Genomic DNA, 57,484 nt, shown 5'->3' with positions numbered 1-57,484 from the left:
CGGTCAACGATACTGATGACCTGAATATTCTCGCTGAGTCCTTCTATTCCGGGACGAAGACAGCATACACCTCTAACGATCAGCTGAATCTTGACTCCTGCCTGTGAAGCAGCGTAAAGCTCGTCAATCAGCTCCTGGTTGGACAGGGAATTGATCTTGGCGATAATTTGAGCTGGTTTACCCTGAGCTGCATTCTCTGCTTCTCTGCGTATCATCTCAAACAGCCTTGATTTCAGTCCAGCTGGTGCAATATGAAGCTGCTGCAAGCCCTGAGCTGCGGAATACCCCGTAATTTCGTTAAATACCTCAGAAGCATCCTCACCGATCTGCGGATCTGAAGTGAGGAGTCCGATATCTGTATACACCCGTGCTGTACTCGCATTATAGTTGCCCGTGCCTACATGGACGTATCTCTTGAGCATATTTTGCTCTTTTCGAACGACAAGGATGATCTTGGCATGTGTCTTCAGTCCGACAAGGCCGTATACAACATGACAGCCCGCCTTCTCCAGCTTCCTCGCCCAAGCGATGTTTCGCTCTTCATCAAATCTTGCCTTCAGCTCGACAACAACCGTCACCTGCTTGCCCATCTCAGCTGCATGAGCAAGTGCCGGAATCAGTCTGGAATCTCCATTTACCCGATATAAGGTCATCTTGATTGCCATGACCTGCGGGTCCTCTGATGCCTCTTCTACAAAATCCGTAACCGCATCAAAAGACTCATATGGATGGTACAGCAATACGTCCTGTCTTCGCAAAATGCGGAACAGGCTTTCCTCCGTATTGAAGATATCTGGATAAACAGGCTTGATGCCGGGATATTTCAAATGGGTATATCCTTCGAGCTGATCCACAAATCCGCTTAGAAATCCAAGATCCATCGGCCCTTGAATTTCGAAGATTTCATCGGAGCCTATCGAGAATTCTTCCTGTAAATATTCAAGTGCATACGGATGAATTCCCTGCTCCACCTCAAGACGTACAGGCGCACCTCTTCTGCGTCTTCTCAGCTCTTTTTCAATCTCTTCGAGCAGATCCTCTGCTTCTTCCTCATTGATGTACAAGTCTGAATTCCGTGTTAGTCTAAAGCCATGAACGGCTTCTGGGATGTACCCGCTGAACAAAGATTGAATATGATGTTTTATCAGTTCTTCAATTCGTATGAATGATTTCTTCTTGCTATTAGACCGCAGCGGAACTGAGATAACACGCGGAATATTGGAAGGAACCTGTACAATCGCAAAATAATGATCATTCGCTTCCTTGCTATCTTCCTTGCGCAAAACTACGGCCAAATACACATATTTATGGTGTACGAGTGGAAAAGGCCTGCTGGAGTCTACAGCCATCGGTGTCAGTACCGGAAATACAATATCGTGAAAATATTGCTCCATTGCTTTTTGCTGGGTTGCATTCAGGTCCGTATATTCCATAAATACGATCCCCTTTTTACTCAGTTGTCTCAGCAAATCGCGGTATGAACGATACTGCTCACTGACCATTTTCATCGTTCGTTTCATCAGTCGTCGATATAGACCTGTTGCCGTGTACCCGGTAAAGTCCTTTTTCGTCAAGCCAGCCTTAATCTTCTCTCTGGTCTCTGCAACACGCACGCTCATAAACTCATCCAGGTTGGTCGTTACAATGGATAGGAAGCGGACGCGTTCCAGCAGGGGTGTATCCGGGCTTTGTGCTTCTTCAAGTACTCTTCTGTTGAATTCCAGCCAGCTTAAATCCCGATTCAGATATGGGTTCATGTCGTGATTATAATTCTCCTTTTTCATACTTCCCTCACTCATGAAGTGTATTGTTCGAAGCCTGATTGAGCTTACTCACTTTTTCTAAAGAGTTATCCATTTTTATTGTAAACTCTTTGTGTAAACGCAATGTAAAATCACCGCAAGGTTGACCCATATTACGATTCCTGAATGTGTAGATACTAAATAATATGAGAATGTTTCTACCAAATTTGACGGGATGCTTTACAATAGAGAATAGAGTAGGGTAAAGTGTTTACGTCAGTGCTATTATACGTGAACGTAGTTGTCACCTTACGAAAGAAGGAGGATACGATGAATTCCAATAAATCCAGAACGCTGCAAAAAAACATCGAGTTTTTTACTGCGGCCTTATCTCAAACCGTCGTTTCCGTTTGGCAGGAGGATTCTGCTGGCGTCTATTGCGAAATTGCCCGTGGTCTTGTAGAAATGTTCTCCAATGATAAAGTCCGGTTAAGAAGTGAAGACGGAAGAGAGCATCATTATTCCCGTGACACGGTCATTTTCCAAACGGAAGTTTAATATACGAGGACGACTACGTATTCTTTAGAATTCAGTCCATTTTTAGATGGGCCGAATCCTAACGAATAAGCAGTAGTCGTTTTTTTATATCGCTCGAAGCAGGCTCAGTGCCGGCATTTACGACGAATACGGGGCTCCGAATTCAATAATATTGTGGTCAGGGTCCAGAATGAAAATTTGGGCAAATCCTGCAACACTGTCGGGTCTTGCTTCATACGGGATGTTCTGAGACTCCAGCCATTCAATTGTCGCCTTATGACTCTTCACCCATATTGCAAAATGTCCATCCGTCGTGTCAATTCCACGCTCTCTCAGCGTATCTCCTGCAGGATGCTCCAATAAATGCAGCTGCTGATGCTCCCCGATCGCATACCATACTCCCGTGGAGTTAAAAGGGGGACGCTCCAGCCGCTTAAACTTCAGCTTTTCCGAATAAAAAGCATGAGCGCGCTCGATATCCCGAACCGCAAGACTGACATGGTGAATCCGTTCCATTTCAAGCATATTGTATACCTCACTCTTCATGATCTGGCTAAATAATGTCACCTGAGAATTCCATGTCTCTATGCTAACATATGTGCAGGTGAATTGTCATAAATGCCATTGAATACATGCGCGATAAAGTGAGATTTGTATAGAGGTATAGCGTTATTGCACCGGCTAATCTGCGCTGTGCTTATAATTGTCCCAGACCACTTGATCTGTACGCAGATCAATCAGTGCTGCATTTTTAACCAATGACGCCAGCCGAACTGCCTCCTTAAGATTAGGATAACGGTCAAAATACACTTCATTTACATAAAGAGCGACTCCTTCATTGCCCGCAATCGAAACCTCGCTGTCAACTGTGACGTCAGTGGATTCGGAGCCCGTATTGGAGCTTCCTGAACTGGGACCTCCATCACTCTTCCGCACATCCCCTTCTTCAACAACAGGAACAGAAGCGTCCGTCGTTATAAGGTTATCTTGCTCTCTGTTCTCTTGCTGCTCCATACCCGGCTCAAGCTGCATGGCATCCATGCCAGCCTGCTGATCTTGATCTGCACGGGTCTGTGCATATTGCTCTCCCTCTATATCCGCAGCCAGTGAGCTCGAAATCATCACATTCTCTTCATAAATCGGACGATTTGAAATCTCGGCCAGTGATGAAGATTCCATATCAATAAAGCCAAGGAGCGTTTCCTTGTAAGCAGCCGTCATGATGCCCTTACTATCACCAGATGCCTGCTCGTACTGAAGGGTTAAATCTGTAGAATATTGCACTGTCCCCTCCTCGGCAAGCTGCTGAGCGTACGCGATCAGCTCCTCCTGCGATGGAGGAAGAGGCAGATCCTCCAGTGCACCTCGCGCTATTTTATCGGTAATCGGCAGTGTGATCAGGTCAGAGAAGACAGGCTCGGATACCTTCCTCACGACTATAACTAGAAGTGCAATCACGACAAGTAAAAATAACGTGTTCCTTATCATTTTATGTATCAGTATGATTTCCCCTTTATGTGGTTCAAAAGAACGAGTGATATAGAACTAGTATCGGAAATTCGCCTCGAAACATGAAGTCATCCTCAAAACTCCATATGGAGGTCACATCCTTCTATGTACGGCTTTCTATGGGTGCCGATATACTAACACTGGATAACCTGTGTGAGGGGGATTTCTATGGCAAACGTAGGTATAAGAGTAGTGATTGGTTCTGGTGCATACAGCAATAATCCCGGCTGGATGGAGACACAGGAGTCGGAGTTGAACCTGCTGAATAAGGAACATTGGCGGAGCCAATTTCGTCCAGACTCCATCAAAGTTATTCTAGCTGAGCATGTATGGGAGCATTTAAGCTACGAAGAGGGGGTCCAAGCTGCGAAGACTTGCTTCAAATATTTGAGGACCGGTGGTTATGTTCGCTGTGCGGTGCCGGATGGTTTTTTTCCTGATGCAGCTTATCAACAAGCCGTCCAAGTTGGTGGTCCCGGTCCTTGCGACCATCCAGCAGCCAGTCACAAAATAGTCCACAATTACAGAACGCTTTCGTCCATGTTTGAAGAGGCTGGCTTTATAGTTTCTTTACTGGAATATTGCGATGAGCAAGGCGAGTTTCATGAAAAGGAGTGGAATGCGCAGGACGGATTCATCTACCGCTCCAAACGATTTGACCATAGGAATACAGGAGACCAGCTCGGGTTCGTGTCTCTTATCGTGGATGCCAAGAAACTTTAGAATCTGATAAAAGTAGTTACAATATTTTCAATACGTTGATTCCTAATAGAAACATTATAATGCTAATTCCAAAAAGAACAGTCCTTGCAAGCCACCAAGGAAGGATGCTAAAGAAGCCTATAATTAGCCCTGGAATTGAGGAAAAGATCACACCAAGAAACCACCCTGCTGGGGATTCGTTTGAGAAATGGAATGAAACGGTGCTGACCGAATAGTCTGTGCTCTTATGTAATTCTCTTGTTAAATTTAACCCAAAAAGGAAGGCCGATAAAGAAACCAGCCAAAAAACACCTGCAAAGAACCAACTCACACTGCCAAGCTCCCCTCTATGCTGACTTATCTGATTTTATAATTCATAATAAACGAAAAACCTTCTGAACTAAATAAGCATACTGCTTACATAGCTCAGAAGGTCCGTTTCATGGTTAGACACTATAAAGACACTTTAAATTCCCGTCTTAGCAAGGCTCTTCGTTCGGTTTACCCGCGTCCGTAGCTGTACGGAAGGAAGAACCACACCCACAAGTCGCAATCGCGTTCGGATTATGAATGGTGAACCCGCCCGTCATACCGGATTCTTCAAAGTCGATTTCAAGTCCGTCGAGGAAGCGAAGGCTGTCCTTCTCCACGACTACTTTCATATCTTGAATTGTCATATATACATCATCGTCTGTTTCGTTATCATCAAAACCCATCGCATAGGAGAACCCTGTGCAGCCTCCCGGTGTCACACCAAGACGGAGGAACATGTTCGGTGTTTCCTGCTGTTCAAGCATATCTTTCAGATGCTCTGCCGCTGTCTCGCTAATTGTAATCATAAGTCTTACCTCCTTCTTTCCTGATAACTAAATTATACTCCAGTGACTTTCGTACCTCAAGAGTTACCTATCCGCATTTCGGTATGCTTTTTATTAAGAATGCATTCTTTTTATTTCCAGATATTGAACCTAAGAAATGTGAGGTTTATAATAGGTAAGGTATTTGAGGCCAAACTGTCGATATTTTGTCACAGTGTATCCAGTTGCTGTCATAAATGTAGTTGTAACTTTTTTCACAACCATTCATTATTGAAGATTGATCTTGGGACTCCTACGGGTAAACCTATGTGAGAGCATGAATTAATGGTCACAGCACAAACCAAAAAAGTACGGACTAGGAGGAATGCGCATGTCCACCCTTATTACACCACATACGGACTCGAAGATGGCTGCCATCATAAAGAAGGTTCAGAATGGTCAGCGTCTTACGCTTGAAGATGGTGTTTACTTGTATGAGAGCGACGATCTGCTAACGATCGGACAGCTTGCTAACGAAGTAAATCTTCGCAAGAACGGAAAGAAAGTTTATTTTATCGAAAATATGAGCCTTTATTTCACCAATGTGTGTGAGGCACGCTGTGCCTTCTGCAACTTCCGCAAAGATCAAGGCGAGGAAGGCTCTTACACGCTGTCCGGGCAAGAAATGATTGATTATGTGGAGCAGCACATTCATCCGGGAGTACGGGAATTCCATATCGTCGGCGGGCATAATCAGCATGTGCCTTTTCAATATTATGTCGATTCCCTTGCTGCTTTAAACGAGAAATATCCGAATGTAACACTGAAAGCCTATACTGCCGCTGAGATTGATTTCTTCACCCGCATCAGCGGTCTTAGCATCAAGGAAGTACTGCAGGAGCTCATGAAGGCTGGACTCCAATCTCTTACCGGGGGCGGGGCAGAAATCCTCTCCGATGAATATCGTAGAAAAATGAAGGTGACCAAGGCAAATGTAGACCGTTATTTGGAGGTTCACCGCACAGCTCATCAGCTCGGCATGAAGACACACACCACGATGCTGTATGGATCTGTGGAATCCTATGAAGACCGGATTAACCATATGCTGCAAATTCGCGAGCTGCAGGATGAGACGAAGGGGTTCCTCGTATTTATCCCGCTATCCATGCAGCCGAAGAGCAAGAACGCCGGCATCATGCGCCGTAATTCCGCTTATGAGGATCTGAAGACCATTGCGATCTCAAGACTCATGCTAGATAATTTTGACCACATTAAAGCCTACTTTATTAATATTGGTGCTCAGCTGACTCAGGTCTCCTTAAGCTTCGGGGCCTCTGACGTACATGGCACAATTGTCCGTGAACAGATCAGTCACGCAGCAGGTGCTCTGACTCCAGCGGGACTGACCCGCAAGGAGCTGATCTGGCTCGTTAAAGGAGCAGGACGTGTTCCTGTTGAACGGGATACGTTCTATAACGAGATTGAAGTATTTGAATAAGATCGAATAAGATCAGTTGACTCTCCCATCTACGTACTTCTTATTATTAACGGATCAGTTCCCGAGCAGGGGCTGATCCTTACTTATGCACGAATGCCAGCCCATACAATAACAACAAAGACGACGTTACCCATAATATTGGACTGTCGATTCTATATTATTTTATAACCAGACAACAGACAGCTTCTTTTTTATGTGGGTGCACATCAGGAAAGGGAGTTTTTTCGCTATGAAGAATATTGTTGTACTTGGAGGCGGCTACGGCGGCCTCACTATTGTTAAACACTTGATTGAAGGTCCATTGCCAAAGGATGTCCATATCACGCTGGTCGACCGCATGCCTTTTCAGGGTCTGAAGACAGAATACTATGCACTGGCAGCCGGAACCGTGTCTGATTATGATCTTCGTGTACAGTACCCAGTTCATCATCAATTGGAATATCGATATGGTGAAGTGACGAGCATTGATCTGGATGCAAAATCCATCTCCATTCAAAATGAAGAAACGATTGAATATGATCAGCTCGTCATCGGCCTTGGCTGCACCGATCGTTTCCATGGCACTCCAGGTGCCGAGGAGTATAGCTGCACAATTCAAAGCTTCAAGAGCACTCGTGAAACTTATATGCGTCTAAGTGAGCTCAAGCCTTACGCCAATGTGCACATTGTGGGCGGCGGCTTAAGCGGAGTTGAGATGGCAGCGGAAATAAGAGAAAGCCGCGCTGATCTAAACGTAACCATACTTGATCGCGGCGAACGTGTTCTCTCTGCATTTCCACAGCGTTTGTCTGCTTACGTGGGTGAGTGGTTCAGTGAGCATCAAGTAGAGATCAAGAATCATATTTCTGTATCCCGTGTTGAGCCTGGCTCGATCTATAACCGGGATGAGGAAATTATGACAGATGCCATTGTGTGGACGGCAGGAATCCAGCCTGTACAATTGGTGCAGGATCTGCCTGTTGAGAAAGATCCAAGCGGTCGTGTGAAATTGAACGAGTACTACCAGATTCCAGAATACAAAGAAGTCTATGTTGTCGGAGACTGTGCGAGCCTGCCTTTTGCCCCAAGCGCCCAAGCAGCTGAAGTGCAAGGTGAGCAGATTGCGCATGTCATTTCTGCTCTTCTAAGAAACGAAGAGCCCAAAATCGAGGCACTTCGCCTGAGAGGCACACTGGGTGCACTAGGCAAAAAAGCCGGATTTGGGCTCATGGGTAAGACCTCCATGATGGGGCGTGTTCCGCGTATTCTAAAGAGCGGTGTTCTCTGGATGTCGAAACGTCATCTTGGCTAGCTGAAACCAAGCGGGTTAACTCATATATCCAAGTCATCCCATGCGTCAGCTTCAGCGATTTTGGACAAAATGGCTTCATGCAGTTCTTTAGGGCTGGCTGCGGTGATAACTTCACCATTGACCAGTGCAAAAGGGGTAATGCTGCATTGTCCGCAATTGCTGAGGCAGCCGTATTCGATGACATCATAGTCCATGTTCTCTTCAAGCTCTTCAAAGAGCTCATCCGTACCAAAATGCATATTGTTGGTACAAAATTCTATAATCGGTCTCATTTTATTCACCTGCTTTTGGTTTGACCATTTTATTTTGGCGTAATTTATACTATAATAAAGGGAAGGAAAGGAGTTGATAATATGAGCGAAAACGTACAAAGCAGCACCATGTATGATGAAGTCTCTGACGTGCTCGATAAACTTCGTCCGTTCCTGCAGCGCGATGGCGGTGACGTGGAATTGGTCGATGTCGAAGACGGTATTGTGAAACTGAAATTGATGGGTGCTTGCGGTAGTTGCCCAAGCTCCACCATCACACTAAAAGCAGGGATCGAACGCGCGCTAGTCGAAGAAGTCGAAGGCGTAGAAGAAGTCGTTCAAGTATTCTAATATCCCATACCATCATATAAGAGAGTCCCGAAGCTTCTGTCATGTGCAGAAGCCGGGACTCTTTTTTTTGAGGCACTTCTGACTTCTCGTGCTCAATCTCCATCCTTAATGGTCGGTCTTATCGGATCCAATCCGCCGGAAATATCCATAATATTGCCGGTAATAAAGTCCGATTGCTCCAGACACAAGAAATGAATGACTCTTGCAACGTCTTCTCCGCTGCCAGGTCTGCCTCGAGGGGTCTCCTTATCAATGAGCCCGCTGACCGCTTCAATCGTCATTTCCTTATGATCTCCTCTAATATCCCCCGGACAGATCATATTCACTGTAATTCCATAGGGTGCTTCCTCGACGGCCAATGTCTTCGTAAATGAAACCAGCCCTACCTTGGCAGCCGCATACACCGCCCGCTGCGGCCAGGATCTTGCCTCTCCTGCATGGCTGAATCCAAAGTGAATGATACGTCCCCATTTCTTGCGCCGCATGGAAGGCAGCACCCGATGATCAAGGAGCATCGTACCGACCAAATTGCCCTGCATCAGCATCATGATCTCTTCTTGCTTATATTCAGCAAACAGCCTCCGCTCACGAATGAACGGTCCTGCATTGTTAATCAGTATGTCCACTTCTCCAAGTTCCTTCTCAACCGTGGTGACGAGTCGCTCTGTATCATCGGCTATACAGACATCCGCTTGTACCGCAATACAACGCACACCAAGCTCCATGATCTCTGCTTGAAGAGCTTCCGCTTCCTTCCTGCTATGCACATAATTTAATGCAATATCGAAGCCTTCAGCAGCCAGCCGAAGAGCTGTCATCTTGCCAAGGCCCTTCGCACTTCCCGTAATAAGGGCGACTTTATTGTCCAAATCCCTTCCTCCTTCTAACAAGAGCGGTTACCTATTTCAGTATAATATAGGGAAGGACAGAATGAAAGGAACGGCATACGAAACAGTCCCGTCCGGCACTTTTTTAACATCAAAGTACCGAACGGGACTGTTTATCATCTTATTGAATTAAAATGCAGGTACGATAGCTCCAGCATAATTATCTTCAATGAACTGTTTAATCGCATCGGATTGAAGAGCTTCATTCAGCTTCTGAACTGCCTCATTGTCTTTGTTATCCTCGCGGGATACGAGCAGGTTTGCATATGGTGAGTCAGCATCTTCAAGGAAAAGAGCGTCTTCCAGCGGGTTAAGATCTGCTTCAAGCGCATAGTTAACGTTGATGACAGCAAGCTCTACTTCACCAAGCTGACGAGGAAGCATCGCTGCATCCATCTCAATAATTTCCAAGTTTTTTGGATTCTCTGCAATATCGCTGATCTTGGATTCAATGTTGGTGTTGTCTGTCAATTTAATGATACCGTTCTTGTCCAGAAGAATAAGGGCACGGCCGCCGTTGGTTGCATCGTTCGGAATGGCAATCTTTGCTCCGTCCTGCAGCTCATCTGCAGAGGTAATCGTATTCGAGTAAGCACCAAGCGGCTCCACATGTACCGGATTGAGAGCCGTCAGCTTAAGACCACGTGTCTCGATTTCGTTATCCAGATAAGGCTTGTGCTGGAAGAAGTTTGCATCGAGCTGACCTTCATCAAGCTGTACGTTCGGCTGTACATAGTCGTTGAAAGTAACAATTTCCAAGTTAACGCCTTGCTCTTCAAGGATTGGCTTGACTTGCTCCAGAATTTCAGCGTGTGGAACTGGTGTTGCACCGACCTTCAAGGTTACTGTTTCTTCTGTGCCTCCCGTGCCTTCACTTCCTGTTGTATCGGGAGCGGAATCGTTGCCGCATGCTGCCAGTACCAGAACCAGAGTTAGAGTTAATGCAGATAAGAACCATTTTTTCATTACAGATGACCCTCCTATATAATCTCGATATATGTGATAAAGGATGAACCATACATTGTCCATACCCTAAATCCAAAGTAAGCTTAAGATTTCTCATTAAATACGCCTAAATACGAACTTACAGTTGCTCCATTATCTCCGAGTAAAATGCTTCACCAAGCGATCCCCAATCATCTGTAGTGCTTGTACGAGCACAATCATGATAATAACAGCAATAATCATCACTTCATTCTCATAGCGGTAGTACCCGTAGTTGACGGCCAGAGCTCCCAGCCCTCCACCACCGACCATCCCCGACATCGCTGTGTAGGATACGAGCGTAACAATGGTCATGGTCATCCCTGCAAGCAGACCTGGCAGAGATTCCGGCATCAGCACCTTCCAAATAATCTGACCCGTCGATGCGCCCATTGCCTGTGAGGCCTCAATGACACCGCGGTCGACTTCACGAAGCGCAGTCTCAACAAGTCTGGCAAAGAACGGCGCTGCCCCTACAACAAGCGGAGGAATCGTACCGATAACACCGATCGCCGTCCCTACAATTTCTTTCGTAATCGGAATCATCGCCACAATCAGAATGATGAATGGAACGGACCGCAATATGTTGACAATCACAGACAGCACATTGTAAACAGCCCTGCTGATTCCGGATGTGGAACGGGAAGTCATGAACAAAATAATGCCCAGCGGAAGACCAATAAGAATGGAAAATAATCCGGATGCACCCAGCATCTTTAATGTATCTAAAGTGGCCTTCTGGAATTCATCCCAGTTGATGACGGAAAAATCAAGCCCCATCATACTACCACCTCCACTTCTAGTCCCTGTAATACTAGCTCATCTATCGTACTGCGAATCAGCTCAGGAGGACCTTCAAGTCTTACCGTAAGCTGTCCGTAAGGTACTTGCTTAATAGTTGAGATGGTTCCTTGCAGAATGGCAAAATCAATACCAAGCCTTCTAGCCGTCTGCGACAGAATCGAATCATACGTTTTGCTTCCAAGAAACGTAATTTTGACCGTTTGGGAATGCTCTAAATGCGTCGCCATAATAGCTTCACCGAGCAGGTCGCCCGAATCTGTTTCACGTAGAATAAAGTCCTGGGTTACAGGATGCTGCGGCTTGAGGAACACTTCCGTCACCGGACCCTCTTCCACAATTCCGCCCTGATGAATGACCGCGACACGATCACAGATCGACTGAATCACATGCATCTCATGCGTAATCAATACTATGGTCAGATTAAAGCGTTTGTTGATATCCAGCAGCAGTTTAAGTATAGAATTCGTCGTCTGCGGATCCAGTGCTGAGGTTGCCTCATCACATAGCAGCACTTCCGGGTCACTTGCCAGCGCACGTGCGATGCCAACGCGCTGCTTCTGACCGCCTGAGAGCTGAGAAGGATACTTCTTACTATGCTCGGTCAGGCCAACCAGCTCTAGCAGCTCCTTCACTTTACGATCAACTTCTGCCTGATTGGTCTTCACGAGCCGTAGAGGAAACGCGATATTATCATATACAGTAGCTGAACTGAGCAGATTGAAATGCTGAAAAATCATACCGATCTTGCGGCGTCTCGCCTGCAGCTGCTGTTTGCCAAGCCTGGTCATGTTTATGCCGCCGACCCATACCTCACCGGCAGTAGGCCGCTCAAGCAAATTAATTAAACGAATCAGCGTGCTCTTCCCTGCGCCAGAATGACCGATGACGCCGAAGATTTCACCCTTTTGAATGGACAGATTAAGCCCGGATAAGGCCGTCGTGACCTGTTTTCCTTTGCCATAGTCCTTTTTAATATTTTTTAGTTCGATCAAATGAGGTACCTCCTTACTTACTGCAGTCCGTTCTTCTCTATGTCAGAGCTTCTATTTCTTTACACTTGTTTTACCCGTATGCCTTGCTTTCTACCCGAATCCCTCGTGGAATAATATCTGATAAAAAGAAAAAGCCGCCTTTTTGCTAGACAAAAAGGGGCTTGTTATCATTAAGCGATTCCTTCTCATCTGCCAAGATCCGTAAGTAACCTCACGGTCTTGAAGGATTTAGCACCATGTCATTCAGGTACAGCAGTCTTACTGACTACAATACAGAATCGGTTGCCGGGCTTCATAGGGCCTGTCCCTCCGCCACTCTCGATAAGAACATATATGCAATTGTGTGTTTAACTCACTTATTCATTTCAGCAATTTCAGAAACTAAGTGAAAGTATAAAATACTTTACACCACTTGTCAAAGGAAAATATTACATTATTTTTATCGGATTTCTTATGATGAGGATTTAACAGAGTTTTTGGACTTGGGTGTGCTCTTCTGCCAGTTGTTATTAATATAATGAAATGCCGCCGTCACGCTCTTGGATACCAGCTCCAGTCCCAGTTCAAGATCCTGTGTAAAGGACCTCAAATCCTCCAGCTCAACCTTGCCATGAAGGGTCTGATGCTTCTGCCACAGATCATCCACCATCTCTACATTCATGTGATGGATCTCTGTATTTCTTCGTTTACGAAGCCGGTTCATCGAGTCCGAATATTGATCCTTAAGATCGTTCAGCTGCTGAACAAGCGGCATATGCTGCTTCAAATATTCAAATTGACGAAGAACCGTAAAGTACGAGAAATGCACCTTCACCTTGGAAGTATGAAGCTCATACCAGTCATCCAGCAGGTTACCAAGCTTATCGAGGATAGCAAACATACGAATAAAGCCATCCTTGTAAAAATAAACATAACGTGCGTAATCCGCTTTCTCATCCGGTTCCATATCTTCTGTTGAGGAGGAGTGAACTTTAGCGGCAAAGAAAGAAGCGGCAAAAGTGCTCTGCTCCAGTTCATCAAGTGAGGTCATCAGACCTCGGGTCCAAATATCGAGCTTGCGATAATCATGTGAAGGGTCGTTTCCTCGATCTATAGCCGCTCCAAGCAGCTGCAGTGTCTTCGCCATGGTATCCATGGCTTCTTTTAGTTCTCCGGTGTTAACCCGGGCGGGCTCTCCCAATAAAGTTCGAAGCATATGCGTGTCCTCCTGTGCATCTGTGCAGCTTATATTTCCCGAATTCTGCACCTCACAACCATAACTTGATCCTGAAGGATAAAATGATGGATTAGAGGTGGATTCATGCAAGATATGTACCCAGTTATCAAGCATTTTGAAAACAAAAGCCTGCGGAGAACATCTCCGAAGGCTTAACAAGGGCGGGACATACGCCTAAGTTATGTATGCCGGGCAGCAGAACGCTGCCCGAAAAGAAACGGTTCGCTTCCCTTATATCAGCTTGCTTCTGTTACAGCTTGTTACTGCCTGCGGGCTTGGCAAGTCTCCAAACGACATAGCTCATATAACACAGCATACCGAACAAAACGGCAATGATCGTCATATGTGCCAGTACGACGAACATGTAGACTTCAGGACGATTCATCGTCAGCATTAGTCCAACACCAGAGAGCACCTGAAGAATAATTAGACCGATCGCGGACAGACCAAGCACCTGCATTTCCCGATTATTCTTGTGGTGCCGGTAAGCATAGTGACTGAGCACAGCAACGACAGCTACCAGCAGAAATGCAGCTGCCCGGTGCATAAAGGCTATGCCGACTCCGCCAGACAACTGAGGCACAACCTCCCCATTACATAGAGGGAAGCCGGAGCAGCCACCTGCAGAGCTCGTATGACTTACAAAAGCGCCCGTATAGACAACCACATAGGAATAGATCGCGGTAATCCATACCAGATTACGGAAGCCCTTACTGACACGCGGGAGTCTGTCAAACCGTTCAAGACCTCCAAACTTCTCTTCCTGTCTGGCCCCAAGCGTTGTCATAAGTGCACTCGCAAGCGAGATAAACGCAAACCCAAGGTGCAGTGCCATCACGGGTGGAGATTGGGAGAAGACAACGGCGAGTGCACCCATTGCTCCTTGGATAATGACAAATATTAACGTCAATAGCGCAAATATCTGTAAATCACGGCGTTTCTTGCTGTACAGCCAGAATAGTACAAAGGTCGCTACCGCAAGTAACCCGGCTGTTGAACTCACTATGCGATGGGAATACTCAATAAGTGAAGCAAGCGTGTGTGCTGGTACAAATTTACCATGACATAACGGCCACTCATTGCCGCAGCCGAGTCCGGACTCGGTTCGGGTAACGACTCCACCGCCAAAGGTGGCAAAAAACATAAATATGGTCGTCACGAAACTGACCCATTTTAACAATTTGATATGTTTCAACTTCATTCACCTGCTGTTATGAAATATGATGAAGCTATCCATCAGCTCTTTTTCAATTATAACGGATAAAAGAATCCGCAGCATAAACCGATTGTGACAAAATGTTAACGCATAATATCTATTTCATAAAACCCTGAGCTGCCAAATCAATCACAATTCATTGCACTAATCTCAGTATATCCATCATTACACAGCAAAACACCGCTCCCTTCGAAAGAAGGAGAACGGTGTTTTTTTATAGTTTCTTATTTATGAATGGACTTGTACACTTCAACCGCACGATCCAGGAAGGTCTCAATCTCCTCGCGTGATTTACGGTTTTTATTGACGAAACGAATCAGTTCCCGGCCATCCGTGTATGCGACAAAGCTCGGAATGCCCAGAATATTCTGCTCCTGACTAACCTCCTCCACTTTATCCACATCAACCTGAATAAGCGATAAGGAATCGGCATATTTCTCCTCTACCTCTGGCATAAATGGATTGATATAGGTGCAGTCACCGCACCAATCCGCCTTAAATACAGCAACGACCAGGTTGGAGGATTGTATAGATACGTCAAATTCAGCTTTGGAATTCATTAATTTCATGTGTACCATCCTTTCTGCTATTTACCTTTATCTAACCTTAGTGAAGCAAACAATAGAGTGGAAGTCAAATTTTGTGTGCATACTAGTAAACATCGTAAGTAAGCATCGTGAGACGATTCAACGAAAGGGAGATATGATGATGGACCATCCAGATTACCAAGCGCAGGCCAAGCCTTCTATTTGGCAGCTGATTACAACGATTCCGGTCACGATCAAGGAAATGATCACTGGGAAGAGATCAGCCTGGGAAGCCTCCAAAAAACTGCGTCATCCACTTCTCTCCCTGACGTGGCAGACGTCTTCTGCCGTACAGATACAGCAACAGCTTGAGCATATGATGGCAAGTGTGAGAACGTCTGGTGTTCAGACAGCCTCCCTTCGGAGCAGCCAGCTTGACCCTTACAGTGTAGAGGAGCTGGAGCTCGTTCAGGAGATCAAAGAGCTGACGAAATATCACAACCGGAGCAATATCTCAAGAACAGCAGCTTACCTCGCCTGCTACAAGTCTTATCCGGAGCTGCACTGGGCACTTCTCGCTCACTTCGTATCCCGGAACGGTGGATACAATATGACAGATCTACACAGCGGATTGCTGAAGACCATCCTGAATGACCAAGAAAAAGAAAGGGTATACCTGCTGCTTGAACGGTGCAACGCACTTATTTTTCAAGACGCTTACCCACAGCTGCTGCTATATATGAAAAGTAAGGAAAAGGGCCGGAGCTACTTTCATTTGCTATCGGAGTTTCACATTTCCTCCTTCATGGTTCCCTTCTGGGAGCATTTCTGGCTGAATAGGGACAGTGCACTGCTGACGGTTGGACTCATCATTAATGAACAGAATTATATTGAGTATCGCGTCATACGCAATTCGTTCTACCAGCACCATGTGACTTCTACTCTGTCCTTTCGTTCACATGAAATTGCGGGGCTGAACCATATTGTCATCCCGCTCGGTATCAATGAGGAGCTCGTTGGCTTGACCTTGTCGAATTTCAGTAAGGTGCATGAGCGGATTGCTTTTGGCAAGAATCTGTATGCGCTGCTATTTGGACACGAGCAGGTGCTGGACCGGGCTGCTGCTTATGCATATGCCGTCCCTCATGAAGGCTCAAGAAGTGAATACTGGCCTAAGTTTTTCACAGATCAAAAAGAGCTCTCTACACACGAGGCTCTCGTATCTCCTATGCTGAGCCGTAATGAAGCGCTCCCGTCAGGGAACAAGCTGTACAGCCCAAAACTATTAAACGTTTGGCAGGACTTGCCGTATGAGAAAATATCACGGGAAGACTGGCTGACTCAAACCGATAGTCTCGGTCATCTGACCGTTCCAAGACGACCCAAGCTGTTCGAGATCAGCCATGAGCATAGGAACAGTCTATCCAAGCTGGCCATGATGCATGACCTGGATCGATTGATATAGATAGCAAAAGGCATCGCTTCATGTGGTAATGAAACGACGCCTTTTTTTCTATATACGTAGTATTCAACCTTACTCCGTTATCCTCTTGCTCCCTGATTACCAGAACGCTTCAATCGCATCAGCGGGCGGAGCACCTTCTGAATGATACGCGGATAACTCTTCAGCTCGTCCTCTCGCAATACGCCGAGAAGGATAAGCAGAACAAAATAGCTGATAAGAACAGCCAGTCCAACGATTCCGCAGTTAATCAAGTAAGCAAGTCTAGACGGCATCAGATCAGCCATTCGCAGTCCCAGCTGATGAAGCCCGTACCCTATCCCTGCCGAGAGCACGACGGTTGCAGCAAATCCTGCCCACCTTGAGCCAAGGATGGAGAAGCTGACCGTTTTCTTCAGAACACGCACATTTAATGACGTAATAATGAGGAATGCGAGACCTGTTGAAGCGATGATGCCATAGATGCCGAAGAACGGTGCAAGCGCAAAGCTCGCGGCAAGCTTCACCACGATTCCTATAAAGACGGTAACCATGGTAATTTTGGGTTTGCCGATTCCAAGCAGGATGGAATTCGACGTCATCATTGTAATCTGGAAGATTGTTCCGAACGTCAGCATCGCCACCACGCCGGCACCTTCCAACGAACTGAACAAGAGTCCATTGATGGAATATGCAGCAACGGTAAGTGCAATGACCATTGGCATACCTGTCATAATGGCAATTCGCATCGCCAGGGTAACCTGTCCGCGCAGATGACTTTCATCTTTTCTGGCATAAGCTGCGGCGATAATAGGAATAAGCGACTGACTAAGCGCAATAGCGAGAATCGGTGGAATTCCCGCAACCGGCTGTGCACGATTCGTTAAGATCCCGAGCAGATTGGTCGCTGCATCTGATCCGACATCACCGCTGATAAGCGGCTTAATGATGGAGGAATCAATGAAATTCACTACAGGCACAGCAAGGGATGACAGAACGATAGGAATCGATAGCGTAAAGATATCACGATAGATACGTGATAATGGAACCTGCGTGTTTGCATGCAGTGCCAGCCCCATCGACTGGTCCTTGCGAGACTGCTTGAATGCAAAATACATCATAACAGCAAAAGCACCGACGCTGCCCAGCACTCCTCCGAAGGAAGCACCTGCTGCTACCTCTTCATCGGCATATCCGAGCCGCAAGAGAATGAACGCAAGCAGAATCGCCGTTCCCACTCGGGCGAATTGCTCCACGATTTGAGAGATACCTCCGGCCGTCATGTTATTACGGCCCTGGAAGTATCCTCGCATCATGGCAATGGTCGGAAACAGCAGCAGTGCAGGAGCAAGTGCCCGAATCGCTGTCGATGCCTCCGGGACCTGAGCAACATAGGTGGCGTAGAATGGAGCGAGCGACCATAAGAGAATGGTCATGACGATTCCGGCAAAACCAGCGAAGATAAGCGCAGCCTGATATACCCTCTTGGCATCCTGCGGTTTGTCGAGTGCATACCGTTCAGATACCATCTTACTGAGTGTGCTCGGAATTCCTGCTGTCGCTACTGTAAGAAGCATAAGATAGACGCTGTTTGCGACACCGAACGAAGCATCCCCGACGGGCCCGAGCAAATGCTCAAGCGGAACCCGCTGAACTAGGCCCAGCACGCGCGCAACTAATGCCGCTGCAGCCAGAATCAGCGTCCCCTTAATAAATGATTCTTTCTTAGACAAAACGTTCTTTCCCTTCTTCCTTCCCCGTGCGAAACGTTAAGGCTGTATTTTAGTCGTACCTACCTTCAACATATGGTCACGAATGACCTCCACAATACCATCTTCATTATTGGAAGCGACGATAAGATCCGCTGCTTCCTTCACCGTCTCCTGCGCATTCCCCATGGCCACACCAAGGCCAACAGCCTGAATGACCGCAAGATCGTTCAAGCTGTCGCCAACGGCAACAACCTCTTCCATTGTAATACCGAGCAGCTTGCACACTTCGGCAACACCACTTGCCTTCGATATGCCCGCAGGATTCACTTCCAGGTTGGTCGGTGAAGAATTGGTGATCTGCAGCCCGCCGAGATCCTGGAGCTCCATGAGAATCTCATGACGCACCTGATCATCCTCTGTGGTGTAGCCAAATTTCAGCCATTCATGATCCATAATGGCATCCACCCAGCGCTCACGATTAAACAGCTGATCTACAGAATAAGCCCAGAACCAGCAGTCATGCTTCACAGCAATTTCATGCATCTTCTTAATCAATTCGGGGTCAAGCAGTGTGCGGATATGCAGCTCATTCGGCGATTTCCACACTTCGCTTCCATTCACCGTAACCATTGGTGTCTCAAGGCCCAGCTCTTGACCGTAAGGCAGCGCATGATGCGCGGCACGTCCGGTGGACAGACAGACATGAATACCTGCCTCCATCGCTTTATGAATCCAGGTAGACGTCTCATGGGATATCTCATGATTATCCGTCAGCAGTGTACCGTCCATATCCAGCGCAAGCAATTTATACTGATAATGATTACTCAAGCAGGTTCGACCTCCTTTGTTTGTTGCAACTCTTATCCAATGTTCTTATATCTCTATGAGGCAGAATCAATTAGATTCAATTTCATCATACCTTTAGCCGCCCTATCAAGAGGCATAGCGACATTTTAACATAAAACAGGATTGTTCAACAAAAATTACAATGCAAAAAGGACAGGGCGAGATTCCATCTCAGCCTGTCACTTCATCATTTCATTATGTTACATTCTCGTACACCTAATTCAACTATACTTCCAGCGGATCTTCTGACATGTTGCCCCGCTTCTGTTTCCATTTCCGAACGACAACTCCATGAAGTGGAGAGAACAGGAAGGCCAGCACAAACAAAATACCTGCGGAAGCTACCATGCATCCGGCAATGGACGAGTCCATGATCAAAGCGGAATAATAGCCGCCAAATGAGCTGATTACACCGATAATAACACTGATCACCAGCATATGGGACAGCCGATCTGTGAGCAGATATGCCGTCGCCGCAGGTACAATCAGCATGCCGACAACAAGGATGGCGCCGACACTATCAAATGAAGCGACCGAGGTCATAGACACCATGCCCATCAGCAGGTAGTGGAACAGCATTACCGGAATGCCTGTAGCCGCTGCCAGCGCAGGGTCAAAGGATACCAGCTTAAACTGCTTATAGAACAGAATTAGCAGCGTCAGAATAATCGCCAGGGTAATTCCGAGCATCCATACCGCCCTTGGCCCAAGATCCACTTCTCCAATGATCAGCCGGTCCCATTGAACATACGTAATTTCACCATACAATACGTGATCCAGATCAAGGTCGACATTCTGTGCATTTAAACTGATCAGAATGACGCCAAGGGCGAACAGAGCTGTAAAGACAATCCCGATGGAAGCATCAGACTGTAGCCCGCTGGACTCCAGATGCTGAATCAGAAAGACGGCAAGCAGTCCAACCGCCGTAGCGCCGACAAGGATCCACAGGGATTCGCGGCCACTGATTAAAAAGGCAATAGCGATACCAGGAAGGACCGCGTGGCTGATTGCATCCCCAACCATGGCCATCTTTCTAAGCACCAGAAACGTACCGAGCAGTGCACAGGCCGAGGAAACCAGTATGGCAGTTAGCAAAATCCAGAATGTTGACATGATTGATTCCCTCCCTCCTATTTACTGACCTCAGCACGATTTACCGATTGCTGCTGATTGTTGTAATCCGTTTTGGTTCTATACTTCCTAATTTCTTTGGCGAGCAGCCCCCGCCCCGGTGCGATCAGCACAGAAACACCGAAGATCAGTGTAATGACCAGCACGGTAACCGGTCCAGTAGGAAGATCCGGCGTTGTTGCACTGATCAGCGTGCCCAGTGCTCCGCTAACTGCTCCAAACAGTCCTGCCAGACAGACCATCAGACCGAGCGCATTCGTCCAGTACCTTGCAGCGGCAGCTGGCGTAATCAATAAGGCTGCGACCAGCACGACACCTACAACCTGAACGCCGGCAACAACGGCAATCACGGTTAGAAATAATAACAGCTGTTCAAGAAAGGCTGATGGATAACCCATTCCCCTTGCAAAGCCGGCGTCAAAGCTGATCAGCTTGAACTCCTTGAATAGCAGCCAGCACACGATGAGCAGAAGAACCGATACTCCCAGCATCATGTATACGTCGCTTCTGACCATGGAAGCTGCCTGGCCGAACATATACTTATCCAGCCCGCTGGCACTTCCGTAATCCCCATGCTGAATTTTCGTCAGGAGCACAATACCAATACCGAAAAACACGGACAATACGATACCCAGTGCAGTATCCTGCTTGATTCGGGAATAGCGGGTTATGAGCGAAATCCCAATGGTCGCCATCCAACCGGCAACAAGGGCTCCAATCATGAATAAAAAGGTGGATTTGACTCCACTCAGCATAAACGCGATGCATATGCCCGGGAGTGCTGCGTGAGCAAGGGTATCACCGATCAGACTTTGTTTGCGAAGATAGGTGAAGGAACCGATCAGTCCGCTGCTGAAGCCGAGCAGCATTGAACCAAACAGAATCCATCTGACATTAGGATCAGTCACTACAGAAGCTATCCATTCGAACATGCGGGCTCACCTTCCATCTTTCGGTGCGGATGGGGAGTGCCCGATCATGGCAATCCGGCCTCCATAAGTCTGTTGCAGCAGGTCAGGGGTGAAGGTTTCTGCTGTCGGTCCGGCAGCAACCAGTCTGCCGTTCAAGAGCAGTACATGATCAAAGTATTCTTCCACAGTAGCCAGATCGTGGTGTACAACAAGAACGGTCTTGCCCTGATTTTTGAGTGCCTCGAGCAGTGCAATAATCGCCTTCTCTGTTGTGGCATCAACGCCTGCAAACGGCTCATCCATAAAATAAATATCTGCATTCTGCGCAAGTGCTCTCGCCAGGAAGACACGCTGCTGCTGACCTCCCGAGAGCTGGCTGATCTGACGATTGCTGAATTCAGCCATTCCTACCTTGCTCAAGCATTCATATGCAAGCTCTTTTTCTTTCTTGCCCGGTCTCTTAAACCAGCCCAGCTGTCCATACTGCCCCATTAAGACGACATCCAGGGCATTCGTTGGGAAATCCCAATCCACAGACTCACGCTGAGGAACATATCCAATTCGTTTGCGCTGCTCCTTATACGGCTTGCCGTATATGCGGACATCGCCGCTAATTGTAGGAACAAGGCCCAGCGCTGCCTTGATCAGCGTAGATTTACCGGCTCCATTGGGACCCAGAATACCAATCAGCTTACCATCCGGCACGCTGAAGTTTACATCCCTCAGAACCGGTTTTTTATGATAAGCAACGGCCAGGTTCCGTACCGAAAACGGAATTTGCTCGCTGCCTTGAGAATGATCTCCTCCTGATTGTTCATACGATAGTGAGCTCATCCCCACTCCACTCCTTCCAATGGCCTTCGGCCCATTATAACTAGGCTTTCCTATTTATTTTAGTGCATCTACAATCGTCTTCGTATTGTGCTTTACCATACCAATGTACGTTCCTTCTTCTGTTCCTTCAGGACCCATTGCATCGGAGAACAGCTCCCCGCCGATCGAAACGATATGTCCCTTCTCTTCTGCTCCGGCTACGATCGCTTCCATTGCTTTAGGCGAAATACTGGACTCTACAAATACGGCTTTGATCTTGTTCTCGACCAGAAAATCTCTCAGCTCGCTGACATCGCTCGCACCCGCTTCAGCTGATGTACTGATCCCCTGAAGTCCTGCAACTTCAATGTCATATGCTTCGCCAAAATATCCGAATGCATCATGAGCGGTAACAAGTACTCTGGATTGTTCTGGAATGGAAGCAATTTGGGTCTTTACCTCTTCATGCAGTGCTTTCAGCTCTTCAATATAAGCATCCGCCAGTTGGTTGTAAGTGTCTGTGTTGTCCGGATCTTCTTCAATCATCGCATTGCGGATCGTATCTGTAACCTGAATCCATTTCTCTACATCAAACCAGATATGCGGATCTGCTTCCTCGCTGTCCCCATAAGGCACCATCAACAGCTCACTTTCGGGAATGTCCTTGGTTACCTGAACCACGGGCTTTGACTTGCCAATATTAATCAGGATATCTGACATTTTACCTTCAAGATGTAAACCGTTATACAGAATGACGTCGGCAGATTCCAGCTTCTGAATATCTCCCTGTGAAGCCTTGTATAAATGCGGGTCAACCCCTGGACCCATAAGTCCTGTCACTTCTACGAGATCACCGCCAACCTCGCGGGCTGCATCCGCAATCATCCCTGTCGTGGTTGTAATCTGGAGCTTATCATCCGCTGATGCCGAGCTTCCCTCATCCGAAGCATTTCCGCATGCGGCCAATACGAGCATCGAGCTCACAACAGCCACGCTGATTATCATTTTGTGCAGCTTACTTCCTGTTCTACCTGTAAATCTCCTCATTTCTCTCATTTCCCCTTCACCCATTTTTTGTGTGGTTAGACAATGGTTAGACATAGTTAGACGAGCAACTTAGCATTAGGCCAAGTTATTTACTTAAGTAAAATAATTTTGTACATGCACTCTTTTATTAAACCAGTACAATAATGTTTCCTTAGTGCAAATATTATTAGACTCCACAAAAAAAAGCAAGAGAAATTTTCTCCTGCTTGGACTCCTCTTTATGTTAATGCAGTAATAAACACTGAAGCAGCTAGTAAACATGAGGCATAATGGTCGCTCATGTTTAGTTCAAATTACATTTGTGGTCTTATTGCTATGATGCTGGAGTACCGTCCAGTCCATAGTATTTGTCATACGCATCAAATATTTTACGGGCAACAGGGGCAGCACTGCTTGCTCCAAATCCTCCTTGCGGTATGACTACAGCAACTGCGAGCTTGGGATTCTCACGAGGAGCAAAAGCGATAAACACTCCATTATCCACGTTGATGGGCCCTTGGCCGTTACCTGGGTAGATCATCTGCTGTGAAGTCCCCGTTTTTCTAGCAAAATCGTATGGAAAGCCGTTAAAGGCAGCACCCACATTCGTATCCATACCGCGATGAATAATGCTCCAATAGCTGTCATCAAATTTAGCTTCATTCAGCACCTTGGGCTCGATTTTCTTCACGACATTGCCTTCCGAATCCCTTATTTCCTTCACAAGATGAGGCTCCATCCGTTTCCCCTTATTAGCCAGCATTGACGCATATTGTGCAAGCTGCATTGTCGTATATTTGCCCTGCTGACCGAAGGAAGCAAACGCCAGTGATGATAGTGCTGTCTGTCCCTCCTGTCTATACTCAATCCGGCCGCGAAATTCATTGGGCAAGTCCACGCCTGTTGCTACTCCAAGTCCAAATTCCTTCATGTATTCATCCCAAATGTCGACTCCCTTACTGCCATATCTGCGGTACAGCCCTTCACCGATCAAATCAACCATGAAGGCGTTCGAGGAACGGCGTATTGCATCTTGTACCGTCAGTCTTCCCATGACAGCACCGCCTGAGTTCGAGACTCTTGATCCGTCCCGGCCAAATTCGGCTGAACCGAGGTCATTATACGTTGTAGAAGGGCTGATCAGCCCTTCTTTCAGGCCGATTAGAACGCTGAGCGGCTTTACAGTAGAACCGAGAAGAACGACCGACTCCGGCGTGTTTGTTTTATCCGAAGGGAAGAAGGATCGGATTGTACCATTCTGATAAATATGGCGAATCTGGTCATAGATTTCCGGAGATACACCGCCCTGTTCCCATACATTAGTATCGTAATCCGGCATACTGGCCATGGCAATTACATGTCCTGTATCCACCTCCATCGCTACCGCATAGCCGGTTGATGCATTCTTCGACTCGCTCTTGCCGCTTGAACGAAGGGCCTTAATCTGATCCAGAATCGCCTGCTCCGTTGCCTTTTGCACATCCTTATGCAGTGTGGTGTACAAATGATGGCCCTTCTTCGGCGGTACGAGCTCTGCCGGTCCGATCGGCATGTTACGAGGATCCACCGGAATGAGCCAATATCCGGATTCACCTCGAAGCTCTTCCTGATACTGGAGCTCCAAACCACCGAACCCGACATGTTCATTCTCCTGATAAAACAGTCCTGGCTGCTGAACAGCCATCTCAGCATTTCGGTGATCCATCTGCTCGTACAGCGGCTCTACCTTAGCTCCCTTGAATTTATACAAGTAACCCACCGTCTGTACCGCCAGCGAATCCTTATGATATCTCCGCACCGTTTCTTCAACGATATCGATACCCTTAAACCGTTCTTTATGCTGGAGAAAATAAGCCACTTCTTCCGAAGATAGATTACTTTTGATCAAACGAGGTACATATCCTCCGGCTTTGGAGTAGTTCAAATCCAGCTTATTGACAATATCCCCGGCAGTGATCTCCTCCGCATCCGCATGACCATGCTGTTTAAACACCGCTGCAATTTCCTGCGCCAGCAGGTTCATTTCGATCCGGCTTGCTGAGGGGATGCCGTCTGCGTTCCCGTAATTTTTATAGAGGGTGAGATATAACGAGTGCGAAGGCTCCGAATAAGCAAGCGGCGTATGGGTTGCATCAAAAATCGTACCTCGTACAGGCATCATCGGCACCGCCTTCCGGTTCTCCCCATGCTCAAGCGCCGTCAGTTCAGCACCTTCGACAAACTGTAGAAAGGCCAGGCGTACGATCAGTACACAAAACAGCAGAAAGGCAGCAAAAAAGGTGAGATTAAGACGAAAGCTTCTTTTATTCGCCTTAAGCAGCCTTTCCTGTTCCTGCTCGTAACGGTTCATTAGATGAGTCCTCCCCCATTGTCAGACCAACTTATGTTGAATGTTGAATCCCTTCGTTATATTGGATTCATAACTCTAATTATACTAATTTATTCCATATACAAGCAAAAAAAAAGCTGCCGAGATTTTTCTTACTCTCGGCAGCCTGTCAGTCTTATTGTTCTGTTGTATCGCCTTCCGTATTCTCTGGTTTTCCTTTCGGAACACCATCGAGTCCATAGGCCTGATCATAGGCATCAAAGATTTTACGAGCAATTGGAGCAGCACTGCTTGAGCCGAATCCACCTTCCGGTACGACGACCGCAACGGCCAGCTTCGGATTCTCACGCGGGGCAAATGCGATAAACACACCGTTATCTACCCGATTACGCGTTCCATTATAATAAAGATCCTGCTCGGACGTTCCCGTCTTACGAGCAAAGTCGTATGGGAATCCAGAGAATGCCCTCGACACATCCGTATTCATTCCACGGTGAATGGTTTCCCAAAGAGTATCACTGAACTCAACTTCGTTAAGAACTTTTGGCTCAATCTTCTCGACGACATTACCTTCCGAATCACGAATTTCCTTCACCAAATGGGGTTCCATTCGCTTTCCTTTGTTAGCCAGCATCGTTGCATACTGAGCAAGCTGCATGGTTGTATATTTACCTTGCTGACCAAATGAAGCATACGCAAGTCTTGCTAATGATGTTTCTGCCTCATTCGTGTACTCAAGGAAGCCTTCGTATTCTTTAGGTAAATCCACACCTGTTTCTACGCCAAGACCAAACTCCTTCATATACTCATCCCAGACGTTAACCCCTTCACTGCCATATTTGTTCCATAACTTTTCTCCGATTAAGTCAACCATAAAAGCATTGGAGGAATGCTCAATCGCAGTGGCAGCCGACAGCGGTCCGTATACATGATTCTGGGAGTTCCTTACACTTGAATCATCCCGTCCAAAATAGGCGATCCCTCTATCCTGATAAACGGTTCCATTAGGGGAGAAGAAGCCTTCCTTCAATCCAATTAACACACTTAGCGGCTTCACCGTTGAACCCAACAATACCGTCGACTCGGGATGTCTTCCCGTATCATCCGGCGGGAAGGACTCTACCGTACCATTCCGGTAAATGTATTTGACCTTGTCATAATCCCAAGGCTTATTCGGATCATAGTCCGGCATACTGGCCATCGCGACTATATTCCCTGTCTCGACTTCCATGGCGACAGCAAAGCCTGTCTTGGCGTTGGGATGGAGCTTACCAGAGACCGGGTTACTGTGCAGCCAGTCCAGTTGATCCATAATTGCCTCTTCAGTCGCAACCTGAATGTCCTTATGGATGGACGAGATCAGATTATGGCCCTTCTGTGGAGGCTGAATCACCGTTCCCTCCTCCGGCAGGTTAAGCGGATTAATTGGAATCTGGCTGTATCCGGCCTTACCGCGCAGCTCATCCTGATACTGTCGTTCCAAACCATCTACACCCACATACTCAAGCTCAGAATAGACAAGCCCTGGATCCGTTTGGCTGCTATTCTCCTTATCAATAGCATCATATTCCGCTAATGTCTTGGACGTTTTGAACGTCTTGAGATAGCCGATCGCTTGTACAGCGACGGAATCCTCATCATATTTGCGGACCGTTTCCTCTATTACACTCACACCTGGAAAATCCTTCTTGTGCTGCATGAAGTAAGCAATCTCTTTCTCCGATAGATCACTCTTGATGAGTCTAGGTGTGTAACCATAAGCTTGAGTATTCTCCAGATCCATGGCGTTAATGATATCATCTTTAGACATTGGCTCACGGTCTGCTTCCCCATACTCAGCAAACACTTCCGCCAGCTTCTCCGCCATAGCCTCGGCCTCTGGACGATTCGGATTCTCTGGGCCGCCTTCCTGCTGGCTGTAATTCTTGTACAAGGTGATGTACAAGGATTGAATCGGCTCCGAATAGGCAAGCTTGGTTTCTCCGGTCGCATCATAGATCGTTCCGCGGACAGGAAGTAATGGAATACTCTTCGTTACACTGCTGCTCTCCTGCTGAGCAAGCACGGGCCCCTCCACAAACTGCAGTACAGCCAATCTTATAATAATAATAGAAAAGATAATAAAAGAGCTAAAAAAGAAAAAGTTCAATCGAAAACTGAACCGGCGTTTGTTCGAAAGTTCTTCCTTTTCATGATTTTGCTGCTGTGCCATACGATACCTCGCTTTGTGTTTCTTTTGCTGTATTCCATTCTACCATAATCGGACAATAAATTTCCTCTTTGCTGGTTACAGTTTCGTCATTAAACGACAAAGAAACAGTATGCCTTATATGAACCTTTCAAGACATACTGTTTCATCCCATTAAATATTAATTAGCGCTCTGCTCTTCATCCTGTTCGGCTGCCTCATTTCCCTTAGGCGTACCGTCCAGTCCAATGTATTTGTCATAGGCATCATAAATCTTCCTTGCTACCGGCGCAGCACTGTTGGAGCCAAATTTCCCTTCCGGTATAACGACAGCAATCGCCAGCTTCGGATTGTCACGAGGAGCGAAGGTAATGAACACGCCGTTTTCAACATCTACTCCACCTACATTCTGTTGGGAGGTTCCTGTCTTACGAGCATAATCATAAGGGAAGTTATCAAAGCCTTGAACATTACTGTTCATCCCTTGTTTGATTTCGTCCCAGTAAGCATCATCCATCTCGACGGTGTTCAAGATTTCTGCTCCGAACTCCTTGACGACATTCCCATCCTCATCAGTTATCTTGCTGGCAATTTGGGGCTTTAATCGTTTCCCTTCATTCGCCAGCATAACCGTATATTGAGCCAGCTGCAGTGTTGTATACTTACCCTGCTGACCAAATGAAGCGTAAGCCAAAGCTGATTGTGTACCGGTGGTTTCCTGCTCATGGATATATTCGCGCAACCCATCCTGCTCACCAGGCAGACCGCTTTCCGTACTGACACCAAGCCCAAACTGCTTCATATAGCTGTCCCACACTTCAACACCACCAGTGTTGTATTTATCAAACAGCTTATTGGCTACCATCTCAATCATAAAGGCATTGGAGGAATGTTCAATGGCAGAGGCCGGGTCGATTTGACCATATACGTGACCACTCGAATTACGTACCGTTGATTCATATCCCTTCTTCCCGAACTTGCCTACTCCCGTATCGTTATAGATCGTCGAGGTGGTAAACAGTCCTTCATTCAATCCAATCAATACCGACAGCGGCTTAATAACAGAACCGAGCAGCACGGTAGAAGAAGGATGCTTATAGCTCTCCTCCTGGCTTCCATACGATTGATACACTTCACGAATGGCTCCATTGGAGGAGAACGGTGATATCTTATTAATTTCTTCCTGGGTTTTACTGCCCTCTGACCACACATTAGAGTCGTAGTCAGGCATGCTTGCCATCGCAACAATCTGCCCCGTATCTACTTCCATGGCAACGGCAAAGCCGGTTTTGGCGTTGGGTGCATAGACGGCAGGATTGCTAGTTGTCTGCAAATATTCCAGCTGATCCATTATGGCCTGTTCGGTTGCCATCTGCACATCTTTGTTAATCGACAGCCACACATTATTACCCTTGTCAGGCGGGGTCAATGTCGATTCACCCGAGATCCGATTCTGCGAGTCCACCGGGAAGGTCTTCAGTCCTTTCGTGCCGCGAAGCTCCTCCTGGAACATCAGCTCCACTCCATCATATCCGACCTCTTCATTATCAAGATATTGGAGCGCCGGGTCCTCCTCTTCCTTGGCTTGAATATAGAAATCAATGCCATACTCTGGATCAATCACCGAACGGAAGGGCTTCATGTACCCAACGGTCTGTACTGCAACCGTGTCCTTGTCATAATGGCGAATATTCTCTTCTACCACTTCAACACCCGGGAAATCCTCTTTATGAGACAAAAAATAGGCAATCTCCTCGTTCGTCAAATCGGTTTTGATTCGCCTAGGCGTATATCCGTAATTTTGTCGATACGTAATATCAAGCGCTTCTTCAATTTCCTGTGCAGTCATAGTCGTTTCTGGATCGCCATATTCATCAAATACCGCTTTAAGCTCGGAAATGATACTGCTTAGCTCAGCCTTGTTCTCTTCAAGACTATAATTCTTGTCCAAGCTCATGTACAAGGATTGAGTGGATGAAGAATAAGCAATTTTGTTCTCGCCTGTCGAATCGAAGATCGTTCCGCGAATGGGCGCAATCGACACGCTTTTTGTTGCAATATTGGCTTCTTCCTTCTGCATTGTCGGTCCCTGCACCAGCTGCAAATAGGCCAATCTTACAATCAATACGGTAAAAATAAGAAATGTCGCAAGAAAAAACACATTTAAGCGAAAGTTAAAACTTTTCTCATGGTTTGTTTGCTGACCAAGATACGAAGCCATCTCCTCTTTGTTCATTATGCTACTACCCTTTCCTGCTATTCCGAAATATACCCGGCAGCCGATTTAGACAGTCTGATCTTTGATATGGGTGTCATAAAAATGAGGCGGATTGAACCAGTCACCGCTGCTTGCCCATGTCGGATCAAGAGGGACCCAAGTATCCTGTTCACTCAGGTATACTTCATTCCAGGCATGAGCCCCATAGCCGCCTTGACCGTTGTAACCAAGGCCTGTAACGACTCTCACCTCGAGATCCTGTGAACGAGCCATTACCGCATAGAGCCTCGCGTAGTCAATACATACCCCCATCATCGTATCGAAGGTATCTTGAGGCGTCTGCTCATTCCATATGCCGCGCTGCTCGTAATCCTCGACTTTTCCATAATCGTACTCAACTCGGGTTCCTACCCATTGATAGAGCTCTCTTGCCTTCTGCTCATCTGTAGCAGCACCCTCCACAATCTTAGCCGCAGCTCCTTCGATATCCTCAGGAATATTGCGGTCAATGACCTCATATCTGCGCTGCATCATGCCGTTAAATTCCTTCTGAGCAGCCTGGCTGATAACCGGAAGCTTGTCCTTAATCAGAGTCCCGGATATGGGCTCTATTACGGATTTCGCTCCTTGCTGATACATCGGTGATGACTCTACATAATTGCTGAAAGAACTGCTAGGATACAGACTGACTACAATGAACAGCAGTGCAATAACCAATACGCATCTTGCTGCTCCAACGACAGCACCGAAGCCCGCCCCCATTAATCGGCTGAGAAAGCCTGGATTGCGGCGAGCTTCACCGGATGGAATTCCTCTGATGAACCCGCCGATCAGACTTAGAATGGAACGAATGATGCTGTAACTGATAACGAACAGCACAGCAAACCGCAGCAGCGGAAAATCAGCCAGTGCCGTAATGACGGTGTAATATATTTGCTCCCATGTGTTTAAATCGCGATCCGGCATCGCCTCACTGTAGCCCGATAGCCATGACTGTACCGCAGGAGACAGCTTCAAGGATAGCAGGAAAGCACCTGCGATTCCGACGATGGTGAACACACCCTCTGTAATCAGGTTCACCAGTGTGCCTGCCGAACGAGAAGCTCCCCGGATAAAGCCCTGCAACAGCGATATAAGGATAATCATCATTAGAACAAGCGTAATGAGGTTCCCCTCCTTCACGCTCCCTATCCAAGCATCAATCATAATTCACCTGCTTTCTTGCCTATCTAAAGCTCTAAAACTAAAAACGCAGCTATTGATTCTGAGCGGTTTCCATAAACAATTGAACCGTATCGTTAACACTCCACTCCCCGAGCGATATGCCGCGGACAGACACTTTAACCTTATCCTCGCCCTGCTTGCCGCTCACTTCAACATTCGGACTTGTTATGGTGAAGGTACCGTCCGGATTCACTGTATACTCCGCTTTTTCCGCTTCCTTCTGCATGAGCTCCGCGGCCTCTGTTCGAAGCGTATCCATCGTGCTGGCACCAACATCAGTGACGACTGTTCTAATCTGTTCAAATGAAACACCGCTATAGATGATAAGTGCCGCAACAATCACGACGACAATGGCCCATTTGAGCATAGTCCTCAGCACATTAATAACGACGAACAACAGAATCAGCGCAATCACGATAACAAGCCAATTTTGCGAAATAAACTCTTTCCATATTTCAATATCCATCCACTTGACCACCTTTTTTTCACACTCTAGTTCTGTACCACTTTATCGGTCAATTTAAGATTGTGTCTTCATCGAGGTTACTCCTGCCTTGCTCTTGGTTCAATCTCCCGAATATTATACATGATTACCGATATCCCTGTCATATAAGCGCGAGCTTGTGGAAAAAAACGGTATAAGACCCGTTTGTCCAGCGTACAAGTATATCATGTGTGGTTATGCTTGTTCGACTCGAAAAAGGAGGTGCAGTTCGTTTGAAAACGGCCGTATGGCTCTATCTTTTTCTTTTTCTCGCCTTTTTTGATTTGCATGCTCAATATCCGATACTTACACCCTTTGCGCTCTCACTTGGAGCCGTACCTACATTTATAGGCTGGATGATGGGGATCTACTCGCTTACCCATCTGCCTGGTAATCTCATTGCAGGCACCCAGATTGACAAGCACGGAAGCCGGCGGTATATCATCTTCAGTTTAACTGCAGCTGGAATCGTACTGCTCCTGCAATCCCAAGTCGTTACGCCTTGGCAGCTGCTTGCCCTCCGGGCCATCAGCGGCTTTGTGCTTGCTTTTCTGTCTCCAGCCTGTATGACTCTTCTTGCCCAGCTGTCATCGGATCCCATCACACAGGGCAAATATATGTCTGGGCATGGCGTGGTTCACACTTTAGCTTCTGTTGTCTCTCCGGCTGCAGGAGCATTTATCGTCGCAGGTATCGGCTTCTCAGGCACCTTCCAGAGTCTCGGTATCCTGCTGATCATTACCGGAATTATGGCATACTTCACACTCCCGGCTGTAAAAACGAGTGCAGCAAATTCACCACCTGCACCGACAGAAGACAGCCCGAATCGTCGCTTCTTTCCGATTTCATGGCGTTTTTTCGTACTCCCGCTGGTTGTCGCATGTGCTCAAGGCATTCTTTTCTTTGAACTGCCGCTTAGAGGCAGCGGGTCGGCCTCCATCCTATCTACGGGTCTGTTATTTTCGATCATCAGTCTTGGTGCTCTCGGGACGCTGAGTATGCTCTTTCTCAATCGCTATTCACCAACCCTGAGGCTGGCAAGCGGTGTTTTGCTCATGGCGTTCAGCTTCTTTCTTATGGCCGCTGCACCCCAAATTCCGTTGTGGCTGATTCTGTTTATTCTGGGTACTTCCAAAGGAATTATCTTTCCTGCACTGGCTTCCATGCTTGTTCAGCTTAGTCAAGGTGTGCGGCTTGGCAGAGTGTTCTCTATCCAGTCGATAGCCACTTCACTCGGCTCCTTCGTCGGACCGATCGCTGCAGGACAAATTCGTATGGACGTATCACCGTACTTTCTTGCATTTATTGTGCTAATGCTTGGACTGCTCCTCCTTCCATTCCCTAACAAGTTTAAAGCGTCTACTCTGTCCCATCCGGAAGCCAAGCATGTTTAAGGATCCGATGGGAAGCATACATAAAGAGGCCTGCCGTTACGGCAGACCTTTTTTGCATCAAATTCCAAAATTGCGCTAAAATATAAACAAACATTTCCCGGGGAATTTCGATATTTAACATACTAGAGGTGAAGCATACGATGCCGATTCATGTCATTGTTGAAGGTAAGAACGACCGCAGCAAGCTCCGCAGGCTGCTCGATCCCGAAATATCCATCCTATGCACTTTCGGTACGCTCAACAGTGAGAAGCTGGAGACGCTTCGCAAGCGCGTTCAGGATGATGAAGTGTATCTGTTCATGGACAATGATAGTTCAGGCAAACGAATAAGGGCCATGCTGCGCGACACCTTTCCCGATGCAGAGCAAATATATACGAGAAGAGGTTATGCGGGTGTCGAGGGTACACCTGATGAGTATCTGGTCGCACAGCTGGAGAAAGCGGGCCTTGAGGCTTTTATTATTTATCCAGAGGTATTCTAGTCGAAGGAAGCTCTACTCATTTACCAGTGTCCTGACATCTCTTGCGATAACATCCGGAGCTGCCGCCTCCATATCTGATGCGTTATACACCTTCCGAAGATTGTTATCCTTATCCACAAGACCGATATAATTGGCATGGACGAAGTTATCTGCCTTGTCTCCTTCGATAATAATCTTGAAAGAGTCTCTTGCCAGCTGCTTCGTCTGTTCGGCATCCCCTCTCAAGAAATACCAGCCTGAGTAATCTGCCTTGAAGCGATCAGCGAATTCCTTGATCTTCTCTCTCGTGTCCACCTCCGGATCAAATGAGATGGAGACAAAGGACGCGTCCCTGCCAAAAGTACCGTCTTCCTTCAACAAATCCTGCACTTGCGACATGGAGAATGTCGTTACCGGGCATACGTCCGGACAGCTTGTAAAATAGAAATAAAATAGCCGTACCTTCCCCTCTGTATCCGCAAGTGAAACGTTGCTCCCATCTACATTTTCCATACTAAAGTCCGTTACTTCCCCTGCCACCGGAAATGCTTCTTCCCCCAGATCAAGCGCATTATAGATTAGATAACCAGCCATCGCTGCAGCAATCAGCAGCAATATCCAGGTCCATATGTATTTTCTAAGCAATGCCATAATATTCTCTCTCCTCATCTTACATTATCCCCAAAGCATGTAATAAATTTGAAGCCAACTTTACAAAAGAAGGAGTCCTTTCAACGGTACGCTTGACAGGGACTCCTATATGCTCATTGATTAAATTCTTCACTGAAAGTGTAATTACTGTTCATACCGGGCTCAGCAATGAATCTATTGGCGTACGGTATCGATAATCATTAGAATAAAGCTAATGGTTAAATAATTGATGGAGAAGAAAAACATCTTCTTGGCCCATGCATCGGTGTCTCTGGCCCAGAAGCCTTGAACGCCGAGGAACAGCCATATTAATGACAGTACTAAGGATACGCTCGCAAAAATGATGCCTGTATATCCATAGACATACATTAATATCGGCACGGGAACCAGAAGAATCAAATAAGGAAGCATCTGTATTTTGGTACGATGGACTCCTTTTACTACCGGAAGCAGCGGATAGCCGGCATTCTTGTAATCCTCCAAACGGCGAATGGCAAGAGACCAGAAATGTGGCGGCTGCCACAAAAACAGCATGGCACCGAGCAGAATCGCACCCATGTCTACTGTCCCCGTCACAGCAACATATCCAATGACAGGCGGCACTGCTCCAGAGAAGCCTCCCATGGAAGTACTCCAGGTTGAGGAGCGCTTAAGCCACAGCGTATATACAATTACGTATATGAGCATCCCAAATATGCCGAGTACACCTGCCAGCCAACCGGAAAAAGCAAACAATAGGGCTAGTCCGGCAATGCCCAGGATGAATGCATAAGCGAGCACGAGCTGCGGAGTAAGCTTCCCGGTAGGAAGTGCGCGATCCCGTGTGCGTTCCATTTTTTTATCCAGCTCACGATCAAAGTAGTTATTGAACACACAGGCTGAAGCCATAACGAGAACCGTTCCGAGCATGGTTATTATCATTTTGAGGTAGTCAATGTCCCATTGAGAAGCAAGCCAATATCCGCCAAAAGCGGCAATCAGATTGCTCCGGAGGATGCCGGGTTTAGCCAATGTAACGAAGTCTCTCCAAGTGACAGACTCTTGCGGCGGTGTTTGCCGGGTTGAGAGCGCTGCCGTATCGGAAGAGGCTCGATATCGATTACTCACGCTTCTATAATCCTCCTTGCTTTGCGTCATATGGAGGGGAATTATGGCCTCCGCACTAAATTTTATCACAACAAAAAAAGAAAGTCTTTGACATTCATCTTGCAAATATGAATAGGATATGACAAATTTATCTAAATTTATGGCTTATCTTACTTCATCGAATACAGGATGTGTGAATAGGGCATCTACTAATTGAACAGATCATTTTTAGGAAAAACAAGTATTACAGCTATCGTTTATACCAATAACAAAGGAGAATACCTTAGATGGATACCGCTACACATTTTGTTATGGGCATAGGACTTGCCGGACTCAGCTACGTCGATCCGGTAGTTGCGGCTAATCCTGAGCTTGCCTTTGCCGTTATGATCGGAACCGTCGTTGGTTCACAAGCACCTGATATCGACACGGCGCTTCGTATGAAAAACAATGCCGTTTATATACGTAACCATCGCGGCATTACACATTCGCTTCCTTTTCTTGCGATATGGACTATGCTGATTACCGCCGCCATTGCACTTCTATTCAGGGATGTTCCAATCGGGCATGTCGCTCTCTGGACCGGAATCGCCGTATGCGTCCATGTATTCACAGATGTCTTCAACACCTACGGCACACAAGCGCTGCGGCCGATTACGGAGAAGTGGATCTCATGGAATATCATTCACATCTTCGATCCGGTTTTATTCGGTACCCATATCGCAGCCATCCTGCTGTGGGCCTTCGGGGTATTCCACCCTGCTGAGATTTTCACTGTGCTGTATATATTTTTAGCGTTTTATTATATTTGGCGCACTTGGGTTCACTTCGCCAGAAAGGCTCATGTCAGACGGATGGACCCTGCTTCCAAATCCAGCGACAAATATTATGTCATCCCGACAATCCATTTGAACCGCTGGCATGTCGTTAAAGCCCATGTGGATGGGAGCTACGAAATCGGAAAGCTGGACGGAAATGAGCTTACTTGGAAAAAGCACGCCGTTTCTTCAGACCACCCGGCAGTCGCTAAATCCAAAGAACATCCTGATATTCAAGCCTTCCTCTACTTCACGTCCTTTGCCGTCGCAGAGGTGGAAGAGCTGAGCTTCGGATACTTTGTCCGTTGGGGGGATGTCAGATACCGGCATCGCAAGCAATATCCTTTTGTCGCCTGTGTCGTCTTGGACAAAAACTATGAGCCGATCAGCTCTTACGTCGGCTGGCTCAGTGAAGACAAAATGGAGAAGAAGCTCTCCATCAGCTCGAATATTTAGTACGATTGACATGAAACGGCCTGCGAAGGCCGTTTTTTGTTCTTGACGGAAAGCGGTTTATTCAGGCAAAATCAGCACAAAGGGATTAACACACAAAAAGCCTAAAACGGCTTGCGCCGCTCTAGGCTTATGACCTCAAATTATATCTGTCTATGTTACATGCCGCTGCGGCCAGACAGTTGTTGTTCAGCTAATTGCACAAGACGTTTTGTGATGTATCCACCAAGTGAACCGGTTTCACGGGAAGTGTAGTTACCATAGTAGCCGTCAGCCGGAATGGTTACACCCAGTTCTTGAGCCGCTTCCATTTTAAGCTGTTGAAGAGCTGCTGTTGCTTGTGGAACTACCAGATTGTTAGAACGAGATGCCATAATGTGTAATCTCCTTTCGCTTCTCATGCTGTTATTATGTGCTGTGCAAGCTTGCAAAAATATTATGTCTCTTACTATCTGACGCTATTCTCTTTTTTACAAAAAACTTTGATCTGGAGGTATTTTACAAAATGATGAGTAAAGGTTTGTCCGCTTGGTTCGCGATCTCTTCGATGCTTCTGCTTATGGCAACTGCCGTATCTCTCAGCCATTCCTTGTGGTTTGCTCTGCTGTTCGCTGTCTTGTCCGTTGCTAATATTGGATGGGGCTTTGTTATAAAGGCAAAAAAAAGAAGAGCATGATCTTTCGAGATCACAAGCCCTTCTTTGCTCTTTTTGTTAAAGTACGAATCCCATTCTTTTTTTGACTTCATCCAGTGTTTTGGATGCTTCCTCGCGAGCCCGTTCCGCGGAAGCATTCAAAATATTCATCAGCTCATCTGATTCGCGAACCTCACGGTATCTCTCTTGCATCGGTTCGATAACGGACAGCACGACTTCGGCCAACTCTTTCTTAAAGCCGCCGTACATCTGTCCTTCGAATCTTTTCTCTACATCTTGCAATGAGAGGCCTGAGCATTCGCTGTAAATGCTCATTAAGTTGCTGACTTCCGGTTTGTTCTCCGGATCAAAACGGACGACACTATCAGAGTCTGTTGTCGCACGGCTGATTTTTTTACGGATCTCTGCCGGTGTGTCCAGGAGGGAAATGTAGCTGCCTGGGTTAGGATTACTCTTGCTCATCTTCTTGGAGGCATCATCCAGTGACATGACACGTGCTCCTACCTTTGGTGTATAGACCTCAGGAATGGTAAAGAATTCACCATAACGATGGTTAAAACGATGTGCCAGATCTCTTGTAAGCTCAAGATGCTGTTTCTGATCCTCACCTACGGGCACCAGATCCGCATTGTACAGCAAAATATCTGCAGCCATTAATGAAGGATATACAAACAATCCTGCACCTACTGATTCTTTACCTTGAGACTTATCCTTAAACTGCGTCATACGCTCAAGCTCACCCATTGCGGTCAGCGTGGTTAGCATCCATCCGAGCTCTGCATGCTGGGGTACGTGGGACTGAAGGAACACATTAGCTTTTTTCGGATCAATGCCTGCTGCAAGATAGAGGGCTGCGACATCCTTGGATTGCTCTCGCAATGCGGCAGGATCTTGTGCAACCGTGATCGCATGCAGGTCAACGACAACAAAATGACAATGATATTCGTCCTGCAGCTTTACAAAATTTTTCATGGCGCCGATGTAGTTGCCCAGTGTTAATTTGCCGCTGGGTTGAATACCTGAAAAAACAGTTTTCATTTTCTTTTTCCTCCTAAACAAATCCTAATTTGGTTCATGAGAAACACAAAAAGGCCCCACATCCCATAAAAGGGACGTGAGACCGTGGTGCCACCCTAATTCACTGAAATTCATCAGCCTTTTATTTTCCTTAACGCGGAAACCATCGTCCGGCATACTAAAGAAGAACATTACTTCTCGTTGTGCCCGGGAGCTCTGAGGTCCATTCAGACAAAGCATGCAATACCGGTTCGCATCCACCACCGGCTTTCTGTACTTGCTAATGCTAAGCTTACTTATCCTCATCATCGCTTTAATTTGTATGATCTGGCGCTCGTCATCTTACAATTGAGCTTTGCTATATCATAAGCATCTATTGCTCTGATTGTCAATCGTGACTTTGCATTTCCCAAAGATTACATTATTTTCATTGGGAAATGACAGATCCTTTTTCACAGCCCGGCTTGATTATCTGATATGATAGTCTTAAGTTTGTTCTTACGAATTGTACTTAAGTTGTATTTTGATTTTTTGTGGGAAAAGGAGTAAATAAAATGAAACAAGTGACCAAAGGACTTTGGAACGGCTATGATACATACACCTTAAACAGCCGTGATCTTGAAGTCACCCTGCTGCCCCGCCTCGGTAACAATATTATATCCATCTATGATCGAGCTCAGAATCGAGAAGTTGTTCGAAGACCAGATGAACAGGATCTCGCTTTCTATCTTCAGAAACCTTACCATTTTGGCGTTCCGATGCTGATTCCTCCAGGGCGTATCTGCCGAGGTCACTTTGAGTATGCGGGCCACGAATACCAATTCGCCCAAAACTCCAACCATTCCAATCATATTCATGGATTACACCGCACACAGCCGTGGTGCGTCAGTGATATTGAAGAAGACGAAGAAGGATGCACCGTCACAACTGAATTCAAGACTCAAGAAGATGAGCTGTGGATGGAGCATTTTCCTGTACCGCTCAAGCTCGAGATGACATTTCGTTTACAGGGCTCCCTCCTGACACAGCAGCTTCGTATTACTCATCTTGGCAGCCATGCTATTCCTTTTGGAATGGGCTACCATACCTGGTTCCTGCTTGATGGTGAACCGGAACGATGGAATATATCTTTACCTGTTACAGGCATATATACGCTGAATGAAGAACAGCTGCCCACAGGTGAATTAGCCAGTTTAGATGCTCAGGCTGAACTTCCTGAAGGCATCAGTCTTGCAGGACAAAATCTGGACACCATCTACAGATCAAATATGGAGCAGGATACTGCTGTTCTGCAGCGTAATGATGGATATACGATTAAATATACAGCCAGCAAGGATTCCTTTAAGCATTGGGTATTGTTCACCAAAGGCGAAGCCAGTGATTATTTATGTATTGAGCCCTACACCTGGCTTCCCGACGCACCTAATCTGAACAAGGATATAGAATTCACTGGCTTGATTCATATGGAGCCTGGAGAGTCCGTCTCACTTCATACCGCAATTGAGATAATACAGCCTGAACACGCAAAATAAATGATCTGAATATACACTAGCAGCTGACATATGCTTCAGCTGCTTTTTTGTTGTTGAACGATCTAAATCCTAGTTCCTCATCACTCTTGTGGCTGCTGTTGAGAGTACTCGAATTTTCCACTTGTTACCTTATCCTATTTTGAGTATATTTTATCTCTTTGAAACCATACTAAACTCACAAAGCACAAAGGAGGTGACAACACATGGCAAATGGAAGATCTTCTAACAACCTTGTCGTTCCTCAAGCAACTGCAGCTCTTCAACAATTGAAGATGGAAGCTGCACAAGAGCTTGGTGTAACTATTCCACAAGATGGTTACTACGGTAACTACACTTCCCGTGAGACTGGTTCTCTTGGAGGTTACATCACAAAACGTCTTGTTCAATTGGCTGAACAGCAATTGGCTGGTCGTCAATAATGATGCAATTTTCCTCATAAATCTAGCCTAAGCTGTTCTGACATGATTATGCACTGAAAAGTGTTGTTCGTGTAAGAAGAGATCTATGGCAGATAGACAAAGCGGTCTTCTAACCAGAGGGCCGCTTTGTTTCGTTGTAATTCAAGTTTCTGCTGGGTCTCTGACACTTCCTGCATTAACCAGAAGTCTTCTCTTGATATGTATTTCGTGGATAGCGAATCATCAAGCTTGCTAAATTGTAATTGGACTCGAGCGTGGCGTCTACTACAATCATTCCTTGTCGAACTCCAAAATCATAGGTAATTTCTCCATGTGTCCAGTGTCTCTTCAGCTTCAAGGTTTCGAGGGCCATCTGTCGAAAAGAAACGCGCTGCATCTCCGTCAATCCGGTCGCAGGATGGATCTCGCTGCGCAACTGAACCGGATAATGCTTGATACCGAATTTACCAATCACATTATTCCGTATTTGCACAAATACAATTCCAGAATCCATTCCTTTCAGCTCTTCATCAAGCTCCTTAAATACCATATCCAGCTGTCTAGGCAGTGATAGTTGATCTAGTGAGATCATATGTTACCTCCTTAGCATATTAGACCTATTTTATATAGGGCTTGTGACTCAGTATATGACAATATTTTCCTTAATACAACAAATGGATATTAAATTAGGAATAATATACTAATTTTTGCGTTTATACCTAACAAATCTGGCAATATGCAGTCGTCCATCTTCAATATTCGACATATAGTTTATGGTTTTTCATCGAAATATAGAAAAAAGACCTCAACATAAATTGTCGAGGTCCTACTCATAAGTAATAACTTGAACTTCTTCAAACTTCTATTACACTCGATGCTGTGTCATACGTAAAAATTGCTCAATATCAGCAATACAGAGATCAGCAGCACCTTGCCAGAAAGCAGGTTTAGTTACATCTGTACCCAGATGCTTCTCAGCAAGCTCTTCTACCGTCATGCGGCCCGTATCCCGCAGCAACGCGTCATACTTCTCAGCAAAATCACTGCCCTCTTTTTGCGCTTGTGCGTAAATCCCCATACTGAACATGTATCCAAAAGTATATGGAAAATTATAAAATGGCACATCGGTAATGTAGAAATGTAATTTGGATGCCCAAAAAGTAGGGTGATACGTCCCCAGTGCGTCACAATACGCTTCGCGCTGAGCTTCCTCCATCAGTTCGGACAAATCGCTGCTGCTAAGAAGTCCTTCTTTACGTTTCTCGTAAAAGCGAGTTTCGAACAAGAAGCGGGCATGGATATTCATAAAGAAAGCAATTGAATTCTGTATCTTCTCTTCAAGCAATGCTATTTGAGCCTCTTCATCCTTCGCCTCTTTGATCAGTGCATCGGACACGATGAGTTCTGCAAAGGTTGACGCTGTCTCTGCAACGTTCATGGCATAATTTTGATTCAAGATCTCCATATCGTCCATCACATGCTGATGGTACCCATGCCCCAGCTCATGAGCTAAAGTGGAAACATTGGAGGCTGTGCCTGCATAAGTCATAAAAATGCGGGTTTCCTTGCTCACAGGAAGTCCTGTACAGAAGCCCCCTGGCCGCTTGCCTGGTCTGTCCTCTGCCTCTATCCACTGATGATCAAAGGCATGCTGAGCAAACTCTGCCATCCTTGGGCTGAATTTGCGGAACTGATTCACAATATTCGCAGCAGCAGCATCATACGATATCTTCTCAGTAGCGGAGCTTATCGGAGCATCCACATCTGCCCAAGACAGCTTCTCGACCCCCAGGAGCTGCGCCTTGCGTTCCAGAAACTTCACTAGTGTCGGTTTAGCCCGTGTAATCACGTTCCACATCGCATCGAGTGTGTCCTGAGACATGCGGTTGATGCTCAAAGGCTCCTTCAGTACTGAATCCCAGCCACGTCTTTCATACAACTTGAGACGGAATCCAGCCAGGTGATTCAGCGTATCCGCACAGTAATCTGCCGCATCGCTCCACGCCTTCTCCCAGTCCTGCAGCAGCTTCTCCCGCACATTCGGGTCTGGGTCATGCAATTTGTTAGCTGCTTGGCCAGCAGATAGATATACGGTTTCTCCATTCTCTTCAAATGGAACCCGAACTTTGCTTACAATCGTATCATAGAATTCTCCCCAGCCGTGGTAACCATCAACGGCAAGATCCAGCGCAAGATTCTCTAATTCAGGAGACATCTTTTCCTTGGCCTTTAATCTGCTCTCATTTAGCACAAACGAAATTGGCTGAATTTCAGGGCGTTCCATCCATGCCGACCACACGGCATCAGGCGTTCTTTCAAAAAGGCTGTCAAACATCGTCTGAACACCGGCCAGTCTTGCGGATAAGGCAGCAATCTTACCGCTTAGCTGTACGGCCTTCTTGTCATCCTGATTCTGAGCTCCAAGACAAGCGGTAAATGAAGAGCCTTCATATAATCTCGCCGCTGCATCTTGAAGCTGGTCAAGCAAAGAATCCAAAGCATATGTATCCTCTATAGCCTTCGGCACTTGATATTCTTTAATTGCCTTGTCCAAAACAGTGATATCCTGATCCAGCTGCTTCAAATAAGCAGCAAAAGATGCTGAGGATGAGCCGCCGCTAAAAACGGATTCCAAATCCCAGGTTTGCGCAAGTGTATTACTCACTATTTCTCCACCTCATTCTCAAAAATTAAAATAAATACACAAAACATGTTTGAAGTACGTTAATTCAAGGTGTATAACTAATACTATATCAGAATTTAGATTAACCTACTTTGATTAAATTGTTTATTACCGGAGGGAACTTGATGAGACCTTTACAAATATCAGCCGATACCGCAGTCACATTGTCCAAGAAGCTAGGAATTCCCATCGAGCAGCTGATGCATATGCCTCAGCACATTCTTATGCAGAAGCTGGCTGAGCTGTCCAAAGAGGAAGCCAAGCAGGAGCAGAATCAAGCAGGATCTTCTCCCAACAACGAGAAGGATACGACGACTTCATGATTCCATTTGAGAACACCTGGCCTTATGATATCGTGATGGGGGATATTTATGTCCAGTACTGTCCTTTCTGCGATCAAGAGAATGTGCTGCTCCCGCTTAAACCTAAAGAACTGATTCGCATTCGCGAAGGCAAAAAGAAACTTCTCGTCTTCCCTTGCTGCAATAATCGGGTCACACTGCTCGATAATGACCAGGATTACTTTCTGGCTGATCAGCCGCTTCGTAAATAATGTTCGCTTCTTTGCAATTATATGGCTAAGTACTCACAAAAGCCTGCTGGTATCATCAAAAAAACGCCGAGATTGGCGTTTTTTTTGATCCCTGTTTATGGTGACGGGGTATTAATGAAATGATAAGCCGGACCTGAGAGACGTTTCAGAGTAAACTCCCTTACAGAATCGGGCAAATCCTGCTCCTGCAGAGCTGCTGCCATACAGGACAGCCAAGCCTGAGCTCGTTCTTCCGTAACAGGAAAAGGAAGATGCCTTGCCCTCATCATCGGATGACCAAAAGCGTCTGAATACAGAGACGGACCTCCAAAGAATTGACTTAAGAACATATATTGCTTTTCCATAACAGGATCGATATCTTCAGGGAATAAAGGGGATAACAGTTCATTCTGCTGCACCTTGGGATAAAATGCTTCCACCAAAGCCCGAACTCCCTTTTCTCCGCCTAGATTTTCATATAGCGTTTTGTTAGGATCCATAACGATTGCGCCTTCTTTCTATAATCAGCTTGAAGCTATTTTATCATTTCACTCCGCATAACTAAATACAATCCCTCATTTACCTAGCCCTAGAGACAAAAAAAGACAAGAGCCTCTTCATTCATAGGTCTCTTGTCTTATAAAGATTACACCATCGAGTAACTCTTAGCAGCGTTGTTTGACGCATCCCTTCAGTTAATAGCTGCGCCAATCTTCTTCACCCGGATGGGTGTGAGCTTCACGCATCACATACACGATAGCGCAGACGAGTACACCGGCTATAATTCCCATCATGACATCACTCCATCCTCAAAAAAGTTGAAAATCCGACATTTGAAAAAGGACTTTAGTCTTATTTCTTATAATAAATATATATTATCATAGAATACTTTAAATTACAGCTAATTTGGAAACGCTTACTTTATTTTTTTGTCCTGTTTGTCCAATAACGATCATATATTAACTAGACTCAGTTGATGAGAAACGGAAGTTACGGGAGGAACTAATGCTCATGAAACGTCTAGTTATTCCGCTAAGCATCGTATTTGGCCTTTTCATTATATGCATATTCATGATGATTTATCCGACAGCGGTGTGGAATGCAGGGGTTCGTGGTCTCTCCATCTGGTGGGACGTTCTCTTTCCTTCCTTATTTCCGTTCTTTGTCATTTCTGAGCTGCTGCTCGGGCTTGGCATCGTTCATTTTACAGGCGCACTCCTGCATCCACTCATGAGACCTGTATTTCGTATCCCCGGTACCGGAGGATTTGTTGCTGCGATCAGCTATGCTTCAGGATATCCGATTGGAGCCAAATTGACGGCCAAGCTGTGGGAGAAGAAGCAGATTACCCGGGATGAGGGCGAACGTCTGGTAGCCTTTACGACAACATCTGATCCCATCTTCCTGATCGGAGCCGTATCCGTCGGTTTTTTTCAGCTTCCCGCCGTGGCACTTATGCTGGCTATTGCACATTATGGAGCTGGACTGATCGTAGGCTTGCTAATGCGGTTTCACGGAAAAAAAGATTCGCACTCGACTGCTGAATCAAGTCCATCCGATGTGAAATCCCATCGACTCCGTGCTGCCTTTGAGGCAATGCATGAGGCACGCATCGAGGACGGTAGAACGATGGGGGAATTGCTTAGGCAGGCGATACAATCATCTTTGCAGCTAATTACCGTCGTCGGTGGCCTGGTTGTCTTTTTTTGCGTTATACTAGAGGTCTTCACTCAAGCAGGGCTGATGGCCGGCATGTATCATACAGTGGAGCTGATGCTTAAGACTCTCGGGCTGCCGCCAGAGATTTCTCAAGCGCTGGTAGGCGGGTTATTCGAAGTTACACTCGGTGCTCGCTATGCAGGAACACTTGCAGACATACCTTTAATGTATAAAGTGGCTGCTGCTGCCTGTGTATTATCTTGGGGAGGACTCTCCGTTCATGCGCAGGTTGTCAGTATCCTTAACCCAACTCCATTACGATATGCACCTTTCTTGATGGCACGACTTGTCCATGCATTGCTATCCGGGATGATTGTCTTTCTCTGCTGGGAATTGGTCATGCCTGATCAGAGTACATCATCCTTCATGCTGTGGCCTGATCACTTTCATTCCCTTCCTTACCCATCGGCCATCTTCCAGGCTGTCCCTTATCAAATTGCACTCACCTTAGTAATAATATTCTTCTTGTTTGTGCTGACCTTAGTCTGCATCCTCCTCCAACGGCTCGCTTCAAGATTCAGGTAATGTCTAGAACTTTACGCATATTGATTGTTTTCTCTCCTGAAATTGGATATCATCGAGTTATACTGATGACAAAGGAGCTTTCATCTTGAGATATTATGTTCAGGACAGAGGAGACTCTTTATCCATTGATTTAGCCCAGCAGTTTCATAAATTGGCCAAGGAGCATGGGTTTACTCTCGATGCCAAATCACCGGAAATTGTGATATCGATCGGTGGAGATGGAACCATGCTGCAAGCATTTCACACCTTCACAGACCGGATTCCTGATATCGCATTCGTCGGCGTTCATACCGGCCATCTGGGCTTCTATGCAGATTGGAAAGCAGACGAGCTTGAGGATCTCATACAGCTTATGGCTGAAGGAAATAAGGATGCTGCCCGTTCCCCTCGTATCGTCGAGTATCCGCTCATTGATCTGGAGATTCGCCGCAAATCCGGTGTGAGTTCTATGATCGCCCTTAATGAATTCACGTTAAAAGGTGTAGACGGCACCGTGGTTGCCCAGGTCGATATTAACGATGTCACATTTGAAATGTTCCGTGGTGACGGGATTTGTGTATCCACTCCATCGGGAAGTACGGCGTACAATAAGGCCCTCGGCGGCGCCATGGTTCATCCGACCATTGAAGCGATGCAGATTGCAGAGATTGCATCCATTAATAATCGGGTCTACCGTACATTAGGCTCGCCAATCGTTCTACCGAAGCATCATCATTGCGACATCTTCTCTCGCAAATCTCAACGTCTGCTGCTGACCATTGACCATGTGAACTTAACAGTAGACGATCTGATCTCTGTGAAATGTCAGGTTTCTACTCAGAAGGTCAGCTTTGCCCGATATCGTCCATATCCGTTCTGGGATCGGGTTCGAACTGCATTTTTGGACTAAAATAAAAAGCAGCTCCTTATAAGGAGCTGCTTTTTATTTTTTCCATATTCTCTTTGTCCTTGGTTTCTTTAGAATTCTTGGATTCCTTAATTTCGCTGGCTTCCTTAGGCTCTGCAGCTTCCTTGGACTCTCTTGCTTCCTTCACAGCCTTGGATTCTTTATGCTCCTTGCTGCTGTTATCTTTGTGTTCTTTGTTTTCTTTAGGTTCCTTAAGTTTCTGTAGCACAAAATAAGCACACCCAAAATTGCAGTACTCGTTAATATAATCAACCATTCCCGCTATCGATGTATCCTTGTTCGCTTTTGGATGGTTATCTCGGTAGAAGCCTTTGAGCCGGAGTTGATTGTAGCCCCAATCCCCAATGATGTAATCATAGCGTTCCAGGACTTCACTATACCGGTCACGAAAGGCTTCCGGATTCCAACCATTTCGATAGTCCTGTAATACTTCGTAAGTTTTCCCGCTAATCTGAATCAAAACCGTCTTCCTTCCTTTCTATCCAAACCGCCCATAGGTTCAGGCCTGCTCTTATCATACTACATTATTAGCATTCGCGGCAGACTTAACTTGTTCATGTGCATGGTAAGAACTTCTGACCATTGGCCCTGATTCAACATGGCTGAAGCCGCGAGCGAGGCCTTCGTCCTTAAGCTTGGAGAATTCTTCTGGTGTTACGTATCTTTCAACATACAGATGCTTGTCCGAAGGCTGCAAATACTGACCGATCGTCATAATATCACAGTCTACGCTTCTCAAATCATCCATCGTTTGCAGTATTTCTTCCCAAGTCTCCCCCAATCCGAGCATAATGCTGGACTTCGTTGGAATTTGAGGCTGCATTTTTTTGGCACGTTCAAGCAGCTGAAGGGATCGCTTGTACTTGGCCTTTGCCCGAACTTTGTCAGACAAGCGCTCGACCGTTTCCATGTTGTGATTAAGGATGTCCGGCTTAGCGTCCATCACGATCTTTAAAGCCTCTTCATTTCCGAGAAAATCCGGAATTAATACCTCTACACTGCAAAAAGGCAGTTTTCGGCGAATGGCATGAATGGTCTCTGCAAAGATGGAAGCTCCTCCGTCTGCAAGATCATCTCTGGCCACACTGGTGACAACACAATGCTTCAGGTTCATTTGTTCTGCTGCTTCCGCTACTCGCTCCGGCTCTTTCAAATCCAGCTCTGTAGGCAGCCCTGTATTAACCGCACAGAATCGGCAGGCTCTTGTACAAATATCTCCCAGTATCATAAAAGTCGCTGTTCGATTAGCCCAGCATTCGTAAATATTCGGACAACGTGCTTCTTCACATACCGTATGCAGCGTCTTTGAACGCATCATATCTTTAATTTCTTGATAATTATCTCCCGTCGTCAGCTTGATTTTGATCCAATCGGGTTTTGGTTCTTTTACTTTATTCGCCAAAAGAGACCCTTCTTTCTATATCAAGTTGGAATTTTCGCATGGAACACATTATAACATGGATTTATGGGAATTAGCTCCAAATTGAAATAATTTGTAGGACTTAAACTCCAGCTTTTTTCTGTAAAGACGGATAAAAACGATGCTGATGTGTGAACCTAAATACAATGAAAAATATGACGAAAGGAGGATTGGCTTTTTTGATACGGATTCAGAAGAAAAAATGGTTGAACCTCGGCGTCACACTGATAATATCCGCTTCCCTCTTTGCTTCGTCAGTAACCGATGTGTATGCAAAAAGTGAAGAGACGAAACCTCTAGCCAAAGAAGAGATCTATAAGGAACGCAAAATTCTGTATGACCAAATCAGCGCAGTCAGCGGTGTTCCATGGTATTACTTGGCGGCCATTGATCAGTACGAGCGTACGATGACGAAGGCACATCCGAAGGACCGCGCTCATGAAGAGCGGCTGACCGGGGTGTTTTTTGAACCTCAGCTCTGGTCCGGTATCTTAAATCCAGATTCTTTAGATCGAAATCCATTATCCATCGAGGTATTCGGCGGATATGGCTTAGATGGTACTGGTGACAATATCGCCGATCCCAACAATGACTATGATGTCCTCTACAGCATGGCCCGAATTACATCCAAGTATGGTTTATCCTCAGACGATCTAGGTATTGCCCTGTGGGAGTATTATCAAAATTCGAGATCCGTGCAGCGCATCCAGCAATTTGCGAGAATTTATAAGCATTTTGATACGCTTGATCTCGCTCAGCATGCTTTTCCTTTGCCGATAGGCAATTCCTACTCCTATCGCAGCACCTGGGGAACGAGCCGAAGCTGGGGCGGCCGAAGAATTCATGAAGGAACAGACCTGTTTGCACCTCATGGATATCCTGTTCGAAGTACATGCTATGGGGTCATTGAGATCAAAGGCTGGAATCCATTTGGAGGGTGGCGTGTGGGAATAAGAGACCTGGATAACCATTATCACTATTATGCACACCTCTCAGGCTTTGATAAATCGGTTCATGTGGGCAGTCTGGTCACTCCAGGACAAACCATCGGATGGGTGGGCAGTTCAGGTTACGGCAAGCCGGGTACGCAGGGGAAATTCCCTCCTCATTTGCATTATGGTATTTATCGTGACAGCGGCTTAACTGAGTGGTCGTTTGACCCTTATCCTTCACTCAGACAATGGGAGAATGACGAGTATCGGGCACGTAAAGCCAAGAAGAACAGCAAAAAATAAAAGCGACTCGCAGAACCAAGAGTAAAAGTACTCACTCCTGTTCTGCGAGTTCTTTCATTAGATATGAATTCACTCGCATGACTGCAAGCTCTTTCATTAGATATGAATTCACTCGCATGACTGCAAGCTCTTTCATTAGATATGAATTCACTCGCATGACTGCAAGTTCTTTCATTAGATATGAATTCACTCGCATGACTGCGAGTTCTTTCATTAGATATGAATTCACTCGCATGACTGCAAGCTCTTTCATTAGATATGAATTCACTCGTTACCTGTTGGCAAGGATAAGTCTGGCTCCTCCATGTACAGCTCGCTCTCTTCCTCCTCACTAGGGACAGTTGTTCCTGCGTCTGGAGTGGTTACCCCCGTATTAGGCACTGTTCCGCCTGGCAGGGATGGGATCGCAATACTTGGCGCGTTAGCTCCATTCTCTCCAACTGGATTGCCCTTGCCGTCGTAATAATACATGGGTACATCCCCTACAACTAACAAATACGAAATCGGAATTTCCGTGTCGACCACTTCCGGCTCCATATCCAGAGGGACGACAACAGCAACCTCTGCCACAATATGAATGTATACCTCGACCAGAATCATATTAATGCCGGCATTTTGCTGCCTTGTATTGAGGTCAACCTTGACTGCGCCTTGCGGCTCGATCCGAATCGGAACTTTGGGTCCGAAGGAGGACAGCAGTGGACTGCCCAGCGCTTGCCCTACAGGAACGTGATCCTCAATCGTCTCCATTTCCTGAAGTGTGGTCTGAACGACAGACAACGCGCTCGAGGTTATCCGCATATGCTCGTTATAGTTCAGCATGAATCCGCTGATTTTCCCCTCCGCATCCGTCTTCCAATCAATCAGCTCGTTAGAAGGACCCGCTGCAGAGATTTGACTCGTAATCGCTTTGTTAATGGCCTCCGTCCCAAGCTGCTTCACTCTGATTTTTGCCAGATGCATAATAGGGGGCTTCAAATTCCGTTCCACATAACTAATGGACTGGATGGTCACAATGACAATCACCAACAGTACAATCAAAATCCACTTTTTACGCTGACCCCCGGTTTTTTGACGCTGTGTACGCCATCTTCCTCGTTTGAATGCCATGCTTCGCATTCCTCCCTCAAGAGAGGTGTGTCCATTTATCCTTATGCAGTCAGGTTCCAAAAAAGAAGATCAAGCTGTAAGCCTGGTCATAAAAAACAAAAGAGAAGGAACCTCGCTCAAAAGCGAAATTCCTTCTCAGGATAAGTTCGTAGTGTATATGATACATCAACAGAGATCATTCTTCCCTTTAGATCCCTATCCATTCAAAGAGAACTACATTCTTATTTCTTCTCTACTGCATGTCCGCCAAATTCGTTACGAAGTGCAGCAACGACTTTACCTGTGAACGTATCGTTCTCAAGGGAACGGTAACGCATCAGAAGGGACAGAGCGATAACCGGTGTAGCTGCCTGCAGATCAAATGCCGTTTCAACCGTCCATTTACCTTCACCGGATGAGTGCATCACTCCACGGATTTCGTCTAGGTTCGAATCTTTGGAGAATGCACGCTCTGTAAGCTCCATCAGCCAGGAACGGATAACCGATCCGTTGTTCCATACACGCGCTACTTTTTCGTAGTCAAAATCATAGTCACTCTTCTCAAGCACTTCGAAGCCTTCCCCGATGGAAGCCATCATACCGTACTCGATACCGTTGTGGACCATTTTCAGGAAGTGACCGCTGCCTGCTTTGCCAGCATACAGATAGCCATTTTCTACAGAGGTATCTTTGAACAGAGGCTCAACGATGCTCCATGCTTCTTCGTCTCCGCCGATCATGTAACAAGCGCCGTTTCTTGCGCCTTCCATACCGCCAGAAGTACCTACGTCCATGAAATGAACGCCGTGCGCTTTGAGCTGATCATAGCGGGCAATGGATTCTTTATAGTGTGAGTTACCTGCTTCAATGACGATGTCCCCTTTATCCAGCAGAGGAGTAAGATCAGCAATAACACTATCCACGACAGCATGCGGAACCATGATCCACAGAATGCGTGGTGATTCCAGCTGATCAATAACTTCCTTGTAAGAAGAAGCACCTGCTGCACCGTAACCCTTCATTTCTTCGACAGCACCTGCATTCAAGTCGTAAGCCACGACTTCATGCTTATGATCAATCAAGTTTTTCCCCAGGTTTAATCCCATTTTTCCTAATCCAATAAGTCCTACCTTCATGTATGTTGCCTCCTAGATCTTCTCTGTTTTTTGTCCAACAATCTATGTCATCGGCTGCATATCAGCCGGATAACGTTTTAGAACAATGATTAATGCCAGCGATTTCCGTCCTGTGCAAGCAGTTCTTCCGCTGCCGCTGGACCTTCTGTTCCCGCCGCATAATAGTGAAGTGGAACTTCATTTGCAGCAAAGGCTTTAAGAATCGGCTCGACCCATCTCCATGACAGCTCTACTTCATCCCAATGCGCGAAGAATGTGGCATCACCACGAAGCGCATCAAAAATGAGGTTCTCATAAGCTTCAGGTACGTTGTCATACGAGGAATTGAAGCTAAGCTCCATCGGCTCAATCGTATCATGATGCATTGGGCTCTTAGAATTCAGCGTCAGGCGCATGCCTTCCTTCGGTCCAATATCGATGGTAAGCAAGTTAGCAGATACCGATTCACCATTAGACGTTCCCGCACTTAGCGGCTGCTTGAACTCAACTACGATTCGTGTCGATTTTTCACTCAGACGTTTACCTGTACGGATATAGAAAGGAACTCCTGTCCAGAATGGATCATCCAGGAACAAGCGTGCTGCGAAATACGTGTCGTTCTTGGAAGTTGCTTCAATACCGGGCTCTTCCAGGTAACCAACTACGGGTTTACCTTGTAAATCACCTGCTTGGTATTGCGCTCTTACAATATGCCGATCAAGTGCTTCTTCATCCAGCGGAATCAAAGACTGTGCCGTATTTCTCTTCTTCGCACGAACCTCATCTGGAGAAGATTTCTTCGGCAGGTGAAGTGAGATCATCATGAGCAGCTGCAGCATATGATTTTGGAACATATCTCTTACGGCTCCAGTATGGTCATAGTATTCTGCCCGCTCTTCGACCCCTACGGTTTCACTTGCGGTAATTTGCACATTCGAAATATAATGATTTCCCCACAATGCATGCATGACAGGATTCGTTGCACTTAGTACCTCAAGATTCTGAACCATGGGTTTACCGAGGAAATGGTCAATACGGTAAATCTCTTCCTCTGCAAAAGTACTGTTCAGCTTCTCATTCAGCTGTATTGCAGATGCCAAGTCATGACCGAATGGCTTCTCAATGATAAGCCGTTTCCAGCCGCGGCCTGAACCAAGCCCGCTCTCTTTGATATTTTCGGCAATGGGCTCAAAAAATTCTGGAGCAACCGACAAATAGAACATCCGATTTTGTGGAATGCCAAGCTCCTGCTCACGTTTTTCAACCACTTCAAGCAGCTTCTTGTAATCTTCAAGCTTGGTATTGTTAAGCGATGTATAACGAAAAGCGCCTAGGAAATCACGTACCTTAGCGGCATCCTCTGGAGAACGGCGAGAGAATGTATGAAGTGAGGCTTCAACTCTCGCCTGGAAATCCACATCGGACACTTCTCTTCTTCCTAGACCAATAACAGAAAATGATGATGGCATTTTTTGATCAACATACAGGTTGTATAGTGCTGGGTAAATTTTTCTCTTGGCTAAGTCGCCAGTAGCCCCGAACAGGACAAAAGTCATTGAATCCATTCTGATATGCCTCCCGTGTCTCTACCTATATTGTGCGCTAGTTATCATGTGAAAATTACGCAACGATAATACGCACTTATTTCCATAATCAACACCACATGTATTACCTATAAGAAATTACTATTTCCGTTCGATGTTGGTTATTATTTGTAACCAAATGAATTAACGTGATTATCATACACCCAGCTGACACCTTTCGTCAACAAAAAATGTCGAATCTGTGAACAATAAAATTTTTCTGTTATGATAGCGCTTTCCATGGTATTCTATAAATAATTCTAATAACTGTTTTTTCACTTTCTGGAATAGCTCCATGTACAATAGAAGTTACTTTTAATAATCAAGTGCATAAGGGGGCCTTGAAATGGATGAACAATCGACGTCAAATCATATGCAGATGTGTGAGAAAGTCTCGCGTTCGTATCAAATTATTGGTCGGAAATGGGTTGCGCCTATTGTTCACACCTTAATGGAGGAGCCCAAGCGTTTCAGTGAAATACATGCTGTTATCCCCGACTTAAGCAAACGCGTTCTGAACGAACGAATGAAAGAACTCGAGGAAGAAGGCATTGTCATTCGGAATGTCATTGCTGATCGACCTGTCCGTACCGAATATTCACTTACCCGCAAAGGGACAGAGCTTGCACGTGCTTTGAGCTCCATTGGACAATGGGCGAAGAAGTGGCTGTAGTCCTTAACGCAGACAAAGACGGATCCATGCAGCAATAACCCCCGTAAGCAGTTACGGGGGTTATCCTAAATTGCTATCTACCTCTTAGATCTTTATCTGAATTGAAGCGGTACAGTCAAACTTTTGGAACTGGCCATCAAACTTTCGCTAATACGCGTTACTCTACCTCAATGGCTATTTGCCTTGTTCCAGAAGATCATCATAAGTCAGCCCTCTTTCAGACTCCTCGGAATATTCCTGAACAGGATAATATCCTTCGGCTTGCCATTGCTTCAATATCTTCGGGCTGACAATGGTATTAGGAGGAAGCTTAAGACTGCCAAATCCTTTTAGCGCTTTTTTGGCCTCACTTATATTTTCAACTCGATCTAAACTAACCCCATGTGTAGACCCTGTCATATAGTCCTTATACACTCTATACTCCCGATAGAATACACTAGTATTTGGATTGTCCGGATCGTCATTCACAAGATACTCCTCGGTTAGAACCCGATATTCTATACCTTCAATGGGCTTATAAGGTCCATCCAATATTAGTGTCTCCAGAAGCAGCTTGATATCCTCTGCGTCAGTTCTGTACGTTATTATTTCAGATGATCGCAGCTGCAGATACACCTTATCAGGAGAGGTAATCGCATATAATACCTTGACTTCCTTATTCCGTGGTAATTGAATGGCCATTTGCACAGTTGGTATTAGCTCTAGCTGACCTGCCTGCTCCAGTGTTTCGGGTACTATACGGTTATACCATTCCAGGATCTCAGCGGTTTGCCATTCTTCAAGCTCAGGTCTTTTGTTTAAGTCTTGATATGACACTACATCTCTGTCGTACTCGATATATTCCAGTTCAACCTTATTGGTCAACTGAGCACGAGGCAGCTCTGGCATTGATTGGCTTGTCAATTCCTCGCGAGTGGTATCCTGATTAGGCGTTGCGACATGGTCCTCCAGCTGTTCCTGCTGCTTCTTATCGGGCTTGTGGATCTGCTGTGTATTATATGCATCCTCAGTCTCCTTCTCCTTATCAGCATGATCTGAACAAGAGGTGAGGAGGAGGACAGAAGCGATAACACATCTGGTGATCACTTTACGCATAACCTATGATCTTCCTTTCGAGCTGAGATTTATTTTGAGGCAGGTATTAGCAGGAAGTCAATTTTCAGTTCCCATATGTAATCAACAAGTTCAACTGCTGCTATGTTTTAAAATATTTTACTGAATAACAAAAAAGCACCCTTCCTCGGATGCCTGCATATGATTCGCAGCCATCCGCTGAAAGCAGTGCTCTCTTACAATATTCTATTCAATTAGGAGAACCAGCCTTTAATAATTTCGATCAGTCCTACAAAAAAGTCTTTAATCGCTGCCAGAATGCCTTGTCCCTGCTCTGACTCTATAAAATCAGTGAACTGCTGTTTGGCTTGCTCCAGCTGATCTCCTACTGCATTCCAATTAATATTCGCATCCTTCATGTTCATAAACAGATCGACTAATCCATTCAGCTGAGCTTCCGGAATCGTGATATTAAGATTATTTGCAATATTAACAATCATAGTTTGCATTTCTTCTCTCGTCTCAGGCTGATTTTGCGCGAGTTCCTCTTTGATGTTCGTCATCAGCGTCGTCGTTTCTTCCGCTCCGATGGAATCGGATAATTGTGCGGTCTTTACGATCTCCTCGTTAGCAACCTGCTTCTGCTCCTCCGGGATTTGGGTATCTGTCGTTGTTTCATATGCTTTAATAATCCCTGTCAGTGCAGCTGTACCTGATACATCAAATGGTGCGGTAATACTAACATGAGCATCCTTAACACCCGCTGTGATCATCGCATTAAGGTACATATCGTTGGTTACCCAGTTAATGTGATTGGAAGTTGCTGACACGCCGCTTCCGGGCTTGCCGATTACAATTTTAGCGGAACTTAGTGCCTTGCTTCCGATTTGTGCCTTAGACATATGACTGCCCAGATATTTATGTTCTTCTTCATTTGTCACCTGAATTGTCATCGCATCTGTAGGGGCATCCAGATCGGCTAGCACTTGTTCCTTCTGTGCCGCAGTCAAATCCTCCCCGAGTATAACAATAATATCCCCCTCTACCGCATCCGCAGAAGCAGCGGGGGCCATATACATACTTAGCAAAATAAGTGCAGGTATTAATAGAATTGCCGTCAGTTTGCGCAATTTCATCATCATGTCTCTCCTCATCCATAGCCGTTTCCAATATTTTAAACATTTCCATATTATGGATTAACCATTATCCTGTGACCCTCACTCCATCAATTTCATAACTCATTTAAGCGATGAAATTGAATTAACCTCCCTTTAAATGGATTTGCGAGCATTATACCATGGTTTCGATCCTCAATTTTTAACAGAATATTAATATTTTCTTAACCTTTATAAGCCTCTTAGAACGGTAATAGCCTGCTCCAATATGGTTTTATCTCTTAGAGTCATAAATTTACTCGAATACTCCCGACAATTCCTGAATGATCTGTCCATTGCTGTAAGAGCTTCATTCATTGTCATCCAGATCACCGTCAACCCGAGCTGCTTTTCCTTGGCTGTTAGCTTCACGGTGTTCTCCTCAACTGATTTGGCAATGAAGCAGTAGGATAACTGCAGGAACTGATTCTTGGTCTTATGCTCTTCAATGCGGCCCAGCGGATGCGTAATTTTTGCCCGATAGCCTGTCTCTTCCTCTACTTCACGCAAAAAGGCTTCTTCCGGCGTCTCTGTCCCTTCGATTCCCCCGCCAGGCAGCTTATATAATCTCCGTTTGGTCATATGCATCATCGCAATATTGAAATTCTCATCGACAAGCACCCCTCTAGCCCCATACCTGGACACGGAATGAAGAAGTTCCGAACGCTCACCCAAAATGTCATAATCTGTAATACGGCTTATCAAGTTCATATGTATTCTCCTAAATTAAATGGCAACGCCCCTTTGTAAACCAAAGGTTTCGCTGCCATCTCGATGTCTGTCCTATTTAATTCACCAGTCCGTTATCATGCAGAGTAATGCCGCTGCCTCATTGCTTCAAACATAAGTATGGTAGCAGCCATTGCGGCATTCAGTGACTCTGCCTGTCCGGGACTTGGAATAATAATGGCATCATCCACAAGACGGCTTACCTCCTCGGAGACACCGCTGCCTTCATTACCAATGACAAGCCACTTTGCTCCTCTAAAATCATAATCATAGCAGGAGCTCTCCGCAGCCAGCGATGTACTGACGAGTGTAACTCCTTCTGCTTTGGCTCTTGGTAGCACTTCAGACAGATCGGCTTCAACGACAGGCAAATGAAAAAATGAACCCATCGTGGAACGTATCGTTTTGGGATTATATATATCTGCACTCCCCCGCCCTACGATCACACCCTCTGCCCCGGCTGCATCTGCACTGCGGATAATTGTACCGACATTGCCCGGATCCTGAAGCCGATCCAACACGATAATCAAGCTGTCCTTTTTGTCTAAGAATACGCTCAACCCGGCAGCATCTTTTCTAACGATGGCAAACACCGGCTGCGGTGTCACCGTATCGGTGCACTTTTCAATGATTGCAGCAGACACCGGTATCCATTCGACACGGCCTTGTGAATCTGCATAGCCTGTCAGCTCTCCCGGTATTCCTTTGTCCATATCATAAGCTATACATTCGATATCAGCATCATAGCTTAACGCCTCTTGAACCAAATGAATGCCTTCAATCATGTATTTATTCTGCCGGGTTCGATACTTCTTGTCGAGCAGCTGCGCCCATTCCTTCACTCTCGGATTATGTACCGAAACGATTTCCATATGTCTTCAATCCTTCTTTATCTTGAATAGGCAAGCTCTAGCTTGGTCAGATCATCCTTGTGACCCACAATAATAAGCACATCCTCAGGCTGTATTTGAT

Annotated in this window: 59 protein-coding genes, 1 riboswitch and 1 other annotated feature (2 of these 61 cut by a window edge); of the genes, 18 read left to right on the top strand and 41 right to left on the bottom strand. The window is 46.0% G+C overall.

Features of this window, described 5'->3' with window-relative positions; genetic code table 11:
* Positions 1-1,784, bottom strand: partial view of a polyphosphate kinase 1 gene (gene ppk1, locus ACFSVM_RS20800; RefSeq protein ID WP_379264287.1) — the 5' portion only. Its footprint begins 313 nt before the window's first position; the window shows 1,784 of its 2,097 coding nt (coding positions 1-1,784); it begins with the start codon at positions 1,782-1,784; the stop codon falls past the left edge of the window.
* A 288-nt stretch (positions 1,785-2,072) separates the two neighbouring features.
* Here ppk1 and ACFSVM_RS20795 point away from each other — a divergent pair, with 288 nt between their 5' ends.
* The gene (locus ACFSVM_RS20795) at positions 2,073-2,300 is read left to right on the top strand and encodes a hypothetical protein (RefSeq protein ID WP_076315029.1); all 228 of its coding nucleotides are present in this window, start codon (positions 2,073-2,075) and stop codon (positions 2,298-2,300) included.
* A 117-nt stretch (positions 2,301-2,417) separates the two neighbouring features.
* On the opposite strand, the gene ACFSVM_RS20790 is transcribed toward ACFSVM_RS20795, so the two are convergent.
* Positions 2,418-2,804 (bottom strand): VOC family protein, encoded by a 387-nt coding sequence (locus tag ACFSVM_RS20790; protein ID WP_047913564.1) that lies wholly within the window; start codon positions 2,802-2,804, stop codon positions 2,418-2,420.
* Positions 2,805-2,960: 156 nt separating this feature from the next.
* A complete protein-coding gene (locus tag ACFSVM_RS20785) occupies positions 2,961-3,767 on the bottom strand; it encodes a hypothetical protein (protein ID WP_090726835.1) in 807 nt (268 codons plus the stop codon).
* A 189-nt stretch (positions 3,768-3,956) separates the two neighbouring features.
* On the opposite strand from ACFSVM_RS20785, the gene ACFSVM_RS20780 reads away from it, so the two are divergent.
* Positions 3,957-4,511: a class I SAM-dependent methyltransferase gene (locus tag ACFSVM_RS20780; protein ID WP_090726834.1), complete on the top strand. Its 555-nt coding sequence runs from the start codon at positions 3,957-3,959 to the stop codon at positions 4,509-4,511.
* A 458-nt stretch (positions 4,512-4,969) separates the two neighbouring features.
* Here ACFSVM_RS20780 and ACFSVM_RS20775 read toward each other — a convergent pair whose 3' ends face one another.
* Entirely contained in the window at positions 4,970-5,329 is a 360-nt protein-coding gene (locus tag ACFSVM_RS20775; RefSeq protein ID WP_076315026.1) for a HesB/IscA family protein, read from the bottom strand.
* Positions 5,330-5,678: 349 nt separating this feature from the next.
* Between ACFSVM_RS20775 and mqnE the strand changes: the two genes are divergently transcribed.
* Complete coding sequence (mqnE, locus tag ACFSVM_RS20770; protein WP_379264284.1) at positions 5,679-6,785, top strand: aminofutalosine synthase MqnE; 1,107 nt, start codon at positions 5,679-5,681, stop codon at positions 6,783-6,785.
* A 229-nt stretch (positions 6,786-7,014) separates the two neighbouring features.
* Positions 7,015-8,076 (top strand): NAD(P)/FAD-dependent oxidoreductase, encoded by a 1,062-nt coding sequence (locus ACFSVM_RS20765; protein ID WP_379264282.1) that lies wholly within the window; start codon positions 7,015-7,017, stop codon positions 8,074-8,076.
* A 20-nt stretch (positions 8,077-8,096) separates the two neighbouring features.
* Here ACFSVM_RS20765 and ACFSVM_RS20760 read toward each other — a convergent pair whose 3' ends face one another.
* Positions 8,097-8,348, bottom strand: a complete 252-nt coding sequence (locus ACFSVM_RS20760; RefSeq protein WP_091161163.1) for a YuzB family protein — start codon at positions 8,346-8,348, stop codon at positions 8,097-8,099.
* Between the two features lie 81 nt (positions 8,349-8,429).
* Here ACFSVM_RS20760 and ACFSVM_RS20755 point away from each other — a divergent pair, with 81 nt between their 5' ends.
* Positions 8,430-8,678, top strand: coding sequence for a NifU family protein (locus ACFSVM_RS20755; RefSeq protein WP_047913558.1), 249 nt, complete (start codon positions 8,430-8,432; stop codon positions 8,676-8,678).
* 92 nt (positions 8,679-8,770) lie between these two features.
* Here the strand turns inward: ACFSVM_RS20755 and ACFSVM_RS20750 are convergent, their stop codons facing one another.
* The 7 genes from ACFSVM_RS20750 to ACFSVM_RS20720 form a co-directional block, all read right to left on the bottom strand.
* A complete protein-coding gene (locus ACFSVM_RS20750; RefSeq protein ID WP_379264279.1) occupies positions 8,771-9,547 on the bottom strand; it encodes an SDR family oxidoreductase in 777 nt (258 codons plus the stop codon).
* A 147-nt stretch (positions 9,548-9,694) separates the two neighbouring features.
* The gene (locus ACFSVM_RS20745; protein ID WP_379264277.1) at positions 9,695-10,531 is read right to left on the bottom strand and encodes a MetQ/NlpA family ABC transporter substrate-binding protein; all 837 of its coding nucleotides are present in this window, start codon (positions 10,529-10,531) and stop codon (positions 9,695-9,697) included.
* Positions 10,532-10,663: 132 nt separating this feature from the next.
* Positions 10,664-11,332, bottom strand: coding sequence for a methionine ABC transporter permease (locus ACFSVM_RS20740; protein WP_379264275.1), 669 nt, complete (start codon positions 11,330-11,332; stop codon positions 10,664-10,666).
* Positions 11,329-12,345, bottom strand: coding sequence for a methionine ABC transporter ATP-binding protein (locus tag ACFSVM_RS20735; protein ID WP_379264273.1), 1,017 nt, complete (start codon positions 12,343-12,345; stop codon positions 11,329-11,331). The genes ACFSVM_RS20740 and ACFSVM_RS20735 overlap by 4 nt, the downstream gene beginning before the upstream one ends.
* A gap of 182 nt (positions 12,346-12,527) precedes the next feature.
* Positions 12,528-12,673: riboswitch (SAM riboswitch) on the bottom strand.
* A gap of 123 nt (positions 12,674-12,796) precedes the next feature.
* Complete coding sequence (locus ACFSVM_RS20730; RefSeq protein ID WP_379264270.1) at positions 12,797-13,540, bottom strand: Cthe_2314 family HEPN domain-containing protein; 744 nt, start codon at positions 13,538-13,540, stop codon at positions 12,797-12,799.
* A 271-nt stretch (positions 13,541-13,811) separates the two neighbouring features.
* Positions 13,812-14,756: a COX15/CtaA family protein gene (locus ACFSVM_RS20725; protein WP_379264268.1), complete on the bottom strand. Its 945-nt coding sequence runs from the start codon at positions 14,754-14,756 to the stop codon at positions 13,812-13,814.
* Positions 14,757-15,001: 245 nt separating this feature from the next.
* Entirely contained in the window at positions 15,002-15,346 is a 345-nt protein-coding gene (locus ACFSVM_RS20720) for a thioredoxin family protein (RefSeq protein ID WP_047913551.1), read from the bottom strand.
* 73 nt (positions 15,347-15,419) lie between these two features.
* Here ACFSVM_RS20720 and ACFSVM_RS20715 point away from each other — a divergent pair, with 73 nt between their 5' ends.
* Entirely contained in the window at positions 15,420-16,769 is a 1,350-nt protein-coding gene (locus tag ACFSVM_RS20715) for a DUF2515 family protein (RefSeq protein WP_379264266.1), read from the top strand.
* A 77-nt stretch (positions 16,770-16,846) separates the two neighbouring features.
* Here the strand turns inward: ACFSVM_RS20715 and ACFSVM_RS20710 are convergent, their stop codons facing one another.
* The 11 genes from ACFSVM_RS20710 to ACFSVM_RS20660 form a co-directional block, all read right to left on the bottom strand.
* Positions 16,847-18,478, bottom strand: coding sequence for a putative polysaccharide biosynthesis protein (locus tag ACFSVM_RS20710; protein ID WP_379264264.1), 1,632 nt, complete (start codon positions 18,476-18,478; stop codon positions 16,847-16,849).
* Between the two features lie 36 nt (positions 18,479-18,514).
* The gene (locus ACFSVM_RS20705) at positions 18,515-19,285 is read right to left on the bottom strand and encodes a Cof-type HAD-IIB family hydrolase (protein ID WP_256209889.1); all 771 of its coding nucleotides are present in this window, start codon (positions 19,283-19,285) and stop codon (positions 18,515-18,517) included.
* Positions 19,286-19,528: 243 nt separating this feature from the next.
* Positions 19,529-20,419: a metal ABC transporter permease gene (locus tag ACFSVM_RS20700; RefSeq protein ID WP_379264261.1), complete on the bottom strand. Its 891-nt coding sequence runs from the start codon at positions 20,417-20,419 to the stop codon at positions 19,529-19,531.
* A 17-nt stretch (positions 20,420-20,436) separates the two neighbouring features.
* The gene (locus ACFSVM_RS20695) at positions 20,437-21,369 is read right to left on the bottom strand and encodes a metal ABC transporter permease (RefSeq protein WP_379264259.1); all 933 of its coding nucleotides are present in this window, start codon (positions 21,367-21,369) and stop codon (positions 20,437-20,439) included.
* Positions 21,370-21,375: 6 nt separating this feature from the next.
* Positions 21,376-22,182 (bottom strand): metal ABC transporter ATP-binding protein, encoded by an 807-nt coding sequence (locus tag ACFSVM_RS20690; protein ID WP_379264257.1) that lies wholly within the window; start codon positions 22,180-22,182, stop codon positions 21,376-21,378.
* Between the two features lie 54 nt (positions 22,183-22,236).
* Positions 22,237-23,208 (bottom strand): metal ABC transporter solute-binding protein, Zn/Mn family, encoded by a 972-nt coding sequence (locus ACFSVM_RS20685; RefSeq protein WP_379264255.1) that lies wholly within the window; start codon positions 23,206-23,208, stop codon positions 22,237-22,239.
* Between the two features lie 313 nt (positions 23,209-23,521).
* Entirely contained in the window at positions 23,522-25,537 is a 2,016-nt protein-coding gene (locus tag ACFSVM_RS20680; protein WP_379264253.1) for a peptidoglycan D,D-transpeptidase FtsI family protein, read from the bottom strand.
* Positions 25,538-25,691: 154 nt separating this feature from the next.
* Positions 25,692-27,728, bottom strand: coding sequence for a peptidoglycan D,D-transpeptidase FtsI family protein (locus ACFSVM_RS20675; RefSeq protein WP_379264251.1), 2,037 nt, complete (start codon positions 27,726-27,728; stop codon positions 25,692-25,694).
* 157 nt (positions 27,729-27,885) lie between these two features.
* On the bottom strand, positions 27,886-29,940 hold the full coding sequence (locus ACFSVM_RS20670) for a peptidoglycan D,D-transpeptidase FtsI family protein (protein ID WP_379264249.1): 2,055 nt from the start codon (positions 29,938-29,940) through the stop codon (positions 27,886-27,888).
* Between the two features lie 48 nt (positions 29,941-29,988).
* The gene (locus tag ACFSVM_RS20665) at positions 29,989-31,128 is read right to left on the bottom strand and encodes a transglutaminase domain-containing protein (RefSeq protein ID WP_076315008.1); all 1,140 of its coding nucleotides are present in this window, start codon (positions 31,126-31,128) and stop codon (positions 29,989-29,991) included.
* A gap of 49 nt (positions 31,129-31,177) precedes the next feature.
* Positions 31,178-31,612 (bottom strand): hypothetical protein, encoded by a 435-nt coding sequence (locus ACFSVM_RS20660; RefSeq protein WP_076315007.1) that lies wholly within the window; start codon positions 31,610-31,612, stop codon positions 31,178-31,180.
* A 251-nt stretch (positions 31,613-31,863) separates the two neighbouring features.
* Between ACFSVM_RS20660 and ACFSVM_RS20655 the strand changes: the two genes are divergently transcribed.
* Together ACFSVM_RS20655 and ACFSVM_RS20650 are read left to right on the top strand one after the other, a co-directional pair.
* On the top strand, positions 31,864-33,024 hold the full coding sequence (locus tag ACFSVM_RS20655; RefSeq protein ID WP_076315006.1) for an MFS transporter: 1,161 nt from the start codon (positions 31,864-31,866) through the stop codon (positions 33,022-33,024).
* 140 nt (positions 33,025-33,164) lie between these two features.
* Positions 33,165-33,506 (top strand): toprim domain-containing protein, encoded by a 342-nt coding sequence (locus ACFSVM_RS20650; protein WP_076315005.1) that lies wholly within the window; start codon positions 33,165-33,167, stop codon positions 33,504-33,506.
* Between the two features lie 12 nt (positions 33,507-33,518).
* On the opposite strand, the gene ACFSVM_RS20645 is transcribed toward ACFSVM_RS20650, so the two are convergent.
* Together ACFSVM_RS20645 and cyoE are read right to left on the bottom strand one after the other, a co-directional pair.
* Positions 33,519-34,136 carry an SCO family protein gene (locus ACFSVM_RS20645; RefSeq protein WP_076315004.1) on the bottom strand — a complete coding sequence of 206 codons (618 nt, stop codon included), beginning with the start codon at positions 34,134-34,136 and terminating at the stop codon, positions 33,519-33,521.
* Between the two features lie 174 nt (positions 34,137-34,310).
* The gene (gene cyoE / locus ACFSVM_RS20640) at positions 34,311-35,243 is read right to left on the bottom strand and encodes a heme o synthase (RefSeq protein WP_076315003.1); all 933 of its coding nucleotides are present in this window, start codon (positions 35,241-35,243) and stop codon (positions 34,311-34,313) included.
* Positions 35,244-35,509: 266 nt separating this feature from the next.
* Between cyoE and ACFSVM_RS20635 the strand changes: the two genes are divergently transcribed.
* Positions 35,510-36,496 (top strand): metal-dependent hydrolase, encoded by a 987-nt coding sequence (locus tag ACFSVM_RS20635; RefSeq protein ID WP_379264244.1) that lies wholly within the window; start codon positions 35,510-35,512, stop codon positions 36,494-36,496.
* 155 nt (positions 36,497-36,651) lie between these two features.
* Here the strand turns inward: ACFSVM_RS20635 and ACFSVM_RS20630 are convergent, their stop codons facing one another.
* On the bottom strand, positions 36,652-36,867 hold the full coding sequence (locus ACFSVM_RS20630) for an alpha/beta-type small acid-soluble spore protein (protein ID WP_076315001.1): 216 nt from the start codon (positions 36,865-36,867) through the stop codon (positions 36,652-36,654).
* A gap of 131 nt (positions 36,868-36,998) precedes the next feature.
* Here ACFSVM_RS20630 and ACFSVM_RS20625 point away from each other — a divergent pair, with 131 nt between their 5' ends.
* Positions 36,999-37,169, top strand: a complete 171-nt coding sequence (locus ACFSVM_RS20625; protein WP_177178821.1) for a hypothetical protein — start codon at positions 36,999-37,001, stop codon at positions 37,167-37,169.
* 36 nt (positions 37,170-37,205) lie between these two features.
* Here the strand turns inward: ACFSVM_RS20625 and trpS are convergent, their stop codons facing one another.
* Positions 37,206-38,186, bottom strand: a complete 981-nt coding sequence (trpS, locus tag ACFSVM_RS20620; RefSeq protein ID WP_076315000.1) for a tryptophan--tRNA ligase — start codon at positions 38,184-38,186, stop codon at positions 37,206-37,208.
* A gap of 67 nt (positions 38,187-38,253) precedes the next feature.
* Positions 38,254-38,483: a binding site (T-box leader), on the bottom strand.
* A gap of 236 nt (positions 38,484-38,719) precedes the next feature.
* Here trpS and ACFSVM_RS20615 point away from each other — a divergent pair.
* Positions 38,720-39,697 (top strand): aldose 1-epimerase, encoded by a 978-nt coding sequence (locus tag ACFSVM_RS20615; protein ID WP_379264241.1) that lies wholly within the window; start codon positions 38,720-38,722, stop codon positions 39,695-39,697.
* A gap of 203 nt (positions 39,698-39,900) precedes the next feature.
* Positions 39,901-40,116 carry an alpha/beta-type small acid-soluble spore protein gene (locus ACFSVM_RS20610; protein WP_047913531.1) on the top strand — a complete coding sequence of 72 codons (216 nt, stop codon included), beginning with the start codon at positions 39,901-39,903 and terminating at the stop codon, positions 40,114-40,116.
* Positions 40,117-40,291: 175 nt separating this feature from the next.
* On the opposite strand, the gene ACFSVM_RS20605 is transcribed toward ACFSVM_RS20610, so the two are convergent.
* Positions 40,292-40,687 carry an O-methyltransferase gene (locus ACFSVM_RS20605; RefSeq protein WP_076314998.1) on the bottom strand — a complete coding sequence of 132 codons (396 nt, stop codon included), beginning with the start codon at positions 40,685-40,687 and terminating at the stop codon, positions 40,292-40,294.
* Between the two features lie 273 nt (positions 40,688-40,960).
* Positions 40,961-42,760 carry a M3 family oligoendopeptidase gene (locus ACFSVM_RS20600; protein ID WP_090726802.1) on the bottom strand — a complete coding sequence of 600 codons (1,800 nt, stop codon included), beginning with the start codon at positions 42,758-42,760 and terminating at the stop codon, positions 40,961-40,963.
* Between the two features lie 143 nt (positions 42,761-42,903).
* Between ACFSVM_RS20600 and ACFSVM_RS20595 the strand changes: the two genes are divergently transcribed.
* Both ACFSVM_RS20595 and ACFSVM_RS20590 read left to right on the top strand, forming a co-directional pair.
* Positions 42,904-43,101, top strand: coding sequence for a YycC family protein (locus ACFSVM_RS20595; protein WP_076314996.1), 198 nt, complete (start codon positions 42,904-42,906; stop codon positions 43,099-43,101).
* A complete protein-coding gene (locus tag ACFSVM_RS20590; protein WP_076314995.1) occupies positions 43,098-43,331 on the top strand; it encodes a hypothetical protein in 234 nt (77 codons plus the stop codon). Before ACFSVM_RS20595 ends, ACFSVM_RS20590 begins: the two co-directional genes overlap by 4 nt.
* A gap of 95 nt (positions 43,332-43,426) precedes the next feature.
* On the opposite strand, the gene ACFSVM_RS20585 is transcribed toward ACFSVM_RS20590, so the two are convergent.
* A complete protein-coding gene (locus ACFSVM_RS20585) occupies positions 43,427-43,810 on the bottom strand; it encodes a globin domain-containing protein (protein WP_076314994.1) in 384 nt (127 codons plus the stop codon).
* 505 nt (positions 43,811-44,315) lie between these two features.
* Between ACFSVM_RS20585 and ylbJ the strand changes: the two genes are divergently transcribed.
* Together ylbJ and ACFSVM_RS20575 are read left to right on the top strand one after the other, a co-directional pair.
* Positions 44,316-45,554, top strand: coding sequence for a sporulation integral membrane protein YlbJ (gene ylbJ / locus ACFSVM_RS20580; protein WP_090726800.1), 1,239 nt, complete (start codon positions 44,316-44,318; stop codon positions 45,552-45,554).
* Positions 45,555-45,639: 85 nt separating this feature from the next.
* On the top strand, positions 45,640-46,443 hold the full coding sequence (locus tag ACFSVM_RS20575; protein ID WP_047913524.1) for an NAD kinase: 804 nt from the start codon (positions 45,640-45,642) through the stop codon (positions 46,441-46,443).
* 16 nt (positions 46,444-46,459) lie between these two features.
* Here ACFSVM_RS20575 and ACFSVM_RS20570 read toward each other — a convergent pair whose 3' ends face one another.
* Together ACFSVM_RS20570 and lipA are read right to left on the bottom strand one after the other, a co-directional pair.
* Positions 46,460-46,921 (bottom strand): YutD family protein, encoded by a 462-nt coding sequence (locus tag ACFSVM_RS20570; protein WP_076314992.1) that lies wholly within the window; start codon positions 46,919-46,921, stop codon positions 46,460-46,462.
* A 54-nt stretch (positions 46,922-46,975) separates the two neighbouring features.
* Complete coding sequence (gene lipA, locus ACFSVM_RS20565) at positions 46,976-47,863, bottom strand: lipoyl synthase (protein WP_076314991.1); 888 nt, start codon at positions 47,861-47,863, stop codon at positions 46,976-46,978.
* A gap of 197 nt (positions 47,864-48,060) precedes the next feature.
* Between lipA and ACFSVM_RS20560 the strand changes: the two genes are divergently transcribed.
* Complete coding sequence (locus tag ACFSVM_RS20560) at positions 48,061-49,116, top strand: M23 family metallopeptidase (protein ID WP_256209885.1); 1,056 nt, start codon at positions 48,061-48,063, stop codon at positions 49,114-49,116.
* A 31-nt stretch (positions 49,117-49,147) separates the two neighbouring features.
* Here ACFSVM_RS20560 and ACFSVM_RS20555 read toward each other — a convergent pair whose 3' ends face one another.
* The 4 genes from ACFSVM_RS20555 to zwf all read right to left on the bottom strand — a co-directional run bounded on the left by ACFSVM_RS20555 (position 49,148) and on the right by zwf (position 52,885).
* Positions 49,148-49,351: a hypothetical protein gene (locus tag ACFSVM_RS20555; protein WP_379264236.1), complete on the bottom strand. Its 204-nt coding sequence runs from the start codon at positions 49,349-49,351 to the stop codon at positions 49,148-49,150.
* A 29-nt stretch (positions 49,352-49,380) separates the two neighbouring features.
* Positions 49,381-50,226, bottom strand: coding sequence for a sporulation protein YunB (gene yunB / locus ACFSVM_RS20550; RefSeq protein WP_090726796.1), 846 nt, complete (start codon positions 50,224-50,226; stop codon positions 49,381-49,383).
* A 221-nt stretch (positions 50,227-50,447) separates the two neighbouring features.
* On the bottom strand, positions 50,448-51,341 hold the full coding sequence (gnd, locus tag ACFSVM_RS20545; protein WP_076314989.1) for a phosphogluconate dehydrogenase (NAD(+)-dependent, decarboxylating): 894 nt from the start codon (positions 51,339-51,341) through the stop codon (positions 50,448-50,450).
* Positions 51,342-51,430: 89 nt separating this feature from the next.
* Positions 51,431-52,885 carry a glucose-6-phosphate dehydrogenase gene (gene zwf, locus ACFSVM_RS20540; RefSeq protein ID WP_090726791.1) on the bottom strand — a complete coding sequence of 485 codons (1,455 nt, stop codon included), beginning with the start codon at positions 52,883-52,885 and terminating at the stop codon, positions 51,431-51,433.
* Positions 52,886-53,249: 364 nt separating this feature from the next.
* On the opposite strand from zwf, the gene ACFSVM_RS20535 reads away from it, so the two are divergent.
* Positions 53,250-53,576: a winged helix-turn-helix transcriptional regulator gene (locus ACFSVM_RS20535; protein WP_076314987.1), complete on the top strand. Its 327-nt coding sequence runs from the start codon at positions 53,250-53,252 to the stop codon at positions 53,574-53,576.
* A 174-nt stretch (positions 53,577-53,750) separates the two neighbouring features.
* On the opposite strand, the gene ACFSVM_RS20530 is transcribed toward ACFSVM_RS20535, so the two are convergent.
* From ACFSVM_RS20530 to ACFSVM_RS20510, 5 genes are all read right to left on the bottom strand, one after another.
* A complete protein-coding gene (locus tag ACFSVM_RS20530; protein WP_379264232.1) occupies positions 53,751-54,671 on the bottom strand; it encodes a hypothetical protein in 921 nt (306 codons plus the stop codon).
* Between the two features lie 212 nt (positions 54,672-54,883).
* A complete protein-coding gene (locus ACFSVM_RS20525; protein WP_379264230.1) occupies positions 54,884-55,771 on the bottom strand; it encodes a DUF1002 domain-containing protein in 888 nt (295 codons plus the stop codon).
* A gap of 204 nt (positions 55,772-55,975) precedes the next feature.
* Positions 55,976-56,494, bottom strand: coding sequence for an NUDIX hydrolase (locus tag ACFSVM_RS20520; protein ID WP_076314985.1), 519 nt, complete (start codon positions 56,492-56,494; stop codon positions 55,976-55,978).
* A 95-nt stretch (positions 56,495-56,589) separates the two neighbouring features.
* Positions 56,590-57,384 carry a TrmH family RNA methyltransferase gene (locus ACFSVM_RS20515; RefSeq protein WP_076314984.1) on the bottom strand — a complete coding sequence of 265 codons (795 nt, stop codon included), beginning with the start codon at positions 57,382-57,384 and terminating at the stop codon, positions 56,590-56,592.
* Positions 57,385-57,401: 17 nt separating this feature from the next.
* Positions 57,402-57,484, bottom strand: the 3' portion of a protein-coding gene (locus ACFSVM_RS20510) for a potassium channel family protein (protein ID WP_076314983.1). The gene runs 580 nt beyond the window's last position; 83 of the gene's 663 nt are visible here — the last part of the coding sequence; the start codon falls outside the window, past its right edge — the gene reads right to left on this strand; it ends in the stop codon at positions 57,402-57,404.

This window comes from Paenibacillus shunpengii (assembly GCF_042684905.1).
Classification (GTDB): domain Bacteria; phylum Bacillota; class Bacilli; order Paenibacillales; family Paenibacillaceae; genus Paenibacillus; species Paenibacillus shunpengii.
Note: the sequence above shows the minus strand (reverse complement) of the source record. Positions and strands in the feature narration are given on the sequence as shown.

Excerpts from the sequence above, each read along its gene's own strand:
- ACFSVM_RS20795 (WP_076315029.1), top strand. The coding sequence starts at position 2,073 with ATGAATTCCAATAAATCCAGAACGCTGCAAAAAAACATCGAGTTTTTT.
- ACFSVM_RS20790 (WP_047913564.1), bottom strand. The coding sequence starts at position 2,804 with ATGCTTGAAATGGAACGGATTCACCATGTCAGTCTTGCGGTTCGGGAT.
- ACFSVM_RS20785 (WP_090726835.1), bottom strand. The coding sequence starts at position 3,767 with ATGATAAGGAACACGTTATTTTTACTTGTCGTGATTGCACTTCTAGTT.
- ACFSVM_RS20780 (WP_090726834.1), top strand. The coding sequence starts at position 3,957 with ATGGCAAACGTAGGTATAAGAGTAGTGATTGGTTCTGGTGCATACAGC.
- ACFSVM_RS20775 (WP_076315026.1), bottom strand. The coding sequence starts at position 5,329 with ATGATTACAATTAGCGAGACAGCGGCAGAGCATCTGAAAGATATGCTT.
- mqnE (WP_379264284.1), top strand. The coding sequence starts at position 5,679 with ATGTCCACCCTTATTACACCACATACGGACTCGAAGATGGCTGCCATC.
- ACFSVM_RS20765 (WP_379264282.1), top strand. The coding sequence starts at position 7,015 with ATGAAGAATATTGTTGTACTTGGAGGCGGCTACGGCGGCCTCACTATT.
- ACFSVM_RS20760 (WP_091161163.1), bottom strand. The coding sequence starts at position 8,348 with ATGAGACCGATTATAGAATTTTGTACCAACAATATGCATTTTGGTACG.
- ACFSVM_RS20755 (WP_047913558.1), top strand. The coding sequence starts at position 8,430 with ATGAGCGAAAACGTACAAAGCAGCACCATGTATGATGAAGTCTCTGAC.
- ACFSVM_RS20745 (WP_379264277.1), bottom strand. The coding sequence starts at position 10,531 with ATGAAAAAATGGTTCTTATCTGCATTAACTCTAACTCTGGTTCTGGTA.
- ACFSVM_RS20740 (WP_379264275.1), bottom strand. The coding sequence starts at position 11,332 with ATGATGGGGCTTGATTTTTCCGTCATCAACTGGGATGAATTCCAGAAG.
- ACFSVM_RS20730 (WP_379264270.1), bottom strand. The coding sequence starts at position 13,540 with ATGCTTCGAACTTTATTGGGAGAGCCCGCCCGGGTTAACACCGGAGAA.
- ACFSVM_RS20720 (WP_047913551.1), bottom strand. The coding sequence starts at position 15,346 with ATGAAATTAATGAATTCCAAAGCTGAATTTGACGTATCTATACAATCC.
- ACFSVM_RS20700 (WP_379264261.1), bottom strand. The coding sequence starts at position 20,419 with ATGTCAACATTCTGGATTTTGCTAACTGCCATACTGGTTTCCTCGGCC.
- ACFSVM_RS20695 (WP_379264259.1), bottom strand. The coding sequence starts at position 21,369 with ATGTTCGAATGGATAGCTTCTGTAGTGACTGATCCTAATGTCAGATGG.
- ACFSVM_RS20690 (WP_379264257.1), bottom strand. The coding sequence starts at position 22,182 with ATGAGCTCACTATCGTATGAACAATCAGGAGGAGATCATTCTCAAGGC.
- ACFSVM_RS20685 (WP_379264255.1), bottom strand. The coding sequence starts at position 23,208 with ATGAGGAGATTTACAGGTAGAACAGGAAGTAAGCTGCACAAAATGATA.
- ACFSVM_RS20680 (WP_379264253.1), bottom strand. The coding sequence starts at position 25,537 with ATGAACCGTTACGAGCAGGAACAGGAAAGGCTGCTTAAGGCGAATAAA.
- ACFSVM_RS20675 (WP_379264251.1), bottom strand. The coding sequence starts at position 27,728 with ATGGCACAGCAGCAAAATCATGAAAAGGAAGAACTTTCGAACAAACGC.
- ACFSVM_RS20670 (WP_379264249.1), bottom strand. The coding sequence starts at position 29,940 with ATGAACAAAGAGGAGATGGCTTCGTATCTTGGTCAGCAAACAAACCAT.
- ACFSVM_RS20665 (WP_076315008.1), bottom strand. The coding sequence starts at position 31,128 with ATGATTGATGCTTGGATAGGGAGCGTGAAGGAGGGGAACCTCATTACG.
- ACFSVM_RS20660 (WP_076315007.1), bottom strand. The coding sequence starts at position 31,612 with ATGGATATTGAAATATGGAAAGAGTTTATTTCGCAAAATTGGCTTGTT.
- ACFSVM_RS20650 (WP_076315005.1), top strand. The coding sequence starts at position 33,165 with ATGCCGATTCATGTCATTGTTGAAGGTAAGAACGACCGCAGCAAGCTC.
- ACFSVM_RS20645 (WP_076315004.1), bottom strand. The coding sequence starts at position 34,136 with ATGGCATTGCTTAGAAAATACATATGGACCTGGATATTGCTGCTGATT.
- ACFSVM_RS20635 (WP_379264244.1), top strand. The coding sequence starts at position 35,510 with ATGGATACCGCTACACATTTTGTTATGGGCATAGGACTTGCCGGACTC.
- ACFSVM_RS20630 (WP_076315001.1), bottom strand. The coding sequence starts at position 36,867 with ATGGCATCTCGTTCTAACAATCTGGTAGTTCCACAAGCAACAGCAGCT.
- ACFSVM_RS20625 (WP_177178821.1), top strand. The coding sequence starts at position 36,999 with ATGATGAGTAAAGGTTTGTCCGCTTGGTTCGCGATCTCTTCGATGCTT.
- trpS (WP_076315000.1), bottom strand. The coding sequence starts at position 38,186 with ATGAAAACTGTTTTTTCAGGTATTCAACCCAGCGGCAAATTAACACTG.
- ACFSVM_RS20615 (WP_379264241.1), top strand. The coding sequence starts at position 38,720 with ATGAAACAAGTGACCAAAGGACTTTGGAACGGCTATGATACATACACC.
- ACFSVM_RS20610 (WP_047913531.1), top strand. The coding sequence starts at position 39,901 with ATGGCAAATGGAAGATCTTCTAACAACCTTGTCGTTCCTCAAGCAACT.
- ACFSVM_RS20605 (WP_076314998.1), bottom strand. The coding sequence starts at position 40,687 with ATGATCTCACTAGATCAACTATCACTGCCTAGACAGCTGGATATGGTA.
- ACFSVM_RS20595 (WP_076314996.1), top strand. The coding sequence starts at position 42,904 with ATGAGACCTTTACAAATATCAGCCGATACCGCAGTCACATTGTCCAAG.
- ACFSVM_RS20590 (WP_076314995.1), top strand. The coding sequence starts at position 43,098 with ATGATTCCATTTGAGAACACCTGGCCTTATGATATCGTGATGGGGGAT.
- ACFSVM_RS20585 (WP_076314994.1), bottom strand. The coding sequence starts at position 43,810 with ATGGATCCTAACAAAACGCTATATGAAAATCTAGGCGGAGAAAAGGGA.
- ylbJ (WP_090726800.1), top strand. The coding sequence starts at position 44,316 with ATGCTCATGAAACGTCTAGTTATTCCGCTAAGCATCGTATTTGGCCTT.
- ACFSVM_RS20555 (WP_379264236.1), bottom strand. The coding sequence starts at position 49,351 with ATGCGAGTGAATTCATATCTAATGAAAGAACTCGCAGTCATGCGAGTG.
- yunB (WP_090726796.1), bottom strand. The coding sequence starts at position 50,226 with ATGGCATTCAAACGAGGAAGATGGCGTACACAGCGTCAAAAAACCGGG.
- gnd (WP_076314989.1), bottom strand. The coding sequence starts at position 51,341 with ATGAAGGTAGGACTTATTGGATTAGGAAAAATGGGATTAAACCTGGGG.
- zwf (WP_090726791.1), bottom strand. The coding sequence starts at position 52,885 with ATGGATTCAATGACTTTTGTCCTGTTCGGGGCTACTGGCGACTTAGCC.
- ACFSVM_RS20535 (WP_076314987.1), top strand. The coding sequence starts at position 53,250 with ATGGATGAACAATCGACGTCAAATCATATGCAGATGTGTGAGAAAGTC.
- ACFSVM_RS20530 (WP_379264232.1), bottom strand. The coding sequence starts at position 54,671 with ATGCGTAAAGTGATCACCAGATGTGTTATCGCTTCTGTCCTCCTCCTC.
- ACFSVM_RS20525 (WP_379264230.1), bottom strand. The coding sequence starts at position 55,771 with ATGATGATGAAATTGCGCAAACTGACGGCAATTCTATTAATACCTGCA.
- ACFSVM_RS20520 (WP_076314985.1), bottom strand. The coding sequence starts at position 56,494 with ATGAACTTGATAAGCCGTATTACAGATTATGACATTTTGGGTGAGCGT.
- ACFSVM_RS20515 (WP_076314984.1), bottom strand. The coding sequence starts at position 57,384 with ATGGAAATCGTTTCGGTACATAATCCGAGAGTGAAGGAATGGGCGCAG.